The sequence below is a fragment of the Peribacillus simplex genome, assembly GCF_030123325.1.
In the GTDB taxonomy this organism is placed as follows: Bacteria; Bacillota; Bacilli; order Bacillales; family DSM-1321; genus Peribacillus; species Peribacillus simplex_D.
Window position 1 is genome coordinate 891,885 of the sequence record NZ_CP126106.1, and the last position, 57,671, is coordinate 949,555.

Annotated in this window: 49 protein-coding genes, 1 tRNA gene and 2 riboswitches (2 of these 52 cut by a window edge); of the genes, 33 read left to right on the forward strand and 17 right to left on the reverse strand. The window is 39.4% G+C overall.

The window, feature by feature from the left end:
• From QNH43_RS04280 to QNH43_RS04290, 3 genes are all read right to left on the reverse strand, one after another.
• Nucleotides 1-336: the 5' portion of a M20 family metallopeptidase gene (locus tag QNH43_RS04280; RefSeq protein WP_283916916.1), read on the reverse strand. Its footprint begins 1,071 nt before the window's first position; 336 of the gene's 1,407 nt are visible here — the first part of the coding sequence; the start codon lies at nt 334-336; its stop codon lies off the left edge, out of view.
• 36 nt (nt 337-372) lie between these two features.
• Nucleotides 373-1,632, reverse strand: a complete 1,260-nt coding sequence (locus tag QNH43_RS04285; RefSeq protein ID WP_283916917.1) for an amidohydrolase — start codon at nt 1,630-1,632, stop codon at nt 373-375.
• 119 nt (nt 1,633-1,751) lie between these two features.
• Nucleotides 1,752-3,281: an AbgT family transporter gene (locus QNH43_RS04290; protein WP_076368026.1), complete on the reverse strand. Its 1,530-nt coding sequence runs from the start codon at nt 3,279-3,281 to the stop codon at nt 1,752-1,754.
• Nucleotides 3,282-3,765: 484 nt separating this feature from the next.
• Here QNH43_RS04290 and QNH43_RS04295 point away from each other — a divergent pair, with 484 nt between their 5' ends.
• The 5 genes from QNH43_RS04295 to QNH43_RS04315 all read left to right on the forward strand — a co-directional run bounded on the left by QNH43_RS04295 (nt 3,766) and on the right by QNH43_RS04315 (nt 9,902).
• Nucleotides 3,766-5,070 carry a helix-turn-helix domain-containing protein gene (locus tag QNH43_RS04295; RefSeq protein ID WP_283916918.1) on the forward strand — a complete coding sequence of 435 codons (1,305 nt, stop codon included), beginning with the start codon at nt 3,766-3,768 and terminating at the stop codon, nt 5,068-5,070.
• A 387-nt stretch (nt 5,071-5,457) separates the two neighbouring features.
• Nucleotides 5,458-6,759 carry a helix-turn-helix domain-containing protein gene (locus QNH43_RS04300; RefSeq protein WP_283916919.1) on the forward strand — a complete coding sequence of 434 codons (1,302 nt, stop codon included), beginning with the start codon at nt 5,458-5,460 and terminating at the stop codon, nt 6,757-6,759.
• 222 nt (nt 6,760-6,981) lie between these two features.
• Nucleotides 6,982-8,169 carry a M20 family metallopeptidase gene (locus QNH43_RS04305; RefSeq protein ID WP_283916920.1) on the forward strand — a complete coding sequence of 396 codons (1,188 nt, stop codon included), beginning with the start codon at nt 6,982-6,984 and terminating at the stop codon, nt 8,167-8,169.
• A 12-nt stretch (nt 8,170-8,181) separates the two neighbouring features.
• Nucleotides 8,182-8,382, forward strand: a complete 201-nt coding sequence (locus tag QNH43_RS04310; protein WP_076367727.1) for a DUF3311 domain-containing protein — start codon at nt 8,182-8,184, stop codon at nt 8,380-8,382.
• On the forward strand, nt 8,379-9,902 hold the full coding sequence (locus tag QNH43_RS04315) for a sodium:solute symporter family protein (protein WP_283916921.1): 1,524 nt from the start codon (nt 8,379-8,381) through the stop codon (nt 9,900-9,902). The genes QNH43_RS04310 and QNH43_RS04315 overlap by 4 nt, the downstream gene beginning before the upstream one ends.
• A 148-nt stretch (nt 9,903-10,050) precedes the next feature.
• On the opposite strand, the gene QNH43_RS04320 is transcribed toward QNH43_RS04315, so the two are convergent.
• Together QNH43_RS04320 and QNH43_RS04325 are read right to left on the reverse strand one after the other, a co-directional pair.
• Nucleotides 10,051-10,179: a hypothetical protein gene (locus QNH43_RS04320; protein WP_255256698.1), complete on the reverse strand. Its 129-nt coding sequence runs from the start codon at nt 10,177-10,179 to the stop codon at nt 10,051-10,053.
• Nucleotides 10,180-11,504: 1,325 nt separating this feature from the next.
• Nucleotides 11,505-12,848 (reverse strand): alpha/beta hydrolase family protein, encoded by a 1,344-nt coding sequence (locus QNH43_RS04325; protein ID WP_283916922.1) that lies wholly within the window; start codon nt 12,846-12,848, stop codon nt 11,505-11,507.
• Between the two features lie 370 nt (nt 12,849-13,218).
• Nucleotides 13,219-13,384: riboswitch (M-box (ykoK) riboswitch) on the forward strand.
• 283 nt (nt 13,385-13,667) lie between these two features.
• Here QNH43_RS04325 and mgtE point away from each other — a divergent pair.
• The 6 genes from mgtE to QNH43_RS04355 all read left to right on the forward strand — a co-directional run bounded on the left by mgtE (nt 13,668) and on the right by QNH43_RS04355 (nt 19,959).
• The gene (mgtE, locus tag QNH43_RS04330) at nt 13,668-15,026 is read left to right on the forward strand and encodes a magnesium transporter (RefSeq protein ID WP_283916923.1); all 1,359 of its coding nucleotides are present in this window, start codon (nt 13,668-13,670) and stop codon (nt 15,024-15,026) included.
• A 493-nt stretch (nt 15,027-15,519) separates the two neighbouring features.
• Nucleotides 15,520-16,548 (forward strand): NADP-dependent oxidoreductase, encoded by a 1,029-nt coding sequence (locus QNH43_RS04335; protein ID WP_283916924.1) that lies wholly within the window; start codon nt 15,520-15,522, stop codon nt 16,546-16,548.
• 204 nt (nt 16,549-16,752) lie between these two features.
• Nucleotides 16,753-16,908 carry a hypothetical protein gene (locus QNH43_RS04340; protein ID WP_283916925.1) on the forward strand — a complete coding sequence of 52 codons (156 nt, stop codon included), beginning with the start codon at nt 16,753-16,755 and terminating at the stop codon, nt 16,906-16,908.
• Between the two features lie 257 nt (nt 16,909-17,165).
• A complete protein-coding gene (locus QNH43_RS04345; RefSeq protein WP_283916926.1) occupies nt 17,166-19,118 on the forward strand; it encodes an FUSC family protein in 1,953 nt (650 codons plus the stop codon).
• A 171-nt stretch (nt 19,119-19,289) separates the two neighbouring features.
• Entirely contained in the window at nt 19,290-19,703 is a 414-nt protein-coding gene (locus QNH43_RS04350) for a YbjN domain-containing protein (protein ID WP_076367717.1), read from the forward strand.
• A 182-nt stretch (nt 19,704-19,885) separates the two neighbouring features.
• Nucleotides 19,886-19,959: transfer RNA gene (locus tag QNH43_RS04355), tRNA-Gly, on the forward strand.
• A gap of 411 nt (nt 19,960-20,370) precedes the next feature.
• Here the strand turns inward: QNH43_RS04355 and QNH43_RS04360 are convergent.
• Nucleotides 20,371-21,039, reverse strand: coding sequence for a B3/B4 domain-containing protein (locus QNH43_RS04360; protein WP_283916927.1), 669 nt, complete (start codon nt 21,037-21,039; stop codon nt 20,371-20,373).
• A 104-nt stretch (nt 21,040-21,143) separates the two neighbouring features.
• On the opposite strand from QNH43_RS04360, the gene queG reads away from it, so the two are divergent.
• The 8 genes from queG (at nt 21,144) to QNH43_RS04400 (ending at nt 28,824) form a co-directional block, all read left to right on the forward strand.
• On the forward strand, nt 21,144-22,283 hold the full coding sequence (gene queG / locus QNH43_RS04365; protein ID WP_283916928.1) for a tRNA epoxyqueuosine(34) reductase QueG: 1,140 nt from the start codon (nt 21,144-21,146) through the stop codon (nt 22,281-22,283).
• A gap of 199 nt (nt 22,284-22,482) precedes the next feature.
• Nucleotides 22,483-23,340 carry an amidase domain-containing protein gene (locus QNH43_RS04370; RefSeq protein WP_283916929.1) on the forward strand — a complete coding sequence of 286 codons (858 nt, stop codon included), beginning with the start codon at nt 22,483-22,485 and terminating at the stop codon, nt 23,338-23,340.
• 67 nt (nt 23,341-23,407) lie between these two features.
• Complete coding sequence (gene trmL / locus QNH43_RS04375) at nt 23,408-23,896, forward strand: tRNA (uridine(34)/cytosine(34)/5-carboxymethylaminomethyluridine(34)-2'-O)-methyltransferase TrmL (RefSeq protein WP_283916930.1); 489 nt, start codon at nt 23,408-23,410, stop codon at nt 23,894-23,896.
• A gap of 85 nt (nt 23,897-23,981) precedes the next feature.
• A complete protein-coding gene (gene nfsA, locus QNH43_RS04380; RefSeq protein WP_283916931.1) occupies nt 23,982-24,731 on the forward strand; it encodes an oxygen-insensitive NADPH nitroreductase in 750 nt (249 codons plus the stop codon).
• A gap of 292 nt (nt 24,732-25,023) precedes the next feature.
• The gene (locus QNH43_RS04385) at nt 25,024-25,872 is read left to right on the forward strand and encodes an ABC transporter ATP-binding protein (RefSeq protein WP_283916932.1); all 849 of its coding nucleotides are present in this window, start codon (nt 25,024-25,026) and stop codon (nt 25,870-25,872) included.
• Nucleotides 25,823-26,743, forward strand: coding sequence for an iron-hydroxamate ABC transporter substrate-binding protein (locus QNH43_RS04390; RefSeq protein WP_283916933.1), 921 nt, complete (start codon nt 25,823-25,825; stop codon nt 26,741-26,743). Before QNH43_RS04385 ends, QNH43_RS04390 begins: the two co-directional genes overlap by 50 nt.
• A gap of 66 nt (nt 26,744-26,809) precedes the next feature.
• Nucleotides 26,810-27,820 carry a FecCD family ABC transporter permease gene (locus tag QNH43_RS04395; protein WP_283916934.1) on the forward strand — a complete coding sequence of 337 codons (1,011 nt, stop codon included), beginning with the start codon at nt 26,810-26,812 and terminating at the stop codon, nt 27,818-27,820.
• Nucleotides 27,817-28,824, forward strand: coding sequence for a FecCD family ABC transporter permease (locus tag QNH43_RS04400; protein ID WP_283916935.1), 1,008 nt, complete (start codon nt 27,817-27,819; stop codon nt 28,822-28,824). The genes QNH43_RS04395 and QNH43_RS04400 overlap by 4 nt, the downstream gene beginning before the upstream one ends.
• Nucleotides 28,825-28,906: 82 nt before the next feature.
• Here QNH43_RS04400 and QNH43_RS04405 read toward each other — a convergent pair whose 3' ends face one another.
• Nucleotides 28,907-29,857: a response regulator gene (locus tag QNH43_RS04405; RefSeq protein ID WP_283916936.1), complete on the reverse strand. Its 951-nt coding sequence runs from the start codon at nt 29,855-29,857 to the stop codon at nt 28,907-28,909.
• 4 nt (nt 29,858-29,861) lie between these two features.
• Nucleotides 29,862-31,133: a sensor histidine kinase gene (locus tag QNH43_RS04410; protein ID WP_283918280.1), complete on the reverse strand. Its 1,272-nt coding sequence runs from the start codon at nt 31,131-31,133 to the stop codon at nt 29,862-29,864.
• A gap of 435 nt (nt 31,134-31,568) precedes the next feature.
• On the opposite strand from QNH43_RS04410, the gene QNH43_RS04415 reads away from it, so the two are divergent.
• From QNH43_RS04415 to QNH43_RS04425, 3 genes are all read left to right on the forward strand, one after another.
• Entirely contained in the window at nt 31,569-32,558 is a 990-nt protein-coding gene (locus QNH43_RS04415) for a glutaminase (RefSeq protein WP_283918281.1), read from the forward strand.
• A gap of 216 nt (nt 32,559-32,774) precedes the next feature.
• Complete coding sequence (locus tag QNH43_RS04420; RefSeq protein WP_283916937.1) at nt 32,775-34,409, forward strand: glutamate/serine transporter AimA; 1,635 nt, start codon at nt 32,775-32,777, stop codon at nt 34,407-34,409.
• 512 nt (nt 34,410-34,921) lie between these two features.
• Nucleotides 34,922-36,817: a PrkA family serine protein kinase gene (locus tag QNH43_RS04425; protein WP_283916938.1), complete on the forward strand. Its 1,896-nt coding sequence runs from the start codon at nt 34,922-34,924 to the stop codon at nt 36,815-36,817.
• Nucleotides 36,818-37,056: 239 nt separating this feature from the next.
• Here QNH43_RS04425 and QNH43_RS04430 read toward each other — a convergent pair whose 3' ends face one another.
• Nucleotides 37,057-37,266: a hypothetical protein gene (locus QNH43_RS04430; RefSeq protein WP_063235974.1), complete on the reverse strand. Its 210-nt coding sequence runs from the start codon at nt 37,264-37,266 to the stop codon at nt 37,057-37,059.
• Nucleotides 37,267-37,384: 118 nt separating this feature from the next.
• Here QNH43_RS04430 and QNH43_RS04435 point away from each other — a divergent pair, with 118 nt between their 5' ends.
• Both QNH43_RS04435 and yhbH read left to right on the forward strand, forming a co-directional pair.
• Nucleotides 37,385-37,564: a hypothetical protein gene (locus QNH43_RS04435; protein WP_063235975.1), complete on the forward strand. Its 180-nt coding sequence runs from the start codon at nt 37,385-37,387 to the stop codon at nt 37,562-37,564.
• 513 nt (nt 37,565-38,077) lie between these two features.
• Nucleotides 38,078-39,247 (forward strand): sporulation protein YhbH, encoded by a 1,170-nt coding sequence (gene yhbH / locus QNH43_RS04440; protein ID WP_076367698.1) that lies wholly within the window; start codon nt 38,078-38,080, stop codon nt 39,245-39,247.
• 290 nt (nt 39,248-39,537) lie between these two features.
• Here yhbH and QNH43_RS04445 read toward each other — a convergent pair whose 3' ends face one another.
• The 3 genes from QNH43_RS04445 to QNH43_RS04455 form a co-directional block, all read right to left on the reverse strand.
• Entirely contained in the window at nt 39,538-40,764 is a 1,227-nt protein-coding gene (locus QNH43_RS04445; protein WP_283916939.1) for a CynX/NimT family MFS transporter, read from the reverse strand.
• 14 nt (nt 40,765-40,778) lie between these two features.
• Nucleotides 40,779-41,456, reverse strand: a complete 678-nt coding sequence (locus QNH43_RS04450) for a FadR/GntR family transcriptional regulator (RefSeq protein WP_283916940.1) — start codon at nt 41,454-41,456, stop codon at nt 40,779-40,781.
• 470 nt (nt 41,457-41,926) lie between these two features.
• Nucleotides 41,927-43,258 carry an amino acid permease gene (locus QNH43_RS04455; protein WP_283916941.1) on the reverse strand — a complete coding sequence of 444 codons (1,332 nt, stop codon included), beginning with the start codon at nt 43,256-43,258 and terminating at the stop codon, nt 41,927-41,929.
• Between the two features lie 287 nt (nt 43,259-43,545).
• Between QNH43_RS04455 and QNH43_RS04460 the strand changes: the two genes are divergently transcribed.
• The 3 genes from QNH43_RS04460 to QNH43_RS04470 all read left to right on the forward strand — a co-directional run bounded on the left by QNH43_RS04460 (nt 43,546) and on the right by QNH43_RS04470 (nt 45,015).
• Entirely contained in the window at nt 43,546-43,686 is a 141-nt protein-coding gene (locus tag QNH43_RS04460) for a hypothetical protein (RefSeq protein WP_283916942.1), read from the forward strand.
• Nucleotides 43,687-43,785: 99 nt separating this feature from the next.
• Nucleotides 43,786-43,977 carry a hypothetical protein gene (locus QNH43_RS04465; protein ID WP_283916943.1) on the forward strand — a complete coding sequence of 64 codons (192 nt, stop codon included), beginning with the start codon at nt 43,786-43,788 and terminating at the stop codon, nt 43,975-43,977.
• A gap of 510 nt (nt 43,978-44,487) precedes the next feature.
• The gene (locus tag QNH43_RS04470; protein WP_283918282.1) at nt 44,488-45,015 is read left to right on the forward strand and encodes a dihydrofolate reductase family protein; all 528 of its coding nucleotides are present in this window, start codon (nt 44,488-44,490) and stop codon (nt 45,013-45,015) included.
• 549 nt (nt 45,016-45,564) lie between these two features.
• Here the strand turns inward: QNH43_RS04470 and QNH43_RS04475 are convergent.
• The 3 genes from QNH43_RS04475 to galU all read right to left on the reverse strand — a co-directional run bounded on the left by QNH43_RS04475 (nt 45,565) and on the right by galU (nt 48,428).
• Complete coding sequence (locus QNH43_RS04475) at nt 45,565-46,959, reverse strand: cytochrome P450 (RefSeq protein ID WP_283916944.1); 1,395 nt, start codon at nt 46,957-46,959, stop codon at nt 45,565-45,567.
• A 194-nt stretch (nt 46,960-47,153) separates the two neighbouring features.
• Nucleotides 47,154-47,294, reverse strand: a complete 141-nt coding sequence (locus tag QNH43_RS04480; protein ID WP_283916945.1) for a bacitracin ABC transporter ATP-binding protein — start codon at nt 47,292-47,294, stop codon at nt 47,154-47,156.
• 270 nt (nt 47,295-47,564) lie between these two features.
• Nucleotides 47,565-48,428 carry a UTP--glucose-1-phosphate uridylyltransferase GalU gene (galU, locus tag QNH43_RS04485; protein WP_283916946.1) on the reverse strand — a complete coding sequence of 288 codons (864 nt, stop codon included), beginning with the start codon at nt 48,426-48,428 and terminating at the stop codon, nt 47,565-47,567.
• Nucleotides 48,429-48,599: 171 nt separating this feature from the next.
• Here galU and QNH43_RS04490 point away from each other — a divergent pair, with 171 nt between their 5' ends.
• From QNH43_RS04490 to QNH43_RS04515, 6 genes are all read left to right on the forward strand, one after another.
• Nucleotides 48,600-50,270: a DUF6044 family protein gene (locus QNH43_RS04490; protein WP_434060151.1), complete on the forward strand. Its 1,671-nt coding sequence runs from the start codon at nt 48,600-48,602 to the stop codon at nt 50,268-50,270.
• A 15-nt stretch (nt 50,271-50,285) separates the two neighbouring features.
• The gene (locus tag QNH43_RS04495; RefSeq protein WP_283916947.1) at nt 50,286-51,308 is read left to right on the forward strand and encodes a glycosyltransferase family 2 protein; all 1,023 of its coding nucleotides are present in this window, start codon (nt 50,286-50,288) and stop codon (nt 51,306-51,308) included.
• On the forward strand, nt 51,268-51,723 hold the full coding sequence (locus QNH43_RS04500; protein ID WP_076367684.1) for a GtrA family protein: 456 nt from the start codon (nt 51,268-51,270) through the stop codon (nt 51,721-51,723). The genes QNH43_RS04495 and QNH43_RS04500 overlap by 41 nt, the downstream gene beginning before the upstream one ends.
• A gap of 359 nt (nt 51,724-52,082) precedes the next feature.
• Nucleotides 52,083-52,226, forward strand: a riboswitch (cyclic di-AMP (ydaO/yuaA leader).
• A gap of 139 nt (nt 52,227-52,365) precedes the next feature.
• Nucleotides 52,366-54,192, forward strand: coding sequence for an APC family permease (locus QNH43_RS04505; protein ID WP_283916948.1), 1,827 nt, complete (start codon nt 52,366-52,368; stop codon nt 54,190-54,192).
• 255 nt (nt 54,193-54,447) lie between these two features.
• On the forward strand, nt 54,448-55,302 hold the full coding sequence (locus tag QNH43_RS04510) for a RhaT/GlcU family sugar-proton symporter (protein ID WP_098373373.1): 855 nt from the start codon (nt 54,448-54,450) through the stop codon (nt 55,300-55,302).
• Nucleotides 55,303-55,317: 15 nt separating this feature from the next.
• Nucleotides 55,318-56,103, forward strand: coding sequence for a glucose 1-dehydrogenase (locus tag QNH43_RS04515; protein ID WP_283916949.1), 786 nt, complete (start codon nt 55,318-55,320; stop codon nt 56,101-56,103).
• Between the two features lie 70 nt (nt 56,104-56,173).
• Here QNH43_RS04515 and QNH43_RS04520 read toward each other — a convergent pair whose 3' ends face one another.
• Together QNH43_RS04520 and QNH43_RS04525 are read right to left on the reverse strand one after the other, a co-directional pair.
• Nucleotides 56,174-56,719 carry an NADPH-dependent FMN reductase gene (locus tag QNH43_RS04520; protein ID WP_283916950.1) on the reverse strand — a complete coding sequence of 182 codons (546 nt, stop codon included), beginning with the start codon at nt 56,717-56,719 and terminating at the stop codon, nt 56,174-56,176.
• A gap of 118 nt (nt 56,720-56,837) precedes the next feature.
• Nucleotides 56,838-57,671, reverse strand: the 3' portion of a protein-coding gene (locus tag QNH43_RS04525; protein WP_283918284.1) for a bile acid:sodium symporter family protein. 120 nt of this gene lie beyond the right edge of the window; the window shows 834 of its 954 coding nt (coding positions 121-954); its start codon lies beyond the right edge, outside the window; the stop codon is at nt 56,838-56,840.

Consider the following 57,671-nt stretch of genomic DNA (forward strand, 5'->3'; position numbering starts at 1 on the left):
TAAATTATGACCACATCCATGGCCATTTTCACCTTGTACTATTGGCTCTTGTTTAGCCGTAGCTTTTTTTTGACTCATACCTGACAGAGCATCAAATTCTCCCATGATTGCCACAATAGGTTTACCGCTCCCAAAGCTACCGATAAATGCCGTTTCTATGTTTCCAACACCTTTTTCAACAGAAAATCCTTCATTTTCTAACGTGCTGCATAGCAATTCAGCAGATTGATATTCTTCAAAGCGTGTTTCTGCAAAATTCCAGATACTGTCACTGACTTCAATGAATTTTTCTTTTTTTTGTTCAATGATTTCCGATAATCTATTTACATGTGTCATTTTACACTCTTTCCTTCCTATATATATTCTGAAGAATTATTTTAATAGGCGTCTTGCAATTAGATTCAAAAGTTCTGCACTCCTTGGTAAAACTTCTTCTTGAATATCAAATTTAGGGTGGTGATGTGGTGCAGGAATATCAGTCCCAATAATCATATATGTCCCTTTCCCGCCATTATCCTGTACCCTTCGAATCATAAAACTTGCATCTTCGCTACCGGCAGAACCGGATTCCCTGTATGCTTTGATTGTTGAAAAACCATCTACATTCATGGCTTCTTCCATGGCCAGTTCGACAAGTTCTTGATCACAACGAATCGTAATGGCTTGACCTATGATTTCAATTTCATGTTCGAGCTCATGCATACCTGCACTATGAGCCACGATATTTCGAACACGTTGCTCCACTTCAGCATTTGTTTCTTCGGATACAGAACGGGTTTCAATGACCATCTTTGCATGCGCTGGAATAATATTAGCGGCTGTTCCTCCGTTAAGAATACCTACATTTATGCGGGTAGAGCCTGAACTGAATCTTGGAATGGCATGTATATTTAATAATGCGGTGGCTGCTCCTAACAAAGCATTTTTCCCTTTTTCCGGAGAAGCACCTGCATGAGAAGATACCCCATGAAAATGGGCAGCCATTTTCGTACTTGCTAAAAAGCCGGAAGAACCACCATGAAATTCTCCTAGGGGGACATCTGTGCCAAGGTGCAGACAATATAAATAATCCACATCATCCAATATCCCTTTTTGAACAATTGAATAGGCACCGCGTACTCCCTCTTCAGCAGGTTGAAAAATAAGCTTTACCGTTCCTGAAAAATTCCCATCCGCTAATTTTTCAGCAAGTCCCAAGCCAATTGCTGTATGGCCATCGTGTGCACAGGCATGCATATTCCCTTCATATTTGGAACGAAAACCGTTCATTTGCGGGAAGTGGTCGGAATCAGTACTTTCCGTAACAGGCAATGCATCCATATCAAAGCGGAAAGCTACGGTCGGACCATCAGTTTTTCCTTTTAAAATACCAATGACAGCAGTATATCCACCTTCCATTTCTTGGAGGATTTTTGGGTTGGCGCCATCTTGTAATGCTCTATTAAATGTTTCCTCCAATACTTCTATCGGGGGGACTCCACGGCGAGAATCACCATCTAAAGCATCTTTTCCAAATATCACGTTATATTTCAGAGAAGTTAGTGCTTCTACTACCTTTGAAGCAGTACGAAATTCCGTAAAGCCAACTTCTGGATGTTGATGAAGATCACGTCTTAAAGAAATAATATCCAATTCGTTTCACTCCTAATTCATTTGATGATCATTCAAATAATACGATTTGGTGTCCAGACCAAGCAGCCCAGCCCCTCAAGTCGGATAAGGGGCATGTGAGGCGCTTGAGAATTTTTAAATTATGGTAATTTCGGATATACTCCGGGACCAATTGGGAGGCCAAGGAAATACCAAACGACTACCAATAGCGTCCAAATGATGAAGATGATAATCGGATAAGGCAAAATTAGAGAATAATAAGTTCCTAGTTTTGCATCTTTTCGATACTCTTGTAAGAAACTTAAGAATAGTGGGACAAATGGAGATACAGGTGCCAATGGCAGTACAGATGAATCTGCTACTCTGAACAACATTTGGGCGAAGGCAGGATGATAGCCTAATACCATGAACATTGGGACAAAAACGGGTGCCAATATAGACCATATTGCAGATCCGCTGGCAATGAACATGGAAAGAAGTCCAGATAAGAACATTAGCCCAATTAGGACAGGTGCACCTTCTATGTTTAGCTGTTCCAAGAGATCTGTGATGGATAAAGCCAAAAATTTACCCATATTACTCCAGTTAAAGCAAGCGACAAACTGGGAAAGCGGGAAAACCATAATGATGAATCCAGCCATTCCTTTAATTGGGTCCACCAATAATTCCGGAATGTCATTTTGTTTCTTGATTGCTCCCACCTTAACTCCATAAGTAATAGAAACTGTAAAAAAGAAGAGTAAGATGATTGCGACAATTCCAGACATGAATGGAGAGGGGAGAATGGCTCCAGTTTCTGGATTTCGCAATAGAGCTCCTTCTGGAACGACTAGAACGGCCATAACAGCTATAAAAATCAATGCTGAAATACCTGTAGCCAGGAGTGCTTTGTTTTGTTGCTTAGTTAATTGCTCCAGTTTTTTATGCTGACCGCCACCTTCATACTTTCCTAGGCGAGGCTCGACAAATTTATCTGTAATCAAGGAGATGACTACCGTGAGTACGAGAACGGAAGTCGCCATGAAGAACCAGTTATCCGTAACATTAACGGTCAAATTTGCATTCATGCCTTTCGCCACTTCCGAACTAATTCCTGAAAGCAAGACATCTGTTGTGACGATTAATAAGTTGGCAGTGAAACCCGAACCAACCCCAGCGATGGCAGCGAGCAACCCAGCAACAGGGTGACGTCCCACAGCAAGGAAAATCAAAGCACCAAGGGGAGGCATGATAACAAGCGCAGCATCAGAAGAAACATGACTAAAGAAGGCAACAAATACAACTAAATAACTAGCGTATTTCCCTGAGACTTTTAACGACATTTTCCGAATCAAAACTTCCAACAATCCAACTTTTTCCGCTAATCCTACTCCTAGCATAAGAGCTAAAATCGATCCCAGTGGTAAAAAGCCGGAAAAGTTTTTAATCATATTCGGCAAAATCCATTGGATGCCTTCACGGCTTAAGAGGTTTTGAACTTCCACTTTCTCTCCACTTATGGGGTCCGATGCCGAAACATGGAAGACTGATAAGAGAGCGGTTACAACAAATAAAAAGGCAATCATATAAATAAATAAGATAAAGGGGTGGGGGATCTTGTTTCCTATTCGCTCTACTCGATTGAAAAAACCACCCGTTTTATGATTTTGAAGATTAGTTGTATCTTTCATAACTTTTTGTTCCATTACATTCTCCTCCTAAACCTTCTTCCATTTGTAGTTTGTGCGTTTTGCACCATTCCATTTATAAACTTTTTCTCTAAACATGCCTTAAACTCAAATTACCGTCTTTCATCCTTTGTGAACTTCATTAGTTCCTTCCAATATACTTTTTATTTAACGAATATTTAACGCTATTTTCGTTAAATGTATTATATAATTAAGAATAATCTATTTCAATAAAATTTTCAGAAAAAAGGGAAATTATTTTCTGGTAATTCTTGTGAAATGAACAATGGGATTCGAAACCTTTGATTCAATAACTCCTGCCACTCTTGAACTCACGATAGATAAGAAACCATATTAAGTAGCACCATTTATTTATCAAAAGGTGCTTTACATGCTTTTATAGTTGGAGCTCATTTTTTTATTCCCTGTTAGGGTTGGTTATTTTGATATAATAAAACTAATAGTATGATGTAGGGGTGAAATAAACTTGTATAAAATTGGGGTTGTAGGTCCACTTTCATCTATAAAGAAAATTCGGGATGTTACTAATGAATTTGAACATGAAATAGATTTTATTGATTTTCCATATGAAGATGCACGTGAGGTAACGGACATTATAAAAAATCACGAAAGTACAGTGAATGGTTGGTTTTTCTCTGGACCAGTTCCTTATAGAATAGCAAAAGGAATGTTGGATTCAGAGGCCAATTTTACATATTGTCCTCCTGTAGGATCTAGTTTATATAGATGTTTATTACAAATGTCTGCAGATCAAAAACATTTTTTCGATAAGTTATCCATCGATATGATTCGATTGGAAGACTTTTTTTTGCATGAGTCGCTACAAGAGCTGGGGATTTCCACCGAACATATTTATGTAAAAACATTTGATGAACAATATGATTATCAAGAAATTGTTCAATTTCATCTTCAATTGTGGAGGGAAGGGGAAATACATGCTGTCCTAACCGTTTTACAATCTGTATATGAGGCCTTGAAGAAAGAGAATGTTGCTGTCTACAAAATAAATATGACAAAGATGGAAATTCGGCAAGCGGTCAAGATTTTGATTGAAAAAGCAAAAAGTACTTATTTCAAGGATAGCCAAATTGGTGTAGAAATCATTGAAATTGATCAGTTCGACCAATTTGTTGACGAGGTTAATATTCGTTACCATCTGCAGCATGTGGAGCTTAAGATTAAACAAACATTACTTGCATTTTGCGAAAAATTAGATGGATCCCTCATCGAAAATGGAAACGGCCGCTATCAAATATTTAGTTCACGAAAGGCAATTGAACGGGAAATTGGCAGCTTGCAAAGTACTGTTCAACAACTGGCCCTTGAAATGGATGTCCCAGTTGCAGTGGGTATCGGTTTTGGTGAGACGGCTGCATCTGCAGAAATCAATGCCCGCAAGGCGATCCGTCATTCGAAGAAGCAAGACAGTTCCGGAATTGTCGTTATCCAAGAAGATGGTGTAATGATTGAATCCGTAGGTCAAGAAGAACAATTGGCATATACCTTCCGTTCTAATGATAAAGAACTGCTAGATAAATTGAATCAGGCTAACATTAGTGTAAAAACGTATAAAAAGATAGAAGCATTGGTTGATCGTATGGGCTGGGACGGCTTCACTTCCTCAGACTTAGCTTCTCATTTATCCATGACCGTTCGAAATGCCCAGAGAATTATGAGTAGTTTGAGTGATAGCGGTTTAGTGGAGTACAAAGGGGAAGAACTTCAATCACCACGGGGAAGACCTCGTAAAATTTATATGTTAAAGAAGTAACACCCCGACGTTCTTGGTATACACGTAAATGAAATTCGAGGGAAGCTGTCATTGAGGCAGCTTTTTTATTGTAATGGTCAGGATAGTATAATAATTCCTAAGAGCAGATGTTCACGAATAAAAGTGTTGCATGATAAAATGATTCAAAAGAGAAAAGTTTGGCGAGGGTATGAATACAACTATATATACCATTGCTATGACTCTTTTCTTTTTGCAACTGATACGATAAGAGTAACTAAACAACTGATAATCATGACTCAATGCAAATTAAGCAATAGTTAGACAGCAGAAGAATTAGGATTACGATATCATGACTTAGATTAAACTAGGTTATTCTACAAAGAACAATGAATCTATTACAGATTATAAAAGGAAGTCGATTACTGGATGTATAAAATCGGACTGGTCGGTCTAAAAACTTCTATAGAACAAATTTTAATCTTGGCAGAAGATTATAAACATGAGTTGGAATTCATCTCTTTGCCCTATGCGAAGACAGAAGAGGTAGAGAATATTGTAAAGGAACATGATTCTAACGTGCATGCATGGCTTTTTTCTGGTCCACTTCCCTATGAAATCGCCAAAAAGACACTAGGTACAGATAAAATAATGGTCCATGTTCCAGCCACGGAATCAGGTTTTTATAAATCCTTATTAGAAATGATTTACGATCAAGGGAAAATCATCGAGCATCTAAGTATTGATACTATGTCCTCAAATAATATTAGCGAAGAAGCTTTGTCCCAGTTGAATATAAAAACCCAAAGGATTTATACGAAAGTGTTTGATGAATTGGATGTTGATACGGATGAATTGTTGCATTTTCACTTAAACTTATGGAATAAGGGAAAGACAGAAGGAGCTTTTTCTTGTTTTCCATCAGTGTGTGAAGCTTTAAGGGAAAAGGGAATTCCAGCCTACCGTATGTCGATTAGTAAGATGGAAGTGCGGCAAACGCTTCGAATTCTTTCTGAAAAAGTAAAGACATCCTACTTTAAGGATACACAAATCGGAGTTGAAATCATTGAAGTCGAATACTTTAACAAAGTGGCAGAGGAAATGAAAACTCCTTATCATTTACAGTACTTGGAGCTTCGGTTAAAAGAAATGTTGATTCAACTTGGAGAAAAAATAAATGGCTCCTTTTCAGAGAAAGGGAATGGAAGGTACATGATCTTTAGTTCTCGCGGCGCAATTGAACGAGAAATCATCACTCTCGAAGATACCATTCAAAAATTGGCCTTTGAAGCAGATACACCCGTTACCGTCGGAATTGGCTTCGGCGAGACTGCCTATTCAGCGGAAATCAATGCTTTTCGTGCTATTCAACATTCGAAGGGGATGAAAAAGCGTGAAATCGTGATTATTCAAGATGATGGAAAAATTATCGAATCACCAGGAAAAAAGAAAGAACTGCAATATGATACCCGTTCCCACGATAAACTCCTTATAGAAAAGTTGAAAAACGGAAATATCAGTGTTAAAACGTATAAGAAAATATCGGCTCTCGTTCAAAGAATGGGCTGGAGTGATTTTACTACAAAGGATTTAGCGACACATCTTGAAATGACAGAGCGCAATGTACGGCGAATTGTTGCAGATATGTGCGAAGTTGATTTGGCACAATGCATTGGGGAAGAGGCTAACGCCACTCGTGGAAGGCCGAGTAAAATTTATCGATTATTATAAAAGGCACCCATAATTGGGGTGCCTTTTTATTTCTGCTTAATGCTGTGTTTCATTTTATTGTAAAACATGGGAATTTGTTAAGGTTTTAAAACAGTTTGGAATTTTCGAAAAATATTGAAATAAAAACCGAGGGAGATTATACTCTATTTAAGGAATTTTTTCCTTAAACTATCCTAAATTAAGGGCTGTTATGTAAATTGAATGAAAAAGGGGTTGTAGTGGATGTCTCAAACGATAATGATTCATGATTTAATCGAGGCTGTTAAAGATGAAGTGGTTGCTTGGAGAAGATATTTACATAAGTATCCGGAGCTTTCTTTTCAGGAGGAAAAAACAGCACAATTTGTTTATGAAAAGCTGCAAACTTTTGGTGAATTGGAAATTTCACGTCCGACAAAGACGAGTGTTATGGCTCGTTTGATTGGTCAGCAGCCTGGGAAGGTTATTGCATTGCGGGCAGATATGGATGCGCTTCCAATTGAAGAAGAGAATGATTTTGACTTTGTGTCACAGAATTCAGGAGTTATGCATGCTTGCGGACATGATGGGCATACGGCGATGCTGCTTGGCACAGCAAAAATTCTTGCACAGTTAAAGGATCAAGTTAAAGGGGAGGTGCGCTTTTTATTTCAACATGCTGAGGAACTGCCGCCCGGTGGAGCTCAAGAAATGGTGAAAGCCGGTGTGCTAGATGGAGTGGATATGATCATTGGATCCCATCTCTTGTCGACTCTTCCTTTAGGGAAAATTGGTTTGGGCTACGGTCCGGTGATGGCTGGAGCTGATACTTTTAACATTACCGTTGTGGGGAAAGGGGGGCACGCCTCACAGCCTGAACTTACCGTCGATCCCATAGCAATTGGAACACAGGTTGTATCGAATCTCCAGCATATTGTTTCGAGGTATCGGGATGCCCAGGAAGCCCTTGTGATTTCAGTGACCCAGTTCCATGCGGGAAGTGCGATTAATGTCATTCCAAGTAGTGTAAGCATTGGTGGATCGGTTCGAAGCTTCAATCCAGAACTACGGGAAGAAATCCCGAATTTTATCGAGCGCATAGTAAAAGGAATTACCGAAGCGCATGGAGCCACTTATGAATTCGATTATCTGTTTGGTTATGCTCCTACCATTAATGATAAAGAAGTTACCAGATTGATGGACGAATCGATCTGTGAAGCATTTGGTGAAGAAAGTCGAGAGATTTTAAAACCAATTATGGGAAGTGAAGACTTCTCTGCTTTTCAAAAAGTGGTTCCGGGATCTTATATAGTAATAGGAGCCCGTAATGAAGAAAAAGGGATTATTTATCCTCACCATCATCCAAAATTCACTTTCGATGAACAGGCTTTACAAAATGGGGTGAAGTTATTTGTTCATGGGACTTTGAAAATGTTAAATCTAACATACTAGGGGGTTAAGAGGATGAAAAAAATATATTGGCTCGGAGTTATCCCTTTTCTTGGCTTTATAGTAGGCGCTTTGTTTACAAATAAAGTGACTCCCTATGTTCTGGGAATGCCATTTTTTCACTTTTGGATTGTACTCTGGTCTTTGCTGACCACAGGTATTATGGGGATTATCTATCTACTGGATCCTGCTAATCAGAAGGGAGATTCAAGATGAATATTGCCGTTTTTTTTATCCTGTTTTTTTTCGTCATTTCTGTTTTGATAGGTATTCAGGCTAAAAAAGGGAAAGAAATGAACTTGGAACAATGGTCGGTTGGAGGACGCGGGATGGGAGCCCTATTGATTTTCCTCTTGTCCGCTGGTGAAATGTATACTACCTTTACCTTTTTGGGTGCGAGTGGATCTGCTTATGGGGAAGGGGGTTCCATCTTTAGTATCGTATCATATGGCTGCCTGGCTACAGTCATCTCCTATTGGACATTTCCTGCTATCTGGAGGTATGCAAAGAAACACCAATTAGTTTCCCAATCTGACTTTTTTGTAAAAAAATATCAAAGTCCTTATCTTGGTGTGCTTGTTGCGGTTATTGGTGTTGTAGCTTGTACTTGCTACTTAGTGCTGCAATTGAAGGGGTTAGGATATATCGTTTCAGCAACATCCTATGGGGCTATTTCTTCTACAGCTGCCATTTGGGTCGGAGCAATTGGTGTGACCATTTTTGTAATGGTTTCCGGTATTCATGGCTCTGCCAGGACAGCTATTTTGAAGGATATTCTGATTCTTGGCATTGTCGTATTTTTAGGAGTTTATTTCCCTCTTCATTATTATGGCGGTCTTCAACCTATGTATGAGGCAATTGAAAATGCAAAGCCGAACTATACCATACTTCCAGATCAGGGAATGAGCGTTTCGTGGTATATATCCACGGTTATATTAAGCTCTATTGGATTTTATATGTGGCCGCACGGCTTTTCTCCCATATATGCTGCCTCTAGCGAAAAAGCTTTACGGAAAAACGCAATCCTAATGCCACTATACCAATTGATTTTATTGTTTGCCTTTTTTGTTGGATTTGCAGCGATCTTACAGATGCCTGGATTAAAAGGCGGCGAAGCCGATCAAATCTTGCTGCAGCTTTCTAAACAGGATTTTGATCCATGGTTTGTGGGCTTAATTGGTGGAACTGGCGTGTTAGCAGCTTTAGTGCCAAGTTCCATGCTGTTGATGTCAATATCAACATTGCTTGCAAAAAATATATATAGCGTATTCACTCCATCAGCAACGGAAAATCAGATTGCAAAATTGGTAAAATACTTGGTTCCCCTAATTTCTCTCGTAGGGATTTACTTGACCTTTAAAGGTGGAAATTCCCTCTTTAGTCTCGCCTTAATCGCTTATAATTTCATTACACAACTTGCTCCTGCCTTTTTCGCAAGTTTGATGAGAAAGAATTTTGTAACCAAACATGGAGCATTTGCCGGGATAATAACAGGAGGAGTTCTAGTCTCTATTATGGAACTGGGGAACATAAAAATCAGTCAACTATTTCCTTATCTTCCTCAAGCAATTAAAGACATGAATGTAGGGATTATTGCCCTATTTGTTAATATCGTAGTCTTGGTGGTGGTAAGCCTTATGACAAAAAACATTCATTATACTCATCAAGGTGTCAATAATTTGGAGACGACAACGGAAGGGCATAAGGTTCCAATACCAAAAGAATCAAATAGATAACTTAACATGATTAATAATTTCACTTCCGATATGATAATGAAAAAACGAATGACGCTATTTACAGTTCGGATAACGCCGATAATGAATTGGACTTTTTGGAAACAAAAGAAACAAACCGGTCTGAATATGGCCGGTTTGTTTCTTTTAATTACTCTGTTTTGGAACTTTGATCTTTATTTCTTTTATTTCCTTTACTGTTGTCCCCACTAACAGGAGCTTGCCCGTGTAATTGCGGTGAATTTTGATTACGGCTGCCTTTATTGAATTTTTTTGTCATGTCTCACATCTCCTTTCTTTTTTCAAATACAGTTTGTCCCTTTTTGGTGAACTTATGTTATCACTTGAAAAGAACATCTAATTCAAGTGATATTCAACCATTATTTCAAAGATAAAAACCGAAAATGGCCTTTCTTTAAATAGATAGGTGAAAAAATATTTTTGACGTACAACAAGAACAAAACATGACCCGTAAGATGCAGTGTGGAAACGCACTTCTTACACACTGCAACTCTAGGGCAGTAAGCGATAGCTCAGTAAGGATGATAAAAAAAGGGACTCAGCTGCATTTCAAGTCAGGTTGGTTAGAATAGAGACACAGAGGGCTGAGTCAAATTCTTAAAACGCTGTCAGACCTCCAAGCTTATCGATCAGGAACCAGCAAAGCGAATTTTCATTTCGTTTAGGGGTTTTATACAGACAAAGCGTTCAAAAGGGCTGTGTTGACTATTGAAAGTTCTGATTATGGAGATAAAACAAAATAATTGTTAGGGAATCTTGGAAATAGAGGATATTTTATCATAAGTTCAATCAAGAGGTTTAAATTACATAGATCGCTGCTTTATTTTTAATATACTTGCAGTAGTGGCTTGTAGCTCTGAAAAAAAGAATAGTATATACAGATAAATGATTTCAAGGATACATATAGTATTCTTTTTAAAAGCATGTATAAACATCTTCATAGTGATCTTTCCCTTCTTATTGTAATTTCATCAATTATACTAATGATGTTATACAAAATCTTCCTTCTTGTTAGATTACCTACCATTGTTTTTCTGAAAGTAGGATTTAGTTGAAAAAGAGTCATTCACCAATTCCAAACTTGTGAATATCGTCATGTAAATGAAGGAGGGACATTTTAAGTGGACAATCTTTCTGACCATTACCTCGATAGAATATATTTTACGTACTATTTTTGTAATGAGAAAAACTGATTTTGGTATGTATTAAATGAAGGACCAGTCGAATGTTTGCTCCACAGTTACTAGCACTTGTACCATTAATTCGACATGAATGTGCTTTTCTGGTTGCTGCTATTTTATTTTTCATTCTCTTTCAAAAAAGATTATTAGCATATAATTTAAAAGTGGGTCAGAGTATCTCGGAGAAAATAATAAAAAACAAAAGGCAGATTGATTCTGCCTTTTGTTTTTTAGCTTTAAAAATTCCCTGTTGGTCTTTCTAATATATATTGATTACTCCTATATGTGCTTTTGGTAATTTCATAGATGTTAAGATTTTTGACTTCTTCTATATCAACGCCTATGGGATCATTATGAATGCCAACAACAACCAAATCAACTGAACCCGGGGGAGACACAATTCTCAATTGTTATTTTTATGATCTTCATTACTTGTGATATCATTTTTGTTTAAAAATTCAATGATTCCATTCACCAATCCTGGGGATAATGGTAGTTCTGGATTTGTATAGGTTGCTAAATTTCCCTTTCGATCTTCAGGGGCCTCTTTCAATACATGATTCATCTTTTCGAGGATAAGTAATTCAGAATCGCTTTTTTCCTTATGTAACGCTTTTGCGTTAGTTGCCGGAACTTGAATATCTCTATTACCGTTTACGATCAGAACAGGGACATTCAGTTCCTTTACTGTTTCTATCGGGTTATATTGAATCCAAGAAATCAAGTAAGGTTGAACAGAAGGTCGGAATACACTTTGCAAATCAGCACTGACAGTCCCGACTTGTCTTCCTTGTTTTAGCTTTGCCAGTATATCTTTGGATTCCGTTAATAACGTCGGTGTCAGTTGCTCTTCAAGCTGTTTAATGAGTACTTGGTCAATGGGTTCGCCTGCACCCGCTAATGAAATGAATATGTCTGTTTCCGTTTTCTTTGCGGCTGCCATTCCAATTAAAGAGCCTTCACTATGGCCGATGATGCCGACTTTGGAAAAACGGCCGTCCTTTTTGGCAAATTGAGCCCAAGCAGCTGCATCATCAATATATTGTTCAAATCTTAGGTCCTTTTCTTTTCCAGCCAATTGCATATTATCACCAATTCCGCGCTTATCATACCTAATGCTTGCGATACCTTTTTCTGCAAGACTCTCGGCTAACATTTTTAAACTATTATTTTTTCCGGGATTTGCAATGGTGTTACCATCTTTATCGGTCGGACCAGAACCCGCAATTATAATCATCACAGGAAAAGGCCCTTCATTTTTTGGTGTTACCAAAAGGCCTTTAATGGTTCCGTTCTTTAAGTCGGCCTGCACGATTTCACCTGTTTCTTTCTCTAGAACTGCCTGATCCGATTTCTTAAGCAATTCAAAGGGGAACGCTTGCCCATTTTGAACAAATGTTCCTGAAATCCTTTCCTGATCTACTTTCCCATCAAATGTTATTTTCTGATTTTGGATGTCCATATCAAAAAACAAGTCTGACTTACTTAACTTTACACTTGTTAAGGGGAATTCGTTCAACCCTTGGACAGGAATGCTTATCGTTCCATCTTTTTTTGTAAAATGAACAATGATTGGAAGCGGTTGATTTGGAATCTTAATATCTCCCGCCCACCTGCCTTCAATAGCTTTCAATGATCTCACTTCCTTCGATTCCTCTTCCACCTGCACCGCGTCCTTGGTTCTGCAGCCTACCATTAATACAAAAGCACACATGATAATACATATAATCGCCAAAAGTCTTTTCATTATAGCCATTTCCTTTCTTTAATTAGAGATAAAAAGATATTTTTCATTAGTAACGTGTTTCTTTGTTTCAGTCATTCATATCCTTCTTCATTATAAGTAAGCATTAGTATATAATTCCAATATTTTCCCTTAATGTAGTGTTTATTTTCCCGGTTTATCCTTTTAAATATGGTGGCAATTGCGGCTGTGAAGAGGGAAATTTTAAAAAATATCGATGAGACATTCAATCGGACCGTCTTAATCCAGAGCGCTTAAGTCGGTGTCGTTCTCATGGTACTCTATTAAAGATAGGATATTAGGGCAAAATTAGAATTATTTGAATCAAACATTGACATCTAAAAGAAACTCTTTTAGAGTGGATTTGTAAATTAAATATCCTCGTTAGGTGAGGCTCCTGTGTAGGAGATACGCTACTGCCCAAAAATGTCGAAAGACGCCAATGGGTCAACAGAAACCATCGACATAAGGTGGTTTTTAATGTAGCTGGCTTTGTCCTATGCCACACAGTGCTAAAGCTCTACGAATGGAGGAACTGGATTTATGCTTGTATTTGTCATTCAGTCATATACGACTGTTTGTATTTGTCATTCAGACAATGTACGCATATAAAACCGTATTGAACACCTTCATTTGTAATGGAGGTGTTTTTATTTTTTCCTGGAGGTGAGGATAGTGGGGAACTATTCACGACGATATATTCGAAGCTTAATGAAAATTGAATGAACACAAAGATTTTGGAAGGGGAATAATAATATTTTTTTACTCTTAATATTTAAGGGAAATATTTTTTGGCTCCCCTAAAAAGGAGTGAGTGACGAAATGATAGAAATCCTGACGGAAGATCAGCTAACTTTACAAATCATAAAAGTTTTAAAGGAAGGAAAAAAGAAAGAATTTCAAGCAATATTAGAAGAACTCCAACCATATGACATTGCGCGAATTTTTGAGGGGCTGCCTGAAAAACACCATACACGCTTCTTGTTATTACTTGATTCAGAACAAATCGCTGAACTGATTCAAGAAGTTGAAAAAATACATCAATTGAAAATCCTTAGTAAATTAGGAATAGAGAAATCCGGCCATGTAATGGATCTAATGGATAATGATGACCTAGCTTCATTGTTAGAGGACCTATCCCCTGAAAAAATTGAAGAACTTCTTTCAGGTATGAAACAAGAAGAATCAAAAATCGTTCAAAATATCATGAATTATCCACCTGAAACGGCCGGGCGAATAATGACAAACCGTTTTGTATGGATACCCCAACACTATACGGTTCGGGAATCAGTTGAAAAGCTGAAGATCTTTGCGGAGTTTTCGGAAACGATCAATTATCTTTATGTAATAGATAATGATAAAAAATTAGTAGGTGTTGTGTCATATCGGGATTTAATAATAAATGATGAATCTGAAAAAATTCAAGATATTATGTATAGCCGGGTCATCTCCGTATCTGCTTATGAAGACCAGGAAGAGGTAGCTCGTGTTATTGAGCGATATGATTTTTTAGCAATTCCTGTAGTTGAAAAGAATAATGAATTATTAGGAATTGTGACCGTCGATGATATTATTGATGTTGTCATTAAGGAAGCGAATGAAGATATTGAAAAATTATCGGCCTCCGGTAAAGCTATAGACTTTGACACGAAGGCGCACGTGGCCGCATATCGTCGGCTACCCTGGCTCATTTTACTTTTATTTATCGGATTAGTGTCCGGAACTATAATAAGCGGTTTTGAAGAAACATTGTCCAAAGTTGTGGCACTTGCTTTCTTTATGCCGATGATCGCAGGGATGACTGGAAATACAGGTACTCAATCTTTAGCTGTTGTTGTAAGAGGCCTGATCATTAGTGATACGGATAAAGGTGTCGTAACCAGACTTATAGTACGGGAACTGAAAGTTGGAATGATAATAGGTTTTACCTGTGGCATATTAATTTCAATCATTGCTTATGTTTGGCAGGGAAATCCCGTTCTGGGATTAGTGGTTGGAAGTTCGTTAGTGATGACCCTAATTATCGGGACATTAGCTGGGACCATTATTCCCTTGATATTATATAAATTCAACATCGATCCCGCCGTTGCTTCTGGTCCGCTAATTACAACACTGAATGATATACTTTCGTTACTCATTTACTTTGGAATTGCAACGATGTTTATTTCAAAATTGATGTAGAATATCCATTAAACCAAGTTCACATATGCTTGCAAAGATTTTTCAAGGGCGAACATAGTCTCAAAGATTTCAGTACAAACTGTCCAGGTTGACGTTCTAATCGGGAATATAGATAAGAAGAAACAAAGCTGCAAGCTTAAACATTTGCCAAGCAGACAAAAAAATAGGGTGTTTCAAGCTGCGGCCTTTCCTCGGTATCCAAACGGGGAAAGGCCGTTAAATTTTCTTGGGAAGCGAACCGTATATGGTGGAAGTCCACGTACATTATTTATTCTTAAAATGAAAATTGAAGGTAATAAAGCCATTTCCAGATGGCCTTTATATGAATGAAAAACATGGGACATAATAGGTCGTAGCAAGTTTAGGATTTTCAGGAAAGGCTACATTAAGAATGTTATGGAAGCAATAGCCAATCATATTCTTTGACCTATGAACTTCATCAGTGATACGCTTCTTTTCGAAATTACGTATTCAAAACCAAGGAGGAACAATGATGACACAGACCAAACAACAAATGATCACCCTGGCAAATCGTCCAAAAGGTATGCCTTCAAAAGGAGATTTTAACTTTGTTGAGAGTGAAGTTCCCACACCAAAGGATAATGAAATTTTAGTACGTACACTATATTTATCTGTCGATCCATACATGCGTGGCAGAATGCAAGATACCAAGTCATATATTGCTCCATTTGAATTGAATAAGGTTATTACGGGTGGAGTTGTTGCAGAAGTTGTTGAGTCCAACTCGAATTCCTTCAAACAAGGGGATGTCGTTGTTGGGAATATCGACTGGGCGGAATACACAGTTGTCACCGAGAAGGAAATCCGCGTGATCGATCCCAAGGTGGCTCCGGTCACAACTCATTTAGGGATTCTTGGAATGACCGGTTTAACTGCTTACTTTGGCTTGCTTGATATTGGTAAACCTCAAGAAGGTGAAACTGTAGTGGTTTCAGGAGCGGCTGGAGCAGTTGGTTCAGTAGTCGGACAAATTGCTAAGATAAAAGGTGCTAAAGTCGTTGGCATCGCTGGTTCAGACGAAAAACTCGAGTACTTAACGAAAGAGCTCGGATTTGATGGGGCCGTAAATTATAAAAGAGATAGTTTCAAGACAGATTTAGCTAATGCTGTTCCCGATGGAGTCGATGTTTATTTCGATAATGTGGGCGGCGAGGTGTCCGATGCTGTTTTCACACTTTTGAATGCGAATGCCCGAATTCCATTATGTGGAGCGATTTCCTCGTATAATGAAGAAGGGAAAGATCTAGGGCCGCGTCTGCAATCGGCGATGATCAAAACGAGTGCCCTTATGAAAGGTTTCACAGTTGGAAATTATGCCGCCAGATTCCAAGAGGGGGCTACTGATTTAGGCAAGTGGCTTCAAGAGGGAAAGCTGAAGTATGAAGAAACGATTGTTGAAGGGTTCGAAAACACACCTGATGCATTTTTAGGTTTGTTTAAAGGAACGAACCTCGGTAAACAGCTTGTAAAAGTTGCGGAACCTGAATTCGCTCAACTATAAGATTATGGGAACACAGTGGAGGCGGGATCTTGTTAGACCTCCTGAAAATGAGGGTGTATTAAAAGAGCTGTTATTTCTAAAAAATCCCGTCAAAACAATAATAGAGGTCGAAGCACATCTTCTTAGCTAAAATTGATGTGCTTCGACCTTTTTTGTTTGGATATAGGGGTGTCCATTCCTGATCATTTACAAAGCATGTCCTTCATGAAAGATAATCAACCTTGGGAAGGAATAGGCAAAGGGTTCTCTGGATTTACATATGTTGGGATCAATGTCGTTTTCGGACAATTTGTCGCGGTGAATAACATCCGAGATAAGATCGTTATATATATCATCAATAATTTCGATACTAGTCACTAACATATGAAAGACCGTGTTTGTTGAAGTCATGACAGGGAGTTCCTTCTTGAAAGCCAGGACTTCGATATGAGTGGAAATCATACGAAAAGTAGGTGAAAAACAAAGGCATTCAAGAATTACTTACCCTTTACCGTATCTTTTGTTCCATATGAAGGATATTAAAAAAGGGTCTCTATAAACATAGCCCTCAGCATAATGTTATGATAAAGCGAAAAAATAGTTACCTAGGTAATCATTTAATGAAAGGGAAAATTGAAATGAGTAAAAATAAGCAGGGGCCCTCTTCAAAACCTCTGAAGTTGGATGTAATACATACGACATTTAAACAGGCTTTTGAATTAAAAAAGAATCCATTTCCTTGGATAAAAGCGTTAAGTGCAGGGATAGCGGCTGCCTCACCTGTTTTCATTGGCTTATTATTCGGCAATTTAGCGTACGGTTTACTGGCAGGAATAGGCGGGTTCACTTATTTATACGTATTTAACCAACCGTATCATCAAAGAGCTAAAAAGATTTTCTTTGTGATGGTGGGTCTTGCTTTATCTGTTGTATTAGGAACGCTTGTGGCTCCATACCAATTGGGAACAGCCATAATGATGGGGATCATCGGGGCAAGTGTTTTTTTTATTTTTGGTGCATTAAAGATTACCGGTCCTTCGGCGGTTTTCTTTGTCTTGAGTTTTGCGCTAGCGACAGGTATGCCCATTGATCAGACGCTTGCGCCGTTGCGTGGAAACCTTGTTTTATTGGGTGGGGCACTATCTTGGATAATCTGTATGTTAGGTTGGTTTTTCAATCCTCATGGACCAGAAAAGCTTGCTGTGGAAAAGGTGTACAGAGAATTGGGGGCATTCTTTGATTCGCTAGGCACCGGGAGATTCAATGCAGCAAGACAAAGAACGGTATTGGCGATGAAACAAGCGGAAGATACATTGTTAGCAGGGTTTTCAAACAGGCGAAGCTCAGATATGTTAAAGCGGTTGTTTCTATTGAATGACCATGCGAATGTCATTTTCTTGGAAGCATTGGAACTATCCTTGCACAAAAAGGTTGTGCTACCGCCAGAATTAGGACAATCGGTACGTGCCTTGGCCGACTCCCTTGCATCTAAAACTAAAAATGAATCAAAGATTCTTCAGCCGGACCAAATGCAACTAGAGGTGGAAAAGCTATTCGTTGAAATTTACAATGCAGATGCCATCATGAATGAACCGGTTAGTAAAATCCACCAAGAAGCATCAATCTCAAAGCCTTCTTTAAAAACGATTTTTCTTGGGGCGTTCGATAAGAACTCGATTGTCTTTCTCTCTTCCATCCGATATGGAGCAATCCTTACCATTGCAGCAATCATAGCCTATTCCGCCGATTTTAACCGTTCATACTGGATTCCCTTATCCTGTGCAGCCGTTATGTCAGGTGCGACCATCGTTGCCACATTTCATCGTGCGGTACAAAGGACCTTCGGGACAATCATCGGACTCCTGTTAGCAAGCTCAATTCTTGCATCCGTTCATAACGAGTTCATTATCGTTCTGATCATTTTGTGTTTGACAATCATTACAGAGCTTTTCATCGTACGGAATTATGGATTGGCGGCGATGTTTTTTACCCCTTCAGCATTGATCATGGCGGAATATTCAACTCAAAGCTATGATTTCAGTTTTTTTGCGACCGTAAGAATAACCGATATCGTCGTTGGGAGCATGATAGGTCTTCTTGGATCGCTGTTAATCGGCAGTCGATCGGCCTCAAGCCTTCTCAACCATTTGATGGCCAAAACGATTCGCAGCCAGGGGCAATTTCTGTTGGTGGCGTTCTCTGGACATGATAATGAACTTGCAATCGATGAAAGCAGTGAAAGGAACAAAATGCAAACCAATATGGTGAATCTATTAACGGTCTACAATGCGGCTCTTGGTGAGATATTCAAAAACAAGGCTAGACTGGAATCTCTTTGGCCCGTAATATTTTCAATAGAACAGTTGGGATATTATTTAAATGCAAGCTTGAAATTCTCTGATCGGTCGGTACTTTCAGAGCGTGAACTTGCTCAATTACTGTATGTTTTTGAAACAATGGCAATCGCTGCAGATAAGGGGCGGCCACTTACTAATAAAGAGGTTCCCGAAATTGAAGGGTACTCAAAAATCCGCCACGAAATTTTGGATCTTCAAAAAGCGCTACGGTTTAGCGGTGAAGCAACTGGCTAATCAGTCTATTGATTTTAATAAGGGAGTTCATATTTGACTCCCTTTCAAAAAAATGTATGAATGATTTCTTCGCCTCTGTCAATAGGATGAAATTGGCGGGATTATAGAAAAGTCTGTAAAAACGCCGGTTTTCATTATAAAATGTACTTACAAACAGAAAGGTGATGAACCATGTCAAACGTTGCTAAATTTCGTGATTTTTTAACTAGTGAGAAAATCTATATGAATGAGTTGAAAGAAGATGGGACCACCTTTTTTAGAGCTGAGCAAAAGTTAAAGGACGGGTGGAAGGTCCTCTTAGTATTTGCTTTCAATCAAGATGAAAATGTGGCGGACTTATTTTGCTTTAATGTCGCCGAGTTGAAGAATCCTGAAAAGAAACAGGATGTACATACACTGTTGAATGAATTTAATGCTAATTTTAGGTATTCCAAGCTGTATGAAGAAAATGGGACCATTTCCATTCGGCATTCATACTCCATTGAGGGGGACATCGTACCGGATCTGGCGTTCAGGAAGTTAATCATGCTGCTTGAAACAGCACAGCAGGTTTATCCGCGTTTAATGGAAGTCATTTGGTCTTAAATCAAATAGGATGAAAAAGTTCTCTGAATCAGGGGACTTTTAACATCTTTACTAGAGTGAATGAATATATTAACGTTACAATACATTAATTATTAATTTTTTTTAAAAGAACTGTTGCATTTTTTCACATTAAACTATATAATTAATTTTGTTAGTGATTCGACAAACTTCTACAAAGATATGCGGGTGTAGTTTAGTGGTAAAACCTCAGCCTTCCAAGCTGATGATGAGGGTTCGATTCCCTTCACCCGCTCCAATACATACTCATAACGTAGGGTTTCGTTACCTGGAGAACGAAGCTTTGCGTTTAAATATTATTACAAGAATTCTACTGTTTACAGTGGGATTTTTTTATTGTCCAAATTAACTGCATTCTATGGAAGCGGTAATACCGGATGTCATACCGTAACGAAAACCGGAGTTTTCTATTTATGGATGATCCTTCATCAGGGAGAGTGGGGATTTCGATGCAGCACATACTTGTTCAAAGAGATTAACTACGTTAGTAGAATCAGTTTGAATAAGTTTGTGCTTTTATCGTCCAAACTGAAAAAGTTGTGTAATTAGGTATGGCCGAACGGTTGAATAAAAGGATAGTAGTGCACGGCTAAAAATCATGAAAAGACCCCTTCCGATTGTGGAAGGGCTCAGTTCCGCTCAATGTTAATTATCCTTCTACAATCGAGTAAGTCCCTTCACCACCATGGATTTCAAGGAACATGTCCATCAAGGATTTCGTTAGCTGATCTGCTTCCGTGATTGGAGTATTGGGTTGTAAATATACGATTTGGATGGCTTTTTTCGTTCCTTCGGTGACTTTCGTGCGTTCTGAATCAACGTAAGGACTTCCGAATGCGCCATCATGATCGGCTGAAGTGATCATATTTTCCATGGAATTCAAGCGGCCGTTCAAACCGTCGTAACCATCTGCCCCTTCGCCAATCTTTATCGAGATGTCTCCTGATAATTTTTCCGCATCATAAATGCCGATCGGAACTTCATATAACAGCGAGAAGAAGTTATTCAAATCGATGGCTGAATGGATGGGTGTCAAGTAATTCTGGTTTTTTACGCGGCGGTAAAGGGCTTCCACGGAGGGGCGATACCGTGACGGGTTTGTTCCTGTAGCCTTGAAAATCTCCCGCCACGCTTTAATGCCGGAAAAGTCGGTCAATTCCTTTTCTTCAAGGTCGAAGAAAAGAGCTTCCTGAAATAGCTGAAGTCTTCCTTTCACCATTTGCGGGGAGGGACCCACTTCGATGTTTTCATATGTAATGATCCCAACTTTGAATTCAGGGATTTTACTGCTAAGATTAGCTGATACGGTAATTTCCAACCGTTTCACCTCCAAAAATGATTGCAATTAGTTTATCATAGATAGCAATGGTTTGAAATGGATTCAAGCTTCAATGGGAATACTGAATGAAGTAGGTGATTTATATGGATATGAACTCATTCAAGCAAGAAGTGATTTTATATAGTAAGGAAATCGGCATCGATAAAATCGGCTTTACATCGGCCACGGCTTTTACTGAATTGAAAGGTCGGCTGATACGTCAACAGGAACTGGATTATCAGTCAGGGTTTGAAGAAGCCGATATAGAAAAAAGGGTAAGGCCCGAATTGATATTCGATAAACCGCAATCCATCATTTCGATTGCGCTTGCTTATCCTTCGAAATTGAAGGATGCTCCGCAAAGTACAAAAAGTGAGCGGCGCGGGATCTTTTGCCGTGCTTCTTGGGGAACGGATTATCATACCGTTCTTCGTAATAGATTGCAGTTACTTGAGGATTTCATTAAAGATAAAGTGCCAGGGGCATTGACGAAATCCATGGTTGATACGGGCGAATTATCAGATAGGGCAGTGGCTGAACGTGCAGGAATTGGCTGGAGTGGAAAAAACAGTATGATCATCACTCCGGAATTCGGGTCTTATGTATATTTGGGGGACATGATTACCAACCTGCCATTTGAACCTGATCAGCCGATGGAAGATCAATGCGGGACATGCAATAAATGTGTCGATGTTTGCCCGACTGGTGCGCTCGTTCAGGGCGGGCAGCTAAATTCCAAGCGTTGCATTGCATTCTTAACGCAGACAAAAGGTTTCCTTCCGGATGAGTTCAGGACGAAAATAGGCAATCGTTTGTATGGGTGTGATACATGCCAGACAGTTTGTCCGAAAAACAAAGGAATGGATTTTCATTTTCATGAAGAGATGGAACCTGACCCCGAGCTGGCGAAACCGCTGTTGAAACCACTGCTTACGATTCCAAATCGGGACTTTAAAGAAACATACGGCCATGTTTCTGGATCTTGGCGTGGTAAGAAACCAATCCAACGGAATGCCATTTTAGCATTGGCCCACTTCAAAGATGAAACCGCATTGCCCCAATTGATACAGGTCATGAAGGATGATCCGCGGCCCGTAATCCGGGGGACAGCGGCCTGGGCAGTTGGGAAAATTGGAAGGGAGCAGGCCATTTCCATTCTGGAAGAAGCACGAATGAAGGAAACGGATGAAGAGGTACTCGCGGAAATTGAGAAAGGACTGCAGTTTACCTTGGAAACAAAATGATATCTAAAATGCAGTCGCCCCGTACATATTAACGGGGCGGCTTTTTTGCTTGAAATATTCCGGTGCCATCAAGGAAACCTTTTTAATAAGTTTCATTATATTTAAAGGATTGAAATGCCCGCATTAATATGAAGTTGTGTTTTTGTCCATGCCTTCATACATACACATTAGCATAGATGGTAAGAAGGAGGGCATGAACTTGAGGGAACAATTGCAACGCCTGTTACAAGAAAGAGTGGAGTTTTATACTTCCGATAATCTGGAACGGAGTGAAAGGAAGTTGCATTTGAAGAAGGAAATGATGAGGAACCGTGCTGCGGAAATTGTTCGGGTGAATGCGGCAGGAAAGGTGCATTCGAAGAAAAAGGAAGACAATGATACAGTCCTGACATATCATGTGCATCTGCAATATTTATTGAAACAGGAGGATTCATTTTATATAGAAGAAGAAATGGAAGAAAGGGAGGCCCGGTTTCGAAATGGGTATATAGTGGATGAACGTGAGCTGTTTCCCAGCTTTGAAACCGAAGAGGCACCGCAAAAATGTGATCCAGGCGCAGATCGTCTCGCATATAAGTATGATCGAATGAAGGCCGTCCAATATGCCGAGCGTTGGTGGAACGAATTCAATCCGGCTTATCATAAATTCACTGATGATTGTACAAATTACATTTCACAATGTTTACATGCGGGAGGAATACCGACGTGGGGGGCGCCAAACAAAAATAAGGGCTGGTGGATAAGGGGGAAAAGCTGGAGTTACACATGGACGACGGCCCATTCTTTATATCATCTGCTTAAAGCCGGGAATGCCATCAGGACAAAGCAGGTGGAGTCGGCCAGGGAATTGAATTTGGGTGATATCCTCTGCATAGATTTCGAAGGGGACGGACGGTTTGATCATAACTTGATCGTAACGGCAAAGGACCAGGACGGGATGCCGCTTGTGAATGCACATACGATGAACAGCCGTCACCGGTATTGGACATATGAGGATTCAACCAGATATACACCGAACATCGTTTATAAATTCTTTGTGATTTTGGATGGAAGGTGATTGGTTTTTAGTCTTTTTTGTTTAATGCTATAATTAAGGTGAAGTTCAAACTAGAGGTGAAAATGAAGTGTCAATACATGTAGTTTTATATCAACCACAGATTCCAGCAAATACAGGAAATATCGCAAGAACATGTGCAGGGACGGATACGTCTTTACATCTCATCCGCCCGCTCGGTTTCTCGACGGATGACAAACAGCTTAAACGGGCCGGACTCGATTATTGGGAGAATGTAAAGATCCATTATTATGATTCGTTAGATGAGTTTTATGAAAGAAATGCCGGCGGTGAATTTTATTACTTGACCAAATTCGGGGAACAGCCGCATTCCAGCTTCGATTACAGTGATCAAGACAGTGAAATATACTTCATTTTTGGCCGTGAAACGACGGGTCTTCCGAAAGAGCTGATCCAAGAAAATATGGACCGGTGCCTGCGGATTCCGATGACGGATAAAGTACGTTCCCTTAATCTGTCGAACACGGCTGCCATCTTGATTTATGAAGCACTGAGACAGCAAAATTACCGTGAATTGGATTTGAAAACAAAAGGTTGAGTTTCATCAATATCTAACTGTCATCGGGGGCGTTTGGGCCCCGATGATGGAGCTTTACTTTACATATTCTTAAGGGGTGGGAGCATTGAATAACATTATTGAGAAGATTTTAGATCACCGTTCCATTCGTTCTTTTGAGGACAAGTTATTGTCTGAGGAGCAAATCAATACGATTGTGGAATGTGCCCAAGCGGCATCGACTTCAAGCTATATTCAAGCGTATTCAATCATAGGGGTAACCGATCCCGAAAAGAAAGCCAAGCTTGCTGAACTTGCCGGACCACAATCATATGTAGAGAAGAATGGACATCTATTCGTCTTTTGCGCCGATTTATATCGTCAGGATATGGTTTCCGAAATGGAAAACAAGGACCTGTCCGAATCGATTGAAAGTACGGAGAAATTCATGGTTGCCTGTATCGATGCTGCTCTTGCGGCTCAAAATGCAGCATTGGCAGCAGAATCAATGGATCTTGGCATTTGCTATATAGGCGGGATCCGCAATAATCTCCCGGAAGTGTCAGCGATTTTGAATATACCGCATCGCGTTATACCATTATTCGGTCTAGTGGTCGGATATCCGAAAAACCGTTCGGATAAAAAGCCGCGTTTGCCGCTGGCCAATATCTATCATGAAAATGGATATCAGGAGGATAAGCAAGAGTTCACCGGACAACTTGAAGCGTATAATGAAACGATTTCCAATTATTATGATCTTCGCACTAATGGTAAACGAAAAGACACCTGGACCGAGCAAATGGCTGGAATGCTTGGTAAGAAAAGCAGGTTGTACATGAAAGATTACGTTGAGAAACAAGGATTTAAGAAGCATTGATTGTTGTAAATGGCCTATTAGGAATATTCTTGCCTTCCCCATAAGGGGCATCTTTCAATGAGCCAAGCAGTAGAGGTCCCGGAAATGTTTCCGGGACCTCTACTGCTTTCATTTGTCAGTAGGTATATACGGTTCGTCTCAAGAAATCCTGTCAGAAGTCCTTCTTATATACCCATGAAATTACCATTGACAATATATATATATAGAATTATAGTAATTAAGTAATAGATAATGATAATCATTTTCATTTGACTTTTTACTTACCTATTTTTCAGTAAATGGAGGTTGAAAAATGGTTCGCCTATATACAGAGAATTTAGAAATTGGTTATGGTGAACGTTTAATTGTAAAAGATCTCAGTGTGGAAATTCCGGATAAAAAGATCACAACGATCATCGGTTCAAATGGTTGTGGGAAATCGACACTTTTGAAAGCGATCACCAGAATCATTCCAAATCAATCAGGTTCGGTTGTTTTGGATGGGGTGAATATTTCAAAAGAAAGCACTAAGATCCTTGCAAGAAAAATGGCCATTCTTCCTCAGACTCCCGAGAGTGCAAGCGGTTTGACGGTTGGGGAGCTTGTATCATATGGGCGCTTTCCCTATCAAAAAGGTTTTGGGCGTCTCACCCAAAAAGACTATGATGTGATTGATTGGGCACTTGAAGTGACCGGCACGAAAGACTTCAAGTTCCGTCCGGTTGATGCTCTTTCAGGAGGTCAGCGCCAGCGTGTTTGGATTGCGATGGCCCTTGCCCAGGAAACGGAAATAATCTTCCTTGATGAGCCGACCACCTATTTGGACATGGCGCATCAACTGGAGGTTCTAGAATTATTACAGAGGCTGAATGTGGAACAGGGACGTACAATCGTCATGGTTCTTCATGATTTAAACCAAGCTGCTCGCTTTGCCGACTATATCATTGCCTTAAAGGATGGGGAAATAGTCAAAGCGGGAGATTGTGAAGAAGTCATCACTCATGAAGTGCTTAAGGAAGTCTTCCATATTGATGCGGTAATCGGACGAGATCAACGAACGAACAAACCAATGTGCAGCACATACAATTTATTAAAAGGAGATTTGACAACAAATGAAAAAGATAATGATCCCGTTTATTCTGCTGTTAGTGTTAATTATTAGTGCTTGCGGTAACGAGTCAACCGAAAAAGAGAAAAGCACTGCTTCAAAAAAGGAAAAATCACGTACAATCACGTACCAATCTGAAAATGGTCCTGTTGAAGTGCCTGCAGATCCTCAGCGTGTTTTAGTACTATCTTCTTTCGCAGGTAACGTAATGGCATTGGATGTTAACCTTGTAGGGGTTGATTCGTGGTCTAAAATGAACCCGAACTTTAAAGAGTTAAAAGATGTCGAAGAAGTGACGGACGAAAACCTGGAAAAAATCATCGAGTTGAATCCGGATTTAATCATTGGTTTATCAACGATTAAAAATGTTGATAAATTAAAGGAAATTGCTCCAACTGTAACGTATACATACGGAAAAGTGGACTATTTAACACAACATGTAGAAATCGGTAAACTTTTGAATAAAGAAAAAGAAGCCCAAGCATGGGTGGATGATTTCAAAAAACGGGCAAAAACCACTGGTGATGAAATTAAGGCTAAAATTGGTGAAGATGCTACCGTTTCCGTTTTTGAAAAGTTTGACAAGCAGTTCTATGTATACGGCGATAATTGGGGCCGTGGAACGGAAATCCTTTATCAAGAAATGAAATTGGGCATGCCTGAAAAGGTAAAAGAAACGGCATTGAAAGATGGTTACTTTGCTTTATCATTAGAAGTCCTGAAAGACTATGCCGGAGATTATGTGATTTTGAGCAATAACAAAGATCAGGACAATTCATTCCAACAAACAGATACGTTTAAAAACATACCTGCCGTTAAAAACAATCAACTATATGAAGCTGATGCAAAAAAATTCTACTTCAATGATCCAATAACATTAGAATACCAATTAGACTTCTTTTCCAAAAGTTTTCTTGGAAAATAATACAGCGAGGGAGAGGGATTCCAATTCCTCTCCTTTTATTCTATAAAAAAGAGATGAGAGAGACAGATGACTAATGAAAATCAACGTTTCATCCCATTTATATATAAACTGATCATAGGGATCGCTCTATTCATAGGCATGTTCATTGTTTCAATGGCATTTGGTGCGGCGGATGTTACCGTAAAAGATGTCTGGCAAGCACTGACATCAAATGCTGCTGGTGAAAAGCTTTCAATCATCCGGGAAATCCGTTTCCCTCGTGAAGTGGGGGCAATCTTTGTGGGTGCAGCACTTGCCGTTTCCGGTGCCATCATGCAGGGAATGACTAGGAATCCACTTGCTGATCCGGGGCTGCTTGGATTGACGGCAGGAGCCAATGCAGGTCTCGCCATTACTTTGGCATTCATTCCAAATGCCAATAATTTAGGGATCATGATTGCGTGTTTTATAGGTTCCGCTGTGGGGGCAACCATGGTTTTCGGGATCGGTGCGATGAAAAAGGGAGGATTTTCTCCTTTACGGATCGTATTGGCTGGTGCTGCAGTCTCTGCATTCCTTTTTGCCGTTTCGCAAGGCGTCGGCATATATTTCAAAGTATCAAAAGATGTATCGATGTGGACTGCAGGCGGGAATATCGGAACATCATGGGACCAGCTTCGTGTAATCGTCCCTTTCATTTTAATAGGCATCCTGATCTCCCTTTTCTTTTCCAGACAGCTCACCATACTAAGCTTAAGTGAAGAAGTGGCGGTAGGATTAGGTCAAAAGACAACACAAATAAAGGCGGTTCTCTTCGTAGTCATCATTCTCCTGGCAGGCGCTGCCGTTGCACTTGTTGGAAATATGGTATTCATCGGGTTAATGGTCCCCCATATGGTCCGGGCTTTCGTGGGTACGGATTATCGATTCATCCTGCCTATGTCCGCGATTTTAGGAGCCACTTTCATGCTACTTGCCGATACGATCGGCCGTACAATCAATTCTCCATATGAAACACCTGTGGTAGCGATTGTTGCGATGATAGGTTTACCTTTCTTCCTCCTAATCGTGCGTAAAGGAGGTAAAGCATTTTCATGATCCAGTCAGCTTTAGTCAAAAAACAGCGATGGATAGTAGGTGCGTTATCCGCACTCATTATCATTACGATCATTATAGGGACGTGTTCGGGATATTCGAATCTTTCTTTAGGGCGACTGATTCCAACACTTATCGGGCAAGGGACATTTAAAGAGGAATTCATATTATTTTCCGTCCGATTACCCCGAATCATCATCACCCTTTTAGCAGGCATGGCCCTTGCACTGTCGGGTGCCATTCTACAAGGGATCACACGTAATGATTTAGCCGATCCCGGAATCATCGGAATCAACTCAGGAGCAGGTGTGGCCATTGCCGCTTTCTTTCTGTTTTTCCCGCTTGACGCTGGTTCTTTTGTTTATATGGTTCCGCTTGTTGGTTTTATCGGAGCGTTACTGACGGCCTGTTTAATATATATCCTCTCATACAAGAGGAAGAGTGGACTTGAACCCGTCCGGTTAGTGTTGATCGGCGTAGGTTTTTCAATGGCGCTTTCAGGCCTGATGATTGTCCTCATTTCGTCAGCGGAACGAGCGAAGGTCGATTTCATCGCAAAATGGTTGGCAGGAAATATATGGGGCACGGATTGGCCTTTCATTTGGGCAATTCTTCCATGGTTAATCATTCTCATTCCATTCACTTTATATAAAGCAAATCGTTTGAATCTGCTTGGTTTAAGTGAACCGGTCGCAATTGGGGTCGGTGTATCGATCGAAAAGGAGCGGATCGTACTGCTGATCACGGCTGTGGCATTGGCAGCGGCTGCCGTTTCTGTTACAGGCGGAATTGCATTCATTGGTCTCATGGCCCCGCATATAGCAAAATCCTTGGTAGGGCCTCGAAATCAACTATTCATTCCGGTTGCCATTTTAATTGGTGGATGGCTATTGTTGCTTGCCGATACAATAGGCCGTAATATGATTGAACCCGAGGGGATTCCTGCAGGTATCATGGTTGCATTGATCGGTGCTCCTTATTTCATGTATTTATTGTTGAAAAAATAAGTTATTGTTAAAATCCCTTGAAATCATTCAGGGGATTTTATGTTTTTTGGTTCTTCTGTAATTTTCCGTTTTTAATCATGTATTATCTATATCTATTTATTTCATCAGGATTCAAGCGTTTCGCTTCGAAATAAAATACTTGAATGAACTTTTTTGTATTTACCCGGGTAGGTGTAAGAACTATTTTTGAATCATTTTGCAGTTCTTTCATCTTTTGGCGAACGACTGTGAAATCAAAAAATTTGGAAGCGTAATTTTCAAACTTCGGATTCGAAAAATCCGTTAAACCAAGCGAAGCGAAATGATTTAACGAATGGTTAATCGTTCTGCGTATTCGTTGTTCGGCAGCCTTTATTTCCCGATTGATATCAACCGGCAAAGCTGCTGTTCCGAGCTTTTTTTTGGTGATTTCTACAAAGATCTCTTTAAGGGTGGGGAAATGCTGTCCAAAAGTAAAAGTCCGTTCATACATAAATAAATATTGAAGCATTTCGATTAAATCTTTTGCCCCATTTTCTCCGACGATCCCTAATTCCGATAAAAGGAATTCGCCCACCTCCCTTATACTTTTTTCATGAAAACTATTTGATTTATCAACAACTTTTGGCTGCTCAAAATTCAATACACCATTTAAAGAGGCTTGGATATTAGTGATCGATCTTTCTAAATGAATGCGTTCCATAACTTTTCGAATGACTGTTAATATTTCAATCCGATTGATTGGTTTAGTAATATAATAATCGATTCCGAGCGAGTATGCCTCGCCAATCAACTCCTTGGATTCAACCTGCGAAATCATTATTATTTTCCCGTTAAATGTACTTTTTATATGACGAAGTGTCTCAATGCCATCCCGGATAGGCATTAATAAATCAATAAATAATATATCAATTTGTTTTAAATTCAAAATATGCCCTTCTAATAGACTGCCATCTTCCGCTTCCTCCACCACTTCACCTAAATCTTCGTTCTCTATAATCTGGCTTAAGTTTGAACGTATGGCACAATCATCATCTGTTATAAAAAAACGCATGGAATCACCCTTTCTGAATCAATTTACGGATTGGTAACTTTATTGAAAAAACAGCGCCATTAAAACTATTCTCAAATAGGATATCCCCCCCCAGTTCTTTCACGACTTCTTTAACATATGAGAGTCCAATCCCTGTTGAAGGTGTCCCGAACTGATCATACTTTGATGTGAAACCAGGTTTGAATATGACAGTCTGATATTTTTGAGGAATTCCAGGTCCGGTATCAGCAACCTTGAATTCTACATTGTCGCTAATTTCACACAAACTTAAACGGACGATTCCCTTTTCTTTAATTGCTTCCACTGCATTGGCGACTAAATTATTGAAAAGAGATAACACGGTATATACATGATAAGGCGAATCGTTTTTTCCTTCCAATGAGTATTCAAATTGAATGTCCTTTCCTAATGATAAGGCATATTTTTCATTAATTCGGATAATTAAATGAAAAAGTTCAGCAGCATTCATATAATCTTTAAAACTCTCATTGGAGATCAATTTTGAGAGACCAGCAAAAATCCGTTGATTATCTTTCTTGACTTCATGCATTTCACCCGCGATGCGTAATGCTTTTTGACTATATGGCTCTGTAAGATCATGAAGTTGCTTTTCCCGCTTTTCCCGCTTTTCCAATGCTTTTAATTCGCGATACAAATCATATGATTTCTTTGTAATATTCTCAGCATTTTTTAATGTTTTTTTTAAATGAATCGTTTCCTCGTATAAATTGGAAATGAGCATCAGCATATGTTCATTTTGTTTTCTGATTTGCCTCTCCCTTGATTGTGCTTCATAAAGTTTCATCATATTAAAAAAGCTCAAAACGATAAAACTGTGGCCGAATGCGATCACGATCATCTCATTTAGTGAACCAAACGTAATCGTTGTTTCCAACACAATATATTGAAAGATTAATTCTACGGAGTCGGACAATATTTCGATAATGAGACCAATAAATCCAATAATCAAAGTTCGATTTTGAAAGCGGTTGATTTTCGCAAAATAGAATAGAACGGAATAGGTAAAATAAAAGAAAAAACTAGGATAATGAGCGTGAAAAGCGGAAATCCAGGAGAAATTATCCTGCATGAAAAAGTCGATTAGAACACGAAATATCACAACCATTGTTCCTGTCAAGATGCCCGAAAATATGGCAGGCGTTTTTTGTAATAATAGTAAAAAGAAGAAAAATGCAGGCACACCAAAACTTACCCGAAACGTTTCATTGAAAGGATAAAAACTCAATTCGCCTGCTAATGGCACTGTTAACAACATCAAAGCAAGGACATAGACCTCTTTTTTCATTAACGAACTGAGATACAAGTCGTCACCTCCTAATTTGTTTAAAAAATCAGTATACAGTTTCATCGGCTTCAATACAACGCTTACTTTGTTCCTGAATAGAACGGCTTATAATCAATTATGGCAAAACCAATCTGTTTTTCTATCCACAAAAAATGGTAACGGGACATGTGAGATGATCACGTTTTTTAGTGGATTTTTATTTTTTAGATTTTGTAGGTTTTCGTATGATTATGTAGTTCCCGATTTAAAATTAATGGTAGGTAGAAATTTATGAAAGCGCTTAACAATTTTTAGAATATTCATTATGTTTTCATCGAATCTATTACATGTAAGCTTGATGGCATTCGGTAAAACGTTCATATAGAAAATATAATGATACAACAACTGAAGAGGTGGAAGAATGTGATTGAAGAATTGTCAAAAGAGTATGACATTCATGTTAATAGTCAAAGAAAATCCGACTTAGATGAATGGGTGGCACATTACAGATCCTTTGCTATTGAAGGACAAACCGCTAATTATATACCGGCATTGAGAAATGCACATTTATCGCAATTGGGCATTACCATACTGGAGCCGGGTGGAACAATGATCAAGTCAGGGGATTGGGAAGTTCCTTTCACGCTGCAAAGTATTTCAAAAGTGCTTAGCTTTATAGCTGCATGTTTGGGTCGCGGCATTTCTTATGTGTTAGATAGGGTCGATGTGGAACCGACTGGGGATGCTTTCAATTCAATTATTCGTTTAGAAATGCATAAGCCGGGAAAGCCGTTTAATCCTATGATAAATGCCGGGGCGATTACCGTAGCTTCGCTTCTCCCAGGGGATTCTTCACAAAAGAAATTGGAATTTCTCTATGCATTATTTGAAAATTTGTTAGGGAAGCGCCCGACCATCAATGAGGAAGTGTATCAATCCGAGTGGCAAACCTCTCATAGAAATAGAGCTTTAGCTCACTATTTAAAAGAGACGAATTATTTGGAATCGGAAGTAGAGGAAGCTTTAGAGGTTTACCTCATGCAATGTTCCATAGAAGTAACCACAGAAGACATAGCCTTGCTTGGACTGATTCTTGCTCAAGATGGTTACCATCCCGTTCGTAAAGAACAAGTAATCCCTAAAAAAGTGGCTAAGCTGGCCAAAGCATTAATGCTTACTTGCGGTATGTACAATGCTTCGGGGAAATTTGCGGCTTTTATTGGGGTGCCGGCCAAAAGTGGAGTATCTGGCGGGATTATGGCACTAGTTCCTCCAAGTGCCAGAAGCGGAATGCCTTTTCAAGATGGATGTGGCATTGGTATTTATGGACCAGCCATCGATGAATATGGGAATAGCGTAGCAGGTAGTTTGTTATTGAAACAAATGGCACAAGAATGGGATTTAAGCATTTTCTGAAATGCGGAAAAGTTTGGTTCCGGTGTAATTAATAGAAGCAATAAGGGGACATCCTTAAGATTTCCTCATCAATTTCCAAACTTTTACAAGAGGTGATGTAAATGCAGCAATTACTTTAAGATGTAATTGGACGCACTAGCACGCACTAGCACAAATCATTAATCCAGTTACTTTTAAACGTAAGGAATAATTTTTGGAAAGCATGGTGAAAAATATATGAATAATATGCAGCGAAAGATGGGAACATTTTCGTTAATGATGGTAGGACTCGGGTCCATAATTGGCTCAGGTTGGTTATTCGGAGCTTGGAGAGCGGCACAGATTGCAGGACCCGCCGCCATTATCTCTTGGATTATCGGGATGGTTGTTATTTTATTTATCGCACTATCTTACAGTGAATTAGGGTCTATGTTTCCTGAAGCTGGGGGAATGGTAAAATACACACAGTACTCTCATGGTTCTTTTTTAGGGTTTATTGCAGGCTGGGCAAACTGGATTGCAATCGTTTCCGTAATTCCAGTTGAAGCGATTGCTTCTGTTCAATATATGAGCTCATGGCCATGGGAATGGGCACAGTGGACACATGGTTTAGTAGAAAATGGAAGTCTTACTGGGGGAGGCTTGGCAATTGCCTCTGTATTGCTGATCGTCTACTTTTTATTAAATTACTGGACAGTCAGTTTGTTTTCGAAAGCTAACTCATTTATTACAGTCTTTAAGGTCATTATTCCTGGACTTACGATTGGATCACTTTTATTTGCCGGGTTTCATGCATCCAATTTTACATCTGCAGGAAGTATCGCTCCTAATGGTTGGGCAAGTGTACTTACAGCTGTAGCAACTTCTGGTATCATCTTTGCATTTAACGGTTTTCAAAGTCCGATTAATATGGCAGGTGAGGCAAAGAATCCTGGACGTTCGATTCCAATTGCAGTAATTGGCTCCATTTTAATTGCAACGGTCATCTACGTTTTATTACAGGTTGCGTTTATTGGAGCCGTTGACCCGTCCATGATTGTGAATGGATGGCAACATTTGAATTTCAATTCACCGTTTGCTGACTTAGCAATTGTTTTAGGCATAAACTGGTTGGTTATTTTACTATATGTGGATGCTTTTATTTCTCCTTCGGGGACAGGAATAACATACACGGCGACAACGTCACGAATGCTTTATGGAATGGAAAAGAATAAATATTTGCCAAGCGTGTTTGGAAAACTGCATCCTCTTTATGGTATCCCGCGTCAAGCCATGTTTTTTAATCTAGGCGTATCTTTCTTATTTTTATTCATGTTTAGAGGCTGGGGCGTATTGGCAGAGGTTATTTCAGTTGCGACTTTAGTCTCTTATATTACAGGTCCAGTTACTGTTATGACATTAAGACGCACAGGTCAGAACTTGTACAGACCATTACGTTTAAAAGGATTAAGCATCATTGCACCACTGGGCTTTGTTTTTGCTTCTTTGGTTCTATATTGGGCAAGATGGCCGCTGACAGGTCAAGTATTATTTATCATTATGGCTGGTCTTCCCGTTTATTTCTATTATCAATCAAAAATAAAATGGAAGGGATTCCGCCAAAACTTTTCAGCAGGGCTTTGGATGGTTGTTTACTTACTTTGTATGATGACCATTTCATACTTAGGCAGTGAAAAGTTTGGTGGACTAAACATAATCCCATTTGGTTTGGATATGGTCATCATTACATGTTTATCTCTAGGGTTTTATAGTTGGGCAATAAAGAGTGGTTTCCAAACGGAATATTTGGAACAAGGACAAAAAGTAAATGAAGACTTAAGATCGATGGAGAATAACATTGCATCTCAAACGGATAAAAAGAACGCTGGATGAATGATGAAGCCACTTCATTGAAAGTCATGCTCCAATAAGCTATTACATTCGTTGAATGACTTCGAAAGTGCTTCTTTCTATTTATATTTATGAGGACACCAAAAAGGGGGACGGCAAATTTAATTTGCTGTCCCCCTTTTTGGAATTTAAGAAAAGGCTGTTATTTTTTTATTTCACACCTGGTTTATCTTCATACCCGGCAGTGAAGATAGCGGCTAAAAATGTAATAGCAACTCCAACGATAATAACTGTGCCCATGTTGTGACCTCCTTTTACCCATATTGTCCCACTTAAGTATAGGCTTAGTATACCCTAATTTTTAGCAGGAGTGCACACAAATTTTCTTGCCGGCATATTTATCATCATTTCTCAATGATTAAGCCTTTTTCGATACATGGAGATACAAAGGGGATTCGAAACAATGCCCGGCCACTTTTTAAAGTCTGACATGTTTGTCAGACTTGGAGCATAGATTTAAGTATTCTCTGAAAGTGACAGGGGGAGGTTCCTTAATGGATATTTTAAAGAAAATCGAAAAATTTAGAGAAGATGAACAGAAGCTGAAGTGGGAAGGCACCTTCGCAGAGTACTTAGAAATATTGAAAGAAACGCCTTTAGTTGCTCAATCTGCTCATTCACGTGTATACAACATGATCAGAGATGCAGGGATAGAGGAAGTAAATGGAACAAAGAAATACAATTTTTTCAGCGGTCAGTTGTTTGGCCTGGAGGATTCACTGGAAAGGCTCATCGAGGAATATTTCCATCCGGCGGCAAAACGGCTCGATGTCCGTAAGCGGATATTGCTTCTCATGGGTCCAGTGTCAGGTGGGAAATCCACACTCGTTTCTTTACTGAAGCGTGGACTTGAAAATTATTCGTTAAAAGACACTGGTGCGATTTATGCAATAAAAGGATGCCCGATGCATGAAGATCCCCTGCATCTTATTCCGCAGTATTTACGGGATGATTTTTATGAAGAATATGGCATCCGGATTGAAGGAAACCTATCGCCGCTGAATGTAATGAGGTTAGAACAGGAGTATGGAAGCAGGATTGAAGATGTGATGGTCGAGCGTATTTTCCTTTCAGAGGATAAGCGTGTTGGAATTGGAACATTCAGTCCTTCAGACCCTAAGTCACAGGATATTGCTGATTTGACGGGCAGCATCGATTTTTCGACCATTGCCGAATACGGATCGGAATCAGATCCGCGTGCCTATCGCTTTGATGGCGAGCTGAATAAGGCGAACCGCGGGATGATGGAGTTCCAGGAGATGCTGAAGTGTGATGAGAAGTTCTTATGGCATTTGTTATCATTGACACAAGAGGGGAATTTTAAAGCAGGCCGTTTTGCATTGATCAGTGCAGATGAACTCATCGTGGCTCATACGAATGAAACGGAGTATAAAGCGTTCATTTCCAACAAGAAAAATGAAGCATTGCATTCCCGTATCATTGTCATGCCTATTCCATATAATCTTAAGGTTACCGAGGAAGAAAAGATTTATGAAAAAATGATCCGTGAAAGTGATGTCTCGGATGTTCATATAGCTCCGCATACATTAAGGGTGGCGGCAATCTTCAGCATCATGACCCGCCTGAAGGATCCAAAAAAGGGCGATATTGATTTAGTGAAAAAGATGAGGCTTTATGATGGGGAAAATGTCGAAGGATTTAATTCCGCAGACATCACTGAATTGAAAAAAGAATACCAGGACGAAGGCATGAGCGGAATCGATCCGCGTTACGTGATTAACCGAATTTCCTCTACGATCATTCGTAAGGAAAATCCGTCCATTAATGCTTTGGATGTACTTATGTCATTAAAGGCAGGTCTTGATCAGCATCCGTCCATTACGAACGAACTTCGGGAGAGGTATTTGAATTTCATCTCACTGGCACGTAAAGAATACGATGCCATTGCAAAAAATGAAGTGCAAAAGGCATTTGTTTATTCGTATGAAGAGTCGGCGAAGATCCTCATGGATAACTATCTTGATAATGTCGAAGCATACTGCAATAAATCCAGGCTGCGCGATCCATTGACCGGGGAGGAAATCAACCCTGATGAAAAATTGATGCGCTCGATAGAAGAGCAAATTGGAATATCCGAGAATGCAAAAAAAGCATTCCGCGAAGAAATATTGATTCGCATTTCTGCATATGCGCGTAAAGGGAAGCGATTCGATTATAATTCCCATGATCGTTTACGGGAAGCAATCCAGAAAAAACTATTCGCGGATTTGAAGGATGTCGTTAAGATCACTACTTCAACGAAGACACCAGACGAAAGGCAACTGAAGAAAGTGAACGAGGTCATCACGAGACTTATCGACGAGCACGGATATAATTCGACTTCAGCCAATGATTTGCTGCGCTATGTGGGCAGCTTGTTAAATCGGTAATCCATAATTTTTTGCCCCTGCCCCATATCGGGCAGGGGTTTATCCCCTTTTGCGGAAGGTGGGTTGCTTGAAAAGTGGATTAGCGGAAATCCAATCAATTCCTTTCAAATTCTGAATTCATATTGAAATCATGCATCTTTTGAAGGTGTTAAAGGGTTCTTTGACAAGGAATGGAAATAATGAACCAAACAAAGCACCGGGCCCTACAGAATGGAAGGGTGCCCAGTGCTTTTGATTTTTTATTTAGTTACATTCAAGCCATACTGCTCAATAAGTGTAATTAGCTGATTCGGTGATAGCTTGTCTTCGCTATGATCGATTTTAATTTCCCCATCATCAACATCGATGATCGCACGTTCCACACCTTCCGTTTTCAAAAGTATGGACTCCAGATTTAAAATCGGGCCTTCTGACGTTGCTTCCTTTACATAAAGGGTAGTTGTTTGCAAACTTCTTGCACCTCCTTACATTTGCTCATAATGTTTTATCTATACCCCATATTTCCATTAGATATGTTACGTTTTGGATTTGGAAATATTGGGTATCAATAAGTAGAGGTGATGGCAAATGAGTAAAGAGGAATTGAAAAAAGAACATGTTCCGGAAAATAGCTCCATGGCTAAGGACTATGAAGAGATGAAAGAGCTTGGAAAGCAGATGGAAAATCAAAGGACGAATGAAGAATTGAAAGAGTGGGATAAACGCCCAGGTACAGTTCAACATGAAATAGAGGAAGATAAAGATTGACGGAAATCACAACCAGAATCATTCTATCTGTTTAAAAGGGGTGTCCAGGAAAACTACTGGGACACCCTTTTTGTTGTATCATTTCTTTTTAATGATGTCCTTGGAAGTCTCTGTTTTGCAAATCAATTACATGGCTAAGTTCAAAAAGATATTTTAAGTTATCCTTTAATCCGACAAATAAAACCTGCTTTAAAAAAGAACAGACCTGATAATCATCAAGTCTGTTCTTTTTCTTGAAATACTTATATTGCAGTAACATTTAGAATAAAAACCTTAAAGTGCCCATAACGCCCTTGTCAGGACTTGTCTAATTCGTAGGCAAACATCCATTATTGAATTTTGTTGTAAATTATCCTGCATCGCTGCATAAGATAGAGTAATACTTTTCTTTTAATCCGTTTTTTCGCACTGTATTTTTCATTGGAAAACCGGAATGATGTGGGTATTCCCACACTAACTTATTATATGAAGGAATGATGAAAAGCGTGCAAACATTTTTAAGGGGGGAAGAGAATGTCGGAAGAGAGTAATCAACAGTATGTTATCTCACAGGAAAATTGGTCCCTCCATCGTAAAGGTTATGATGATCAACAACGTCATCAGGAAAAGGTGCAGGAAGCGATCAAGAATAATTTGCCTGATCTAATTTCAGAAGAAAGCATCGTAATGTCAAATGGCCGGGATGTTATCAAGATTCCCATTCGCTCCTTGGATGAATACAAAATTCGATATAACTATGATAAAAACAAACATGTAGGGCAAGGCGATGGAGACAGTAAAGTGGGGGATGTGGTCGCAAGGGATGGCTCACCGTCCGATGCCGGAGCCGGTAAGGGCCAAGGTGCAGGTGACAAGGCCGGCGAGGATTATTATGAAGCTGAAGTGTCGATGATGGAATTGGAGGAAGCCCTGTTCAGTCAATTGGAACTTCCTAATCTTCAGAAGAAAGAACATGCGGAGCACACGCTTGAACACATCGAATTCAACGATATCCGCAAGACAGGCCTAATGGGAAATATCGATAAAAAGAAAACGATGATATCGGCTTTCAAACGGAACGCCTTAACGGGGAACCCAGGTTTTCATCCTATTTATAAGGAAGACTTTAAATTCAAAACCTGGAATGAGATTCAGAAACCTGATTCCAAAGCAGTTGTACTGGCAATGATGGATACTTCCGGAAGTATGGGGTTATGGGAAAAATATATGGCACGAAGCTTCTTCTTTTGGATGAACCGTTTCTTGCGGACAAAATATGAGACGGTGGAAATCGAGTTCATTGCCCATCATACTGAAGCGAAAGTTGTTCCGGAAGAGGATTTCTTTTCAAAAGGGGAAAGCGGCGGTACGATTTGTTCGTCCGTATACCGAAAAGCATTAGAACTTATTGATCATAAATATGACCCCGCGAAGTTTAATATCTATCCGTTTCACTTTTCCGATGGTGATAACCTAACATCAGATAACGTCCGATGCGTTAAGCTTGTTGAAGAACTCATGAAGGTATCCAATATGTTCGGGTATGGGGAAGTCAATCAATACAACCGTCATTCGACATTGATGACAGCTTATAAGAATATCGATAATGAAAAATTCAGGTACTATATTCTTAAGCAAAAGGCTGACGTTTTCCACGCAATGAAGAGCTTTTTTAAAGATGAGGAAAGTAAGAAGTATGCATAAAAAGGGAAACGTGGTAAGAGAAACTTTCAGAACAAAATAATTGTAGGTTAAAAAGGCGTGCGATTCACATTGTACGTCTTTTTTCTAATCTTCTTTTTTGCAGTGTCAGGGTGACGGATAAGACCAGATGAAAAGGCCGTTGCTCAACAGAAGCAGCGGCTCCTATATTTATATCATTCGTTTGAAATTTAAAATTCACAATATTCATAAAGTTGAACAGAATCAAAGAAAGACAAAAAAACAACCATCTTATAGAAGTATGGTTGTTTTACAAAATTTCATGACTGGCTTTATTGAGTGGTCACATATTCATTATTTCCTGCACGCATTCCAACAATGAAAATAAGTGCCGATATTGCGGCCAACATCAATAAGGGAACTGTCCAGCTGTGTGTAATGTCATGAAGCAATCCGAATAATACTGGTCCAATGGCAGCTAAGAGGTAGCCGAATGATTGAGCCATACCTGATAATTCCGTCGCCTCATGGGTGCTTTGTGTTCGAAGACTAAAGAACATCATGGATAAACTGAATATGGTTCCTACTCCAATTCCGATCAATATCACGCATACTGGTATGAACAGGGTGTTTCCATATAATATGCCGAATATCCCTGCGATAAGGAAGACGACAGGCGGGACCACTAACAGACGCTGACTTTGCAGGCGTCCAGCTATTATTGGCACAAGGAATGTAATGGGAATGACGGCAAGCTGCATGATGGATAGCATCCAGCCAGCCTCATCAGCGTTCAGGCCTTTTTGCTCCAGGATTTCCGGCATCCAGGTAATTACTGTATAGAAAATAAACGATTGCAATCCCATGAAGAATGTTATCTGCCAGGCTAAACCAGAACGCCATAAGTTAATCTTTTTATCCTTTTGTACCGTTTGTACATCCTTACCTGACTTGAATGGCCGTCTTAATTGCGGCATCCATAAAAAAACTGTAATAAGTGATAAGGTCCCCCAGCATCCAAGGGCACCAGCCCATCCCAATCCTGATGAAGAAGCAAGGGGAATGCTGATCCCGGAACCTATTGCGCCACATAAATTCATGGAAACAGCATAGGTCCCCGTCATCAAACCGATATTCCTGGCAAAGTTATGCTTAATCAGACTGGGTAACAATACATTGCCGATTGCAATGGCTAACCCAATTAAAATGGTCCCCATGAACAATGTCGGCACTCCGCCAACTGAGCGTACCCCAATCCCGATTGTTAATAATATCAAGGAAAGGAAAAGTGTAAGCTCCATTCCAAAACGCCGTGCTATCCTAGGTGCAAATGGTGATAATAAAGCGAAAGAAAGCAAAGGCAATGTCGTTAATGAACCTGATAATGTATTGGATATCCCCAGGTTATCACGGATTGAAGTGACAAGGGGGCCAACAGATGTTAAGGGAGCCCTCAGGTTTGCCCCAAGAAGAATGATTCCGATGATGAGTAGTCCAACCTTGGGTTTAATATCCATTTTTGTTTGTTCTAGTTGATTTGCCGCTTGATTAATGCCCATAATCTTCTCCTTACTCACTCTAAAGATTTTTTGAATTGTGCAATGTATTCATTCACTGTTTCGATTGCCCGGTTCGCATCTTGTTCGATGATGGCATCTACAAGATTGCAATGAATGTTCAAATGAAAGTTCACATCAGAACTCATCTCCACTATCTGATGGATGGATTCATGCAGGGAGTGTTCCATATGTTCGTACAAATCAATCAATAAATCATTATGTGATGAAGCCATAATCGATTTATGTAACTGTATATCGGCTTCTTCGTAAGCCTTGATATCCTTTGCCCCGGCAGCTTTACTGCATGCTGATATATGAAACCGCAATCGTTCTATATCTTCTTGATTACGTCTTAATGCCGCTAACTGAGCTCCCTCTCTTTCAAGGGCATGACGGACCTCTAACGTTTCCAATATACTTGACTGCTGGATCCTTCTTTCAAATGCAGCCCCCAAGGCACTTGATGACTTGACGAATGTTCCTTTCCCTTGTTTCGTTACTAAAAGACCTGCATAAACAAGTGATCGTACAGCTTCTCTTAATGTATTTCTGCTTACATCGAACTGTTGGATCAAATCCATTTCAGGGGGGATTTGATTTCCAATTTTCCATTCACCTGATTCGATTAACGATTCGATTTGGGAAACGACTTGCTCTACAAGTGATAAGCGATTTGTTTTAGATATGGTCAATATACACACCTCGAAAATTTGTAGGATGATTGGTTCATTGGTTATTTTAACATATGTATATTGAAAATGGAGAAAACGGGGTAAAAAAATCCAAATTTTTTTCCCTTTTATTCTTCAGAAAAAAGTTGCAGTTGATTTAAGAAATCCGCTCCCTTTCCGCCAGACTGTCTGCCCAAGCCTCATCAAAGCAAGCGGCCAAATTTCTTCAATCCAAAGAGGGTTTCATCCCAAAAGGGGTAACCCAAGCTTGTTTTAAAATCTGGTTAGGGGTGAGACCATTTCTATTGATGGGACCGCCAGACTTAGACAAATGTAAAGAAACGCCAGTTTGGCTATAGTTTTGAAATAAATGTTCCAATCGTCGTTCAAATTTTTCTAGCACTAAAAAGACTATGGGCAAACTCGACTTTCATCGAGTTTGCCTATAGTCTGAAATCCCTCTATAAAGATTAAGGGGGGGTATAATACATCTATTTTTTTTGTTTGACAATAAAAGAGAGAAGGATAAATATTGCTAACGTGACAAGACACACTGTGGTCCCAATGATGTTTTGCTTATTAAAGATAAATGCCAAAAAGATAATGCTTAAAGCAGTGATGGCTAATATAGTTGTATATGGGTACCATTTTACCCGGAAACCTGGTTTACCAGTGTATTGATTACGCAGCTTCAATTGCGCGGAACAAATGCTGATCCATAATAATAAAACCGTGAATCCAGGAATCGCCATAAGGTAGCTTAGAATCAGGTCGGGAGTCAAATAGGATAAAAATACACCAGCCAATATACATAATGTAGTTAAAAATATACCATTAAGCGGGATACCCTTTTTGGTTGCATGTAAAAATGCCTTAGGCGCTTCCCCATTCTGGGAGAGAGTGAACAATGTCCTTGAGGTAGCGTATATACCTGAATTTGCAGCTGATAAGACAGCGGTTAAAAGAACGAAATTCATAATATCGGCTGCTCCGGGAAGACCCGATAAGCTGAAAACCTGAACGAAAGGACTTACTTCAGTACTTACTTGGTTCCAAGGTATTACCCCACAAATAATTAGTATCGGCAAGACATAGAATAGGATCACCCGCCATACTGTTCCTTTAATTATTTTTGGTATGACCCGCTGACTATCTTTTGTTTCCGTGACGGCTACACCAATTAATTCTGCGCCCCCATATGAAAACATTACCACTAAAAGTGCACTTAACATTCCGTCAATTCCTTTTGGGAAAAAACCACCATGTTCCGTGTAATTAGAAAATGAAGCCGAACTAGGAAAAAGTCCTAGCAGGATCAAAGCTCCTAAAATAATAAAGGCAATTAAGGTTATTATTTTAATTCCTGCGAACCAAAATTCGAGTTCTCCATAGTATTTTACTTGAAACAAATTAATTCCAATAATTACTGAAGCGCAAAGTATGCTTAACAACCATAATGGCACAGTAGGAAACCAAAATTGTAGAAAACTGCCGGCAGCGACTATTTCTACAATGATTACGATAATCCAATTAAACCAATAGAGCCATCCGACTATGAAGGATAGTTGAAACCCAAAAGCTTTATTAATGAGATGTTGTACGTTCAAATTAGGAAAAGCGGTTGCCATCTCTCCTAATGCGGACATTACAATAAATAATAATAGCCCCCCTATTATATAGGCTATTACAACACTTGGACCTGCCATATTTAATGTATCGGAGCTCCCCTTAAAAATCCCTGTTCCTATCATACCTGCTAAAGCAATGAACTGGACATGCCTCGGCAATAGGCCCTTTTTTAAATCTTGATGAGTCTTCTCCATTTTATCCATGCCTTTCATTCATTATTTTAATAAAATAGTCTAAAAGTAAAACTAAAAAGTCCTTCTATTATTGAACGCTTTTACGCACTAAAGTAACTATATTAATATATCATGAATCGGAAGAATGTCAATTTAGGCAGGTGAATTGGAATAGATTCCTAATCAGAAAAGAAGGAGTAGTCTTTATTATCTAAAAATATTAGGATTTTATGAAATGAATCAAACGAAAAGCAAACTGATAGGTGATTTTTTTTGTATGTAGATGGGTTAAAGGTTTCCATACATGTATGACGATGGCACAGTTGTTTTTAATTAAGCAGATGATAAAAACGGACAAGTGGCTTAATTTCAGCGATGATGATATGGCTTTGAAAGCGGCAATTCAGAAGGCTTTTTCAAATGAAATTCAAGAAGAAACGCGTAAATGATTTTGACAAAACGCTCTTTAGAGAAGATGCTTATAGTGAATTTAAAGGAATGGGCGGAAGATAGTGGGTTAGAGGAACTCTAGGTGTATGATTTAGCTGTTGAGTATATGGAAAGCAAATGATCTACTTACAAATTTTATTGAAACAAAAATTGCACCTGATGGGACGCCTTATAGTATTAATAAATCTAACAAGACCGAGCATCCGATCGCAATGGACGTCCGTGGTAGCCGCAATATGACGTTATTGCTGGTACCTCGAAATTTGACGATGAACATTTATCCAGATTAATCGTTAACGCTAGCGATCAATCTAAATGCCTTCCTACAGGAAATCCGATGAAGTTCATCATTATTAGAAAGGCCTTTAGTAATATCCAGAGGAGATGGAAAATAATATATATATTAGAATTTTAGTCCAACTCAATGGCTATTAAAATCCTTAGAACATATTATAACTGCTGCAATCCATTTAAGTTAAGTCAGGTGAAACAAAGGAAACACCTGCTCAGCGTTTAGGAATTGCCGATAAGGTGTATTATTGGGAAGATATAATTTATTAATGATGGTCGCCATTTATATAATGGAATTTCCTTAAAAGAAGCTCAATTTAATCATTGGAATACTTTTTTCTTCTTCAACTAACGGCGCAGGTTGTTAGTAAAAGAAGGTGGAATTAAATTTAGTGGAGAATTAATCTTGTTAAGAATGGTATCTTACCTAGAGGAAGTATCAATGGAATTACAGGATGGTTTATTTGAAGAAAAATCAAGTTTATGTTCCGAGGGGGATCAGTTGGTTGATGAAAAAAAAGCGTAACATTATTTTTTACATTGGTACTTCAATTGATGGCTATATTGCAAATGATGATGGTACATTGGAGTGGTTAGAATCAACAGAAGTAGAAGGAGATTCCGGCTACAATTCACTGCTGGAAAGAATTGATACTGTTGTTATGGGAAAAGGAACTTATGATGTCATTCGTGGATTTGATATAAATTATCCTTATAGTGAGTATGAAAATTATGTATTTTCTAAATCTGTTAGTGGATCAGATGAGTATGCTTCATTTATTGATGAAGATGTCAAAACTTTCATTAAAAATATAAAACAAAAGCCTGGTAAAGATATATGGTTAATTGGTGGAGGAAACTTAGCTCGTGAATTTTTTAAAGAAAATTTAATTGATGAATTCCAACTATCCATTGCACCTATTATTTTAGGGAAAGGAATCTCCCTTTATATGGGAGATGATATTACTTTAAAATACACATTGACCAAAGTAGAAAAATTAGGTCAACTTGCTATGCTTCATTATATAAAAAAATAATTATCCTCATCTTTACCTTTTCAACTATCATTTATTACTGAAAACCGTTTGATGTTTATATAACTAATGGTGAGCTTTAGATAAATGTAAGGAAGAGCACAGTTTAAAAAACTGTGCTTTTTTTATTGAAATATATTAAAATCACCGCAAAAACTCGGAGTAAATAGTTGTACATAATAACATACATTTTTTAGAACAAATAAATAGTTTAGGACAGGTATCAGAACCCGTTACTTTCAAGGTCGGTTTTCTATAATATAGGAAAAGTTAACGAGGCTATCCGTTCTCATATAAAAAGAGGAGAGGGGCCGGCTGTAGGCTTTCAGTTTCTTGTATCGGTTCAATTTCGCTTATAAATTCCAAATAACCGGTATATACCTGTGAGGCCATCCCTATATAATGCAATTCAGTGTGGATGATTCCCTTTCGTGGTGAATGGAGCATATACATTTATTCATCCCTCCTTTCTAAAAAGAATAGGCCAGCCTGTTATAGGAGTTATTCGAACCATATGAACGTTATTTTTATTTGAGATCATTCTTAAATCCTTCAAAAATTGGATGCTCCAGGTTCGAAGGCTTCTGCATCCCTTTCTTTTATCACCATGCGCAGTCCATTCTTTGGTCTGAGTGTAAGGGACGGAAGGGGGGGTACTTCATGATGGTCAGGAGCAAGTTTTATCCTATATCGTTGGGCAATGCAGGCCAGGACAAGCACCGCTTCCATCATGGCAAAATGATTGCCGATACAAACCCGAGGCCCTCCGCCAAATGGAAAGTAAGCGAACGCGGGCAGGCTTTTCAAAAAGTTATTTTCAAATCGCTCTGGAATAAATGATTCAGGTTGATCAAAATACTCTGGATTATGCTGCATCACATAAGAACTTATTAGAATCATATCGCCTTTTTTGAAGCGATACCCTCCTATTACGACATCCTCCGCCACATCACGGGATAAAATATACAGTGGCGGGTAAACGCGAAGTGTTTCATGAATGATATTTTGAGTGTATGGTAATTTCATGAAATCTTCAGGCTTGGGTGTCCGCTGACCGATTATGCTATTCACTTCACTGAAAAGCTTGGATTGAATTTCTTGATGTTTCGAAATTTCATACGGTGCCCAGGAAAGAGCAGTTGCTGTCGTTTCATAACCGGCAAGAAAAATAGTCATTAATTCATCACGAATCTGATGTCTTGCCATACCCAATCCGTCTTCGGCATCACGGGCGTCCATCAGGATCCCAAGCATGTCTTCATTTTTGACTGTGTCGTTCTTCCGTTTTTCAATAATGCCGTAAATCACTTTATCAAGCCTTTGTATCGCCTTTTTATATTCACGGTTGATTTTAGTCGGTACCCATAATGGCATACGGACAATCTTTCTCATCCTTTTGACTGCTATTCTTAATGCAGTTTCCAGCGGTTTCCCAACAATTTCATACCCATCCTTGAATTCCATGCTGAACATGGTCTTGCTGATTATCCCGAGAGTGATGTTCAACATATCCTTCGTTATAATCCGTTCATCATCATGTTGCCAAGTTGATATAAAATCCATTGTGGTATCAACCATATCCTTGGCGTATTGGCTAATATGAGTCTTTTTGAAAGAGGGTTGGATAAGCCTTCTCTGTCGCATATGAAAGTCTTTTTCGCTTGTAAGTAGACCTTCACCGATAAGCGGTTTTAAAACATTGAAGTCCTTGGATTTGATGAAGGATTTTTGTTTTGTTACGAGTATTTGTTTTATTAAATCAGGATTCATAATGTGATAAACATTTTGGAATGGTCCTAAACGGAATTTAGCGACTTCCCCATATTCCTTGGCCAATCTGGTCAGAAAGCCAATGGGATCAGTTTGAAACTCCTTTGTATGTCCGGAAATCAGCCTTCCTTTTGGAACCTTTGGAGAAGTGCGGAAGACATCATCAGCGTGGCTCAATGCAGTTTTTCCCCTTTCTTTAAAATAATTATATGTAATCATTCTATGAGGATAAGCTAAATCGGTTTGGACAAGTCGTTAAAGAAAGGGCGGATAATTCAATGGGGAAAATAAAGTTTCATTTTAGCAAAAAAAAACCCTGGATGAATAGAGCCAGAGTTTTTCATGAAAGCGTTGGATTAATGATGTGGGATTCAAGTTCTTTCTTCATCGTCCCCATGCAGGAAACGATCATTTTTTTCATTAATTGGCCCGCCAAATTGTGCATTGATTTCCTTAGCCACTTGATCTAAAAAATCATCGGATATTATTGGATTATTAGTTTTTTTGTGCATATGTTTTTCAACAACCCTTTCTGGATATCGTCGTTAGGATCAATAATGAAGGATACGTTATCAACATAACCTCACTGATAATAAATTATTCTTTCTATGTCGAACATTTTCACCTGCTTTTACATTTCACGGAAGTAATAAACAGTTATATTTTGCTTAGAGATTTTGGTAAGGGGATATGTTAGTGGATCATTTTACAACCAAAGGGGTGAATCCGATGTGGAAATAGCCCAATCACCTCTAGGTAATTGGGCGTGGGCCATATTCATTTCATGAAGGGAAAAGCTGCCTTAAATATGTTATTAGCTGATCACGAAGTTCAGGTCGTTTCATGGCGAAATCTAATGAAGCCTGGAGGAAGCCGAATTTATCGCCGACGTCATATCGATTTCCTTCGATGATATAAGAATATAATGGTTCCTTTTCTAACAAAAGGTCTAAAGCTTCGGTAAGCTGGATCTCCCCCTTCCGATCGGGCTGTACGGTTTCAAGGATTTCAAAAATCGCAGGTGATAAAATATATCGGCCAATAATCGCCTGTGTTGATTGTGCATCCTTCACTTTTGGCTTTTCCACCAAGTTTCTTACTAGAAATAAATCTTCATATCGTTCTTGGAAATTTACGATCCCATACTTGGAGACATCGGCAGGTGACACTTCCTTACATCCGATAATGCTCGTACGAACCTTGTTATACCGTTCCATCAACTGCTTCAAGGCTGGAACCTGGCTATCCACAATATCATCCCCTAACAGGACGGCAAAAGGTTCGTCTCCGATAAAAGTTTTGGCACATAAAACTGCATGCCCCAGACCCAAAGGTTCTTTTTGTCTTACATAGTGGATATCCACCATGTTGGAAATGTTCTCCACGATCTTAAGCAGATCATTTTGACCTTTCATTTGCAGAAGCATTTCAAGTTCAATGGATTTATCGAAATGATCTTCGATGGCACGTTTGTTTTTACCCGTAACGATGATAATATCTGTAATCCCCGATTGTACCGCTTCCTCGATAATATATTGAATGGTCGGCTTATCGACAATCGGCAGCATTTCCTTTGGTTGGGCTTTCGTGGCAGGTAAAAATCGTGTTCCTAAACCGGCTGCTGGAATCACCGCTTTCTTTATCATAGCCCAGCCCCTTTTTAAGGTTCTTTAATATGCTTTTTGTTCTACCCTTCATTTTATGTGGTCATTGGTTGACCTATTTCAAAATAGGTTAAAATAAATCCCTGAAATAGAATAGATTTACTTTTGAAGCAAATATTAAGGATATATGAATTTGGTCAAGAGGTGTATATTTTGCCAATTGAAAATCAAGAGAGAGTACAGATCCTTTTTGCCTTACTCGTCATTGTTTTATATCTTTCTCCTTTATTCATCCTTGGGGAAAATGCGCATATTCGCGTACATGATAATTTGGATTCCAATCTTGCCTGGTATAAAGTCCTTTCGGAAAGCGGTGAGTTATTCGGTCCAATAGACGCCAAAATCCCCCAGATAATGAACGGACTGCCCCGAAATGCTTTTGGCAGTGAGTTCAGTATTATCGTGTGGCTGCATTCACTTTTTCCAACAATGGTTGCATATGCAATAAGCCAGGCATTAACAAGGTTTATTGCATTCTTTGGTATGTATATCTTATTAAAGAAACACTTGGTTACAGGAAGCCGATCAGGCTGGATTAGGGTAGGAACATCCTTAGCCTTTGCCCTTACCCCATTTTGGCCTTCGGGAATGCTCAGTACACTTGGGATGCCGCTTGCACTTTGGGCTTTTTTGAATATTCGCAGCAAGGACCATTCTTGGAAGAATTATTTGGTCCTTACACTTTTACCGCTTTATTCAAGCATCGTGCTTGGCTTTTTCTTTTTCCTTGTTGCAATGGGGTTTCTTTGGCTAACTGATGTGATCAGGAGAAAAGGGTGGAATATAACGTTTCTGCTTTCAATCGTGTATATGACCGTCATTTTTGGAATGGTGGAGTATCGTTTGGTTTCTTCATTCATTTTCGATTCGGAGCCAAACAGCAGAGATGAATATTTTCACGCAAGGCTGCCCCTCGAGTGGGTCATTAAGCTTACATTCAAAAATTTCGTGCTTGGCCATACGCATGTCATGACTGTACATGCGCTTATCATCCTGCCGATTACCGTCTTTGCCCTTTATATTATTCTGACCAAAAAACTGTGGAGACAGGAAAAGGTATATGTTTTTTTATTTTGCTTGAATTTTATGCTCTCAGCGTGGTACGCATTTTGGTTTTATAAAGGCTGGCTTCCTTTAACGGAAAGGTTTCACACCCTGGATACCTTTAATTTTGCCAGATTTCACTTTTTAAGGCCGATGGTCATTTACGTGGGGTTTGCCCTCGCGATAAAAATCATTTGGGAACACAGCGATTACGCTAAGAAAACCCTTTCTATTTTCATCGCCGTTCAAATTATGGTTTTAATGGGTTTCAATGAAGAAATCACTCACAATAAAAAACCTTCTTTTAAAGAGTTCTATTCAGAAAGCCTTTTTCGGGAAATAAAAGATCATATTGATCTTCCACAGGAAGAATATCGTGTTGCCAGCATTGGGCTGCATCCCGCAATTTCACAATTTAATGGATTTTACACACTAGATAGCTATAACAATTTCTATCCGCTTACTTACAAACATCAATTTCGTCAAATAATTGAAAACGAATTGGCTAAGAATAAAAACATCAGAATCTACTTTGATGAATGGGGAGGACGTTGTTACCTATTTACCGATGAACTTGGGAAGCATTATATGTTCAAGAAAAGCTCGAAGAAAGAGCTGAAAAATTTAGACCTTAATTTGGATGCGTTTAAAGGATTAGGTGGCAAGTATATATTTTCTGCCATACCAATCAACAACGCGAAGGAAAACGGATTGGTACTAGATAGGATTTTCACGACAAAAGGAAGCGTATGGAAAATTTATTTATACAGAGTCATGTGAAAAGAGGGGAATAGAGTGAATTCACCGATACTAACGATTGTTGTACCTTGTTATAACGAAGAAAGCGTATTGCAGGATACCATTTCCCAGCTTTGTGGATTGGTGAGGGGCTTAGTCGAAGAAAACGTTGTTTCTGGTCAAAGTAAAATTCTATTGGTTGATGATGGAAGTAAAGATCAAACATGGAAGATCATTTATAAGGAAACGATTAATAATGAATTTGTTCGTGGGCTAAAGCTTTCCCGGAATGCAGGACATCAGAATGCACTCTTGGCAGGATTGTTTACAGCCAAGGAAGCCTCAGATTGTGTGATTTCCATTGATGCAGATTTGCAGGATGATATTCAAGTCATCCCAGAATTCATTCGGAAATTCAATGAAGGGTGTGAAATCGTATACGGTGTCCGCCAGAAAAGGGACCTTGATTCATTTTTCAAACGAACAACTGCAACTGGTTTTTATAAAATGATGAACAAGATGGGGGTTAACCTTGTCTATAATCATGCCGATTTCCGGCTAATGAGTAAAAGGGCGATCGCGGAGTTGGAACGATTTGATGAAACGAATCTTTTTTTACGGGGGATCGTACCGCTCATTGGGTTTAAGACGGACACTGTTTATTATGACCGAAAAGAAAGATTGGCTGGGGAAACGAAATATCCATTCAAGAAGATGGTTGCTTTTGCGCTTGATGGCATTACTTCCTTTTCAGTTACACCGATTCGGCTTGTATTATGGCTAGGATGTCTTTCCTTTTTCATTAGCTTACTGTTTGGGTCTTACTTTTTATGGTTAAAATTTTATGGGCAGACCGAAACTGGCTGGACCTCATTGATCACCTCCATATGGTTGATCGGTGGACTGCAGTTGATTGCTGTCGGCTTGATCGGGGAATATATCGGTAAAATCTACAATGAATCCAAACGCCGACCTAAATATATAGTTGATATGGATCTATTTAATCCGCTCGATTTAAAAAAACGGGAGCAACTAGACAATGAACGGAACAGTATTGAAAAACTATCTAAAACACACTAACTCCTTTATCCGCTTTTTATTGGTTGGGATAGTCAATACAGCGGTTGGACTTTCCATCATGCTTTTTCTCATGAATGTTCTTGAATTCTCTTACTGGGTCTCCACCTTTATCGGTAATGGTACGGGAGCTGTAACGAGTTTTCTTTTGAACAGGACTTTTACCTTTAAAAGCGATATAGAATGGCGGAGAGGAGTTGCACGTTTCTTTTGCGTCATCCTGATTTGTTATTCCGCCGCTTATTCTTTAGGCCAAGCTATTGCAGAATCAATGGAAGGATCCGTTCATTTACCGATACAACAAAATGTGGCTGTGCTGATAGGAGCAATTTTTTACACAGTCCTTAACTATATTGGCCAGAAATACTTTGTCTTTAAAAAAAGCAATTTGAGACCAATTCAAGAAGGAAGGAACTAATTAGGGTGGATCAGTGGGATAATGCCCCCGGTTGTACGGGAATGAAAGTGGAATCGGGAAGAGAAAATCAATGCAAGTTTAATGACTCAAGCTGGGGGCAGATTGTTTCTCTTCGTCCTTCACGTTCTCCATGTGGCGATCATTTTTTCCTTTTCTGACCATCTTTTGTTGATTGACTCCTTGATTTTTTTCTTTTTAGACGTTTACTTACCTCCTTTCCTCCCTTCGAACCATGTGTTTGCATGACTTATGTAATATACGTCAAGAATAAAACCTCGCATACAAAAAAAAATATATTTCTGTGCAAAATTTTCATTTACTTTTCCATTTCACGGGAGTATGATAATCAACAGTTTCATATTTCTAAATCGCTTAAACCTTATGGTGCGGGGGACCCGGTATTGGGATTGTTACTACAATCCAAGGGGTGAATCCTTTCAAGGTAGGGCTACTCTTAGGTCCGAATCCGACAGCTAACCTCGTAAGCGTTATAGGAGAAGGAAGGTGGAGCTTGTTAGACAAAAAAATTGATGTCTACAGGTCTATTTAGCTATGACTTGTAGGCATTTTTCTATTTCGTCTTGTTTTTTGCTACAGCTGGGTAACATAAACTTATAAATTAAATATGGTGGTGACTACTTAGTGTTATCTTCTATAAAAAGGTTCTTGATTGGGAGACCTTTAAAATCAAATGCACTTGGTGAACAAAAGCTTAACAAAACAAAGGCTTTGGCGATATTATCTTCTGATGCTTTGTCTTCGGTTGCTTATGGACCTGAGCAAATATTGATCGTTCTGATCACAATCGGTGCTGCAGCATTCTGGTATTCCATCCCTATCGCAATCGGAGTATTGATCCTGTTAACCGCCTTAATTTTGTCCTATAGACAAATCATTTTCGCTTATCCGCATGGCGGGGGGGCCTATGTGGTTTCAAAAAACAATTTAGGAGTCAATCCAGGGCTGATAGCTGGAGGATCCTTATTGGTGGATTATATATTAACTGTGGCTGTTAGTGTTTCAGCAGGTACGGATGCAATAACGTCCGCTTTTCCCGGCCTGCATTCATATAATGTCATCATAGCCATCATTTTCGTCATTCTGCTTACAATTCTGAACCTGCGGGGGGTTACGGAGTCGGCCTCTGTTTTGGCCTATCCGGTATACCTATTCGTTTTAGCATTGTTCATCTTGATTGGTGTCGGGATTTACAGGATTTTGACAGGGGGAATTTCACCGGAATTGCACACGCCCATCGGGACTCCGGTAGCGGGCATCAGTTTATTCATACTGCTAAGAGCATTTGCATCAGGAAGCTCCGCATTGACAGGAGTCGAAGCTATTTCCAATGCAATCCCGAACTTTAAAGATCCAGCCCCGAATAATGCGGCGAAAACTTTAATAGCGATGGGTTCCTTACTAGCTGTATTATTTTCGGGAATCGTATTCTTAGCCTATTATTTAAGCATTGTTCCTAGCGCAGAGGTAACGGTCGTCTCCCAGATTGCTGAAGAGATCTTTGGACGGAATTTCATGTATTTCTTCATTCAAGGTACGACTGCATTGATCTTGATACTTGCGGCCAATACTGGCTATTCGGCCTTCCCTCTGCTTGCGGTAAATCTAGCGAAGGATAAATTCATACCAAGGGCGTTTACGATCAGAGGGGACCGATTAGGGTATTCCAATGGAATAATCATACTGGGACTTGCATCGATCATCTTAATAGTCTCATTTGGAGGACATACAGAAAATCTCATTCCGCTTTATGCCGTTGGGGTATTCATTCCATTTACTCTGTCCCAGACCGGGATGATTGTTAAATGGATTCGCGAAAAGCCAAAAGGCTGGATGTTGAAATTAACCATTAATTCAATTGGTGCCATTATTAGCTTTATCGTCACGATGATATTCTTCTTGACCAAGTTTACTCAGGTTTGGCCTGTTTTGATTTTTTTACCTATTATCCTGTTAATTTTCCATCGAATCAGAAAGCATTATGAAGCAGTTGGTGACCAACTAAGGATTACAACATGTGAGCCGATCTTGCCAATTGAAGGAAATATCATTATCGTACCTGTGGCCGGTATTACTCATGTGGTTGAGAACTCTTTAAATTATGCTAAATCTCTTTCAGCGGATCAGGTCATTGCCGTATATGTAGCTTTTGAAAGAGAAGATGAAAAGAAATTCGAAGAAAAATGGAAAAAATGGCAGCCGGATGTCAGACTCGTCACTTTGAATTCTTATTACAGAAGTATCATTCAGCCATTAACGAAATTTGTGGATACTGTTGAACATAAGGCGAGTGAAGCCAATTATAGAGTTACGGTGATCATCCCCCAATTCATTCCGAAGAAGGGCTGGCACAATATTCTTCATAACCAATCAAGTTTACTCATTCGTGCCTACTTACTTTATAGAAGAAATGTGATTATTACGACTGTGCCATATCATTTGAAGAAGTAAGTTCCATTATCTATACTGCAAGCAAACCTACATAAGGTTTGCTTTTTTTTATAATTTTATAAAAAAGACAGCAGTACAGGTTTCTTATCTCCAACTAACGCTCCCGATATTTATCAGCATCGGAAGCCCTTTTTGTGTTGAACACTATTTTTGCAAAAACACTTCATAAAATTACCAAGGGTCATTTCAAATAAAGCGAACATATTAAAAAGAAGACACTGCTTAGTTTTGAACTTACATATATGGGGGTTGAAAATGGATATATTATTAGCTCTCTTGCCGGCATTATTCTGGGGAAGCATCGTTTTATTTAATGTGAAACTCGGGGGTGGACCCTATAGTCAAACACTAGGTACAACGATTGGAGCCTTGATTTTTTCAATTGGTGTTTATATTTTCGCAGATATTAAGTTGTCACTCCTGGTGTTTGGAGTCGGAGTCGTATCTGGATTGTTTTGGGCCGTTGGACAAGCTAATCAGCTTAAGAGCATTGATTTAATGGGAGTTTCCAAAACCATGCCAATATCAACAGGATTGCAGCTCATTTCAACCACTTTATTCGGGGTCATAGTTTTTAACGAATGGTCTACAATGAAAGCGATTATTTTAGGCGTTTTGGCTTTGGTCTTCATTATTATAGGAATCGTCTTGACCTCCTTGGAAGATAAAGAATCGAAAGAGGGCAAGTCGGGAAACTTGAAGAAAGGAATCGTTATTCTCCTCATCTCGACATTCGGTTATTTGGTTTATGTGGTCGTGGCCCGTCTTTTTGATGTTGACGGGTGGTCAGCGTTGTTCCCTCAAGCGATAGGGATGGTGATAGGCGGTCTGTTATTGACTTTTAAACATAAACCGTTTAACAAATATACGATTCGCAATATCATTCCGGGATTGATATGGGCTGCAGGGAACATGTTTTTATTCATATCCCAGCCCCGTGTGGGAGTGGCTACTAGTTTTTCCCTTTCGCAAATGGGCATAGTCATCTCAACTATTGGCGGGATCATCATTTTACGTGAAAAGAAAACGAAGCGCCAACTAATTGGAATTGTAATTGGAATCATCTTGATCATCATAGCTGGGATTATGCTCGGGTTGGCAAAAAGTTAATTGGAGGGTGATTTAATGTATACAGATTTAGAAGGTAAGGTCGTTGTTATAACGGGTTCATCCACTGGTTTAGGAAAAGCGATGGCCATTCGCTTTGCTAAGGAAAAGGCAAAGGTCGTGGTTAATTACCGTACTAAATTAGAGGAAGCAGATAGTGTAATGGAAGAAATCAAAACAAATGGTGGGGAAGCCATTGCAGTAAAAGGCGATGTCACCATTGAAGAAGATGTCATTAACCTTGTTGAATCAGCGGTAAAGAATTTCGGAAAACTCGATATATTCATCAATAATGCAGGAATTGAAAATCCGGTTCCATCTCACGAGATGCCGTTAAGCGACTGGAATAGGGTGATCAACACCAACTTAACCGGAAATTTCCTGGGCTGCCGTGAAGCTATCAAGTATTTTGTCGAAAACGATATGAAAGGGAATGTTATAAACATGTCCAGTGTACATGAGATGATTCCCTGGCCTTTATTCGTTCACTATGCGGCAAGCAAGGGCGGGGTGAAGCTGCTTACGGAAACCCTGGCTCTTGAGTATGCACCAAAAGGGATCCGAGTGAACGGCATAGGTCCTGGAGCCATCGCGACGCCAATAAATGCCGACAAGCTTGAAGACCCCGAAAAGAAAAAAGATCTTGAAAGCATGATTCCGATGGGGTATATCGGAAAGCCTGAAGAAATTGCTGCGGTTGCTGCATGGCTGGCATCTTCAGAGTCCAGTTATGTAACGGGCATCACTCTATTCGCTGACGGAGGAATGACAAAATACCCTGCATTCCAAGCGGGAAGAGGATGAATTTAGTTTAATTTGATGCAACAAGAATCCCAGCAGGATCATTCCTGCTGGGATTCTTGTTAAAAAAGCATTAACGAGTATGATGATTATACCAGCTAATGAAGTTATCGACGACCGTATCGATAAACTGGACAGTCGACTCATGTGTAAGCCTGCCTTCGTTATCGATTTTGTCATGCACTGCACCAACATATACTTCATTTCCAGGAAGGAGCGGGGAGGAGATGCCTAATGCGAATAGGATCTCACGCAAATGCAATTGAGCTTTAACCGTGCCTAATTGCCCCATTGACGCACCCATGATCCATGAAGGTTTGCCGATCAAGACTTTATCGACACGTGATAACCAATCGATTGCATTGCCCAATACGCCTGGAATCGTACCATTGTATTCAGGTGTTACCCACAAGACCGCATCTGCTTCGGCCACTTTGCCTTTAAATTCTTTTACAACTGATGGAGGGTCATTTTCAATATCTTGATCATAAAAAGGTAAATCCCGAATGTTCAAGATTTCGAGATCAAACCGATCTTGATATCTAGTTTGAATATATTTTGCTAGTTTAAGGTTGTAAGACTCTTTACGAATACTTCCCACTATTGCAACAACTTTCATCTTCAATACCTCCAAGGATTTGTAATGGATAATCATGTAAATGTGTTCCACTTACCTATTATAATTGGAATATAAATGAAAGGGAAAAAGGATGCTTGAGAAATTATCATTCTGCGGATCACCCTTCATTCACCCCACGATGAAAATGCTTTTCCATGACATAGCCAAAAAAGGAGGCAAGGATTTGTTGAAACAGCATGCCAAGTACAACGGGAACAGCGACGGCAGCAGGGAAATAGGTGGTTGCAAGGACGGCCCCAGCACTGATGTTTCGCATACCACCTGTAAATGTCAAGGTGATGATATCCCCCTTTTCCCATCTTAAATATGCACCGACCATCCAAGAAAGGGCATACCCTGAAGCTGCTATGAACAAAACCAGGAAGGCCATGACCATTAATTTCTTATCGAAATGGGTTAAGTAAGGAGCGATTTTTGAACTGTTCAATATGACTACGATTCCAACGCTTATCTTGGAAAATGGAGCTAAGCGGGGGGATAATGTATATTGTATTTTCCCTTTTGTAGCCTGATTCAAGAACATGGCAAGCATGGAGGGAAGAACGACCATTCCGATTAATCCTTTCACAATCGACCCCAAATCCATTTCGATCGAACCGCCTCCAAGAAGGGAAACACTGTAAGGAACGATGAATGGCGAGAGTAGGGTGTCGATCAAGATGATGGTTAGGGCAAGTACGGCATTCCCATTATAAATGGATACCCAGATCATACTGGTGACACCGGTTGGAATCACTACAGCCAGGACTAGTCCGGTAATCGTAAAAGCATCACCATGAAACACTAAGTGGCCGAGACCAAAGGCCCAAATAGGCATGAGCATATGAAGGATGAGCAATACGATGAAAACAGGTAAAGGGTGGGTGACAGCCTGCTGCAAAGATTTAAAGTTGGAGCCTAAACTTCCGGAAAATGTTATGAAGGCAAATAT

Excerpts from the sequence above, each read along its gene's own strand:
- QNH43_RS04290 (WP_076368026.1), bottom strand. The coding sequence starts at position 3,281 with ATGAAAGATACAACTAATCTTCAAAATCATAAAACGGGTGGTTTTTTC.
- QNH43_RS04300 (WP_283916919.1), top strand. The coding sequence starts at position 5,458 with ATGTATAAAATCGGACTGGTCGGTCTAAAAACTTCTATAGAACAAATT.
- QNH43_RS04305 (WP_283916920.1), top strand. The coding sequence starts at position 6,982 with ATGTCTCAAACGATAATGATTCATGATTTAATCGAGGCTGTTAAAGAT.
- QNH43_RS04310 (WP_076367727.1), top strand. The coding sequence starts at position 8,182 with ATGAAAAAAATATATTGGCTCGGAGTTATCCCTTTTCTTGGCTTTATA.
- QNH43_RS04315 (WP_283916921.1), top strand. The coding sequence starts at position 8,379 with ATGAATATTGCCGTTTTTTTTATCCTGTTTTTTTTCGTCATTTCTGTT.
- QNH43_RS04320 (WP_255256698.1), bottom strand. The coding sequence starts at position 10,179 with ATGACAAAAAAATTCAATAAAGGCAGCCGTAATCAAAATTCACCGCAA.
- QNH43_RS04325 (WP_283916922.1), bottom strand. The coding sequence starts at position 12,848 with ATGAAAAGACTTTTGGCGATTATATGTATTATCATGTGTGCTTTTGTA.
- mgtE (WP_283916923.1), top strand. The coding sequence starts at position 13,668 with ATGATAGAAATCCTGACGGAAGATCAGCTAACTTTACAAATCATAAAA.
- QNH43_RS04335 (WP_283916924.1), top strand. The coding sequence starts at position 15,520 with ATGACACAGACCAAACAACAAATGATCACCCTGGCAAATCGTCCAAAA.
- QNH43_RS04340 (WP_283916925.1), top strand. The coding sequence starts at position 16,753 with ATGAAAGATAATCAACCTTGGGAAGGAATAGGCAAAGGGTTCTCTGGA.
- QNH43_RS04345 (WP_283916926.1), top strand. The coding sequence starts at position 17,166 with ATGAGTAAAAATAAGCAGGGGCCCTCTTCAAAACCTCTGAAGTTGGAT.
- QNH43_RS04350 (WP_076367717.1), top strand. The coding sequence starts at position 19,290 with ATGTCAAACGTTGCTAAATTTCGTGATTTTTTAACTAGTGAGAAAATC.
- queG (WP_283916928.1), top strand. The coding sequence starts at position 21,144 with ATGGATATGAACTCATTCAAGCAAGAAGTGATTTTATATAGTAAGGAA.
- QNH43_RS04385 (WP_283916932.1), top strand. The coding sequence starts at position 25,024 with ATGGTTCGCCTATATACAGAGAATTTAGAAATTGGTTATGGTGAACGT.
- QNH43_RS04390 (WP_283916933.1), top strand. The coding sequence starts at position 25,823 with ATGAAAAAGATAATGATCCCGTTTATTCTGCTGTTAGTGTTAATTATT.
- QNH43_RS04395 (WP_283916934.1), top strand. The coding sequence starts at position 26,810 with ATGACTAATGAAAATCAACGTTTCATCCCATTTATATATAAACTGATC.
- QNH43_RS04400 (WP_283916935.1), top strand. The coding sequence starts at position 27,817 with ATGATCCAGTCAGCTTTAGTCAAAAAACAGCGATGGATAGTAGGTGCG.
- QNH43_RS04405 (WP_283916936.1), bottom strand. The coding sequence starts at position 29,857 with ATGCGTTTTTTTATAACAGATGATGATTGTGCCATACGTTCAAACTTA.
- QNH43_RS04410 (WP_283918280.1), bottom strand. The coding sequence starts at position 31,133 with ATGTTGTTAACAGTGCCATTAGCAGGCGAATTGAGTTTTTATCCTTTC.
- QNH43_RS04420 (WP_283916937.1), top strand. The coding sequence starts at position 32,775 with ATGAATAATATGCAGCGAAAGATGGGAACATTTTCGTTAATGATGGTA.
- QNH43_RS04425 (WP_283916938.1), top strand. The coding sequence starts at position 34,922 with ATGGATATTTTAAAGAAAATCGAAAAATTTAGAGAAGATGAACAGAAG.
- QNH43_RS04435 (WP_063235975.1), top strand. The coding sequence starts at position 37,385 with ATGAGTAAAGAGGAATTGAAAAAAGAACATGTTCCGGAAAATAGCTCC.
- yhbH (WP_076367698.1), top strand. The coding sequence starts at position 38,078 with ATGTCGGAAGAGAGTAATCAACAGTATGTTATCTCACAGGAAAATTGG.
- QNH43_RS04445 (WP_283916939.1), bottom strand. The coding sequence starts at position 40,764 with ATGGGCATTAATCAAGCGGCAAATCAACTAGAACAAACAAAAATGGAT.
- QNH43_RS04455 (WP_283916941.1), bottom strand. The coding sequence starts at position 43,258 with ATGGAGAAGACTCATCAAGATTTAAAAAAGGGCCTATTGCCGAGGCAT.
- QNH43_RS04460 (WP_283916942.1), top strand. The coding sequence starts at position 43,546 with ATGACGATGGCACAGTTGTTTTTAATTAAGCAGATGATAAAAACGGAC.
- QNH43_RS04470 (WP_283918282.1), top strand. The coding sequence starts at position 44,488 with ATGAAAAAAAAGCGTAACATTATTTTTTACATTGGTACTTCAATTGAT.
- QNH43_RS04480 (WP_283916945.1), bottom strand. The coding sequence starts at position 47,294 with ATGCACAAAAAAACTAATAATCCAATAATATCCGATGATTTTTTAGAT.
- galU (WP_283916946.1), bottom strand. The coding sequence starts at position 48,428 with ATGATAAAGAAAGCGGTGATTCCAGCAGCCGGTTTAGGAACACGATTT.
- QNH43_RS04500 (WP_076367684.1), top strand. The coding sequence starts at position 51,268 with ATGAACGGAACAGTATTGAAAAACTATCTAAAACACACTAACTCCTTT.
- QNH43_RS04510 (WP_098373373.1), top strand. The coding sequence starts at position 54,448 with ATGGATATATTATTAGCTCTCTTGCCGGCATTATTCTGGGGAAGCATC.
- QNH43_RS04515 (WP_283916949.1), top strand. The coding sequence starts at position 55,318 with ATGTATACAGATTTAGAAGGTAAGGTCGTTGTTATAACGGGTTCATCC.
- QNH43_RS04520 (WP_283916950.1), bottom strand. The coding sequence starts at position 56,719 with ATGAAAGTTGTTGCAATAGTGGGAAGTATTCGTAAAGAGTCTTACAAC.